Raw genomic sequence first — 53,462 nt, 5'->3', positions numbered from 1 at the left:
GGGGGCGGGACGTTGTGAGGCCAGTGTGCATGAACAGCTGCACTCAGGCGGCGAAACCTTCAGTGGTTTTCTCTTGGGCTTTGGCCGCACGGCTGCTGATGCGTTCGAGGATGTAGGCCTCAACTTCCCGGAATCGGGGCATCGAGCGCAGTTCGAGCCTGGCGCCGTCCTTGAGCACCAACACCATGTCTCCCCAGGCACCGAAGCCCCGGGGCACGGTGCGCACTTCGCTGATCTGTGAATACACCACCTGGGTTTTGTCTTTGCCCATCCAGCCCCCCGTCACCGAGATGCGGCGACTGGTGATGCGGAAGCGAAGCCAAAGGGCCCGAACAACAGCTCCGATGGTGAAGGGAAGACCGATCAGCGTGAAGCCAAGCAGGATGTTGAAGATCAGATCCCCGCGGGCTGGTCCACCGTCGTAGTGGACATCTTCCTGAATGCTGGTCATGGATCCAGTCCGGCGCTTCTCAGAAGACTGTCGCATTCTTCGAGCAACTGTGTGGGTTCGGCTTCCGCGGCTTCCGGGCGAAGGCTGATCAGCAACCACCGGCCCGCCAGATCGTTTCGTTGTTCAAAACGTCGACGCAGGTGGTCATGCAGAAGCCTCCTGAGCCGGTTCCGCTTAACGGAACGCTTGCTCACCTTGTTGCTGATCACTAGGGCGCAGCGGCAGGTTCTTTCCTGGATGCCCCGCAACTCCCGGCGAAGCAGATTGGAATCACCTGCAGCGACGCGCAGAACCATCAAGGTTCCGTGTTGGCGCTTGGAGGACCGGTGCAAACGGTTGAAGCATCGATGCCCGCGCAATCGCATGGAGGCGGGAAGGACCATCAACCAATCCTGTTTGGGGATGTCGAGTCTGGGATGAATCCTCTGGATTCATCCCACACCGTCAAGCGGCGAGGCGGGCGCGGCCGCGCTTGCGGCGCGTGCGGATCACACGACGGCCGGTGTGGGAGCGCATCCGTACACGGAAACCCGAGACGCGCTTCCTCTTGCGGTTTGTTCCCCCGAGGGTGCGCTTGGTCATGGACGTCTCCTGGCAACCGGCCGATCTGAATCTGGGATTTTATCAGTCAGTCCACATCGATCAGCCAGCTGCCCCTGTAGCCGGACATCGGCACATCTCCGGGGGCCTGCACCAGGGCGTTGAACTGATACATGCGCTTCCCCTGGGGGTTGAACAGCTTGATGTGAAGCGAGTAGTCCCCGTCTGAAGGCAGCGGCGTGTCGGGGAAGACCACGATTTCTGTTTGGTCTTTGTTGACCTCGATCACCGCCGGGATCTCTTCGAGACACTTGCTCCGGCTCATCATGCTGCCAACGTTGGTGCGGCAAATGCGCATGCGGTGGGGCTTGAGCTTGGAGTCGAAATAGTCCGGAACGGTGACGGTGAGTTTGAGAATCGCGGTCTTGCGGTCCTTTTCGCGCAGGGTGAGGTACCACTCCGAGCGGTCGTTTTCGATGCTGGAGGTTTGGTAGTAGTACAGCTTCCGGTAGTCCCGGTCGTTGTCCCAGCGGAATTCCATCAGCCCCGGTGTGCCCTGGGCGTGGGCGATCTGCTCGGGAGTTCCGGTGAGTGCTGAGCCCATCAACAGAGCTGCAGCAGTGCCGGCTCCAGCAAGCAAGCGTCTGATAGTGGAACGGGCCATGGGAAGAATCTTGATGATGGGATTCTCCTGAGTCCAACCAGTGGGCGGTGATCTCAGGGGTCGGAGGCTGATCTGTCAGTTGTGACCAGATCTGTCTGGACGGAGCCGCTGGGCGTCGCCCTGATAAGGATGCACGGGTAGCTGGTCCTGTGGGATCCAGGCGTGGGCCAGAACACGGATGCAGCGGGGGAGGTCGCCTTGAACAGCCATCTGCTGGCAATCCAGCAAAGCCACCGTGTCCCAGCCGGGCCGCCGTCGTGCAATGGCCGCCGGGAAACAGGCGTCGAGATCTGCTGTGACCGAGAAGGTCACCGACACCAGCTGGTCGGGGGTCAGGCCATTGCGATCGACAAGGGCGTCCATCAGGGCGCTGACCGCCGCATGGATGGCCTCCGTGCTGTTCTCCGTGCAGGTGGTGGCCCCGCGCAGGCCTCTCAGAACAAGGGGTGAGCTGGTCATGGGCGGTACAGCCAAAGCACCTGACCGCTCCCCATCAATTCAATCGAGAGTCGCTGCTGCAGTTGATACAGGAGCTGGGACCCAGGCAGCAGGCCACTGAGCTTGCGGCGTTGCTTTCCCAGGGTGACGGGGCGAATGTCGTCCGCATCGAGATCGGCCAGCTGCGCCGCGAGGCGACGGGCATGGTCTTCGTCGCCGAGTTCATCCACCAAGCCCAGCGCCTGTGCCTGTTCTCCGCTGAACACCCGTCCATCGGCGAAGCGCTTCACCGTTTCCAGCTCAAGGTTTCTTCCCTGCGCCACAACACCAACGAACTGGCCATAGCTGCTGTCGATCAGCTCCTGAAGCAACGCACGTTCGGCATCGCTCAGCGGACGATCCGGGGAAAGGATGTCCTTGAACGGGCCGCTCTTCACCGTGTCGAAGCGAATCCCGATCTTTTCGAACACCCGCGAGAGGTCGTTGCCCCGCAGGATCACCCCGATAGAACCGGTGATCGTGCCGGGATTGGCGACGATTTTCTCCGCAGCCACACCGATGTAGACGCCGCCGGAGGCGGAGATGTTGCCGAAGCTGGCCACCACACGACAGCCCTGTTCCCGGAGCCGCAGCAGGGCTGCATGAATCTCCTGGCTGTCTCCGACCGTGCCGCCGGGGCTGTCAATCCGCAGCAGCAGTGCTGGAAATTCCCTTTGCTTCACCTCCCGCAGCGCTTTGAGCACCCGCTTCCGCGTGGCACCGGTGATGGGGCCATCAACAACGATGCGCGCCATCCGTCGTCGGGATTTTCGCCGCCAGGGCCAGATCATGTTGCGCATCTGCATCGCTCCAGATCTTAAAAAGAGCACCCCAGCGCCCATCCATGCCGTCGTTGCGACTCTGGTTTCTGATGGTGTTGCCCTTCGCGCTCTGGGGAACGGCGATGACCGCCATGGCCCCATTGCTCGCCAGCGCAGGGCCTTGGCTGGTTGCTGGCTTGCGCCTTGTGCCCGCCGGTTTGGCTCTTCTGCTCTGGGGCCAGTGCACCGGCCGAGGCCTGGCGATCGATTCCCGTGATCGGCCTTGGTTCCTCCTGTTCACCCTGGTGGATGCCACCTTGTTTCAAGGCCTGTTGGCGCGGGGGTTGGAGGGCACAGGCGCGGGTCTCGGTTCCGTCCTGATTGATTGCCAACCTCTGTTGGTGGCCCTGATGGCACGCGCGTTGTTCATGGAGTCGATCAATCCCATCGGCTGGATGGGGCTGGCCATCGGTTTGGCTGGAATCGTCTGCATCGGCCTACCGGCTGAGCTGTTGGGACATTGGTGGTTGCTGGCTGACCCGCCGGTGGTGCAGCAGTTGTTTCAGCCCGGTGAGGGCTGGATGTTGCTTGCGGCCGTCGCCATGGCAGCTGGGACGGTGTTGATTCGCTTTGCCTCACGCCACAGTGATCCGGTCAGCGTTACGGCCTGGCACATGGTGCTGGGGGGACTTCCCTTGCTCGGGGTTCATGCCCTGCAGCGCACGGATGCCGGCTTGGTCTGGACGGCAACGGACTGGGCGCGCATGGGGTATGCGAGTTTGCTCGGAAGCGCCCTGGCCTACGGATTGTTCTTCTGGTTCGCCAATCAGCGCGATCTCACCAGTTTCAGCAGCCTTGGATTTCTCACCCCTGTGTTTGCCTTGGCCACCGGTGGTTGGTTGCTGGGAGAGCGCCTTGATCTGCTCCAGTGGATCGGTGTTGTGATGGTGCTCGTGTCGGTGATTTTTGTGAGTCAACGTCGCCGGTTCTGGGAGCCGCTACCGCTTGCGGACCCCTCCTCATGACGGAGTCGCCGCTTCACCTCGTCATCGTCAACACGCCCATCGGGGCCCTCGGTAGTGGCGAGGGTGGAGGTGTGGAGCTCACCCTCCGATCCTTGGTGCAGGGGTTGGTACGGCGTGGCCACAGGGTCACGGTTGTGGCCGCGAAGGGCTCCACGCTCCCCGTCGACTGCAGCGGAGTTGAGTTGCTGGAGGTGGAGGGTGTGAACCAGCCCAGCTGGCAGCACGCTGCCGAGCATGCGCCGGTCGAAATTCCCCGTAATGGGCTTCTGCCGGCTCTCTGGGAGGCCGCGCTCGATGTGGGTCAGTCCGCCGACGCCGTGATCAACGGTGGCTACGACTGGCTGCCGCTGTGGCTGACGCAACGGGTCAGCGCCAGGCTCTTTCATCTCGTGAGCATGGGGGATGTGGCTGCGGTGATGCGCGATGTGATCGAAGCCGTCGCCGCCTGGGATTCCCGTCGCCTTGCTTTTCACACCCACCGCCAGGCCGCTGATTTCCGGCTGCCTTCTCCGCCCAGTGTTGTGGGCAACGGATTTGATCTCAGCAACTACACCTTTCAAGGGCAGACCAATGGCCCTCTGGGTTGGGCGGGCCGCATCGCACCGGAAAAGGGGCTGGAGGATGCTGCTGCTGCCGCTGCCGCCCTGGGTGAACAGCTTCTGGTTTGGGGATTGCGTGAGGACGACGCCTATGCGCGGCAGGTGGAGTCGAGTGTTCCCAAGGGCACGATCGACTGGCGTGGATTTCGATCGACCCAGGAGCTCCAGCAGGAGATGGGCCACTGCCGCGCTCTGATCAACACACCGAAATGGAATGAGGCCTACGGCAATGTTGTGGTTGAAGCCCTGGCCTGTGGTGTTCCGGTCGTCGCCTATGACCGTGGTGGACCGGGGGAGCTGATTTGTTCCGGTCGCACTGGCTGGTTGGTGCCGCCCGACGATGTTGCTGCCCTCACGGAGGCGCTTCGGCGCGTCGAAAGCATTGAGCGCTCCCTCTGCCGCAGCTGGGCTGAAGAGCACGCCTCCTGTGAGGTCTTCAGTCAGCGTGTTGAAGCGTGGGTTCGAACAGGACTGACGGCGGATGTCAGCATCAACCGCAGGAGCTGAGGGTCCCTTGTCGGTCAATGTTTCAGGACGCCAGCGACGCCAGGTTCTGGCACTTGTGCTGACCCTGGGACTCGTTATCACCTTTTGGCGGTTGGGATCCACCGGTGTGGTGGATGAAACTCCGCCGTTGTTTGCCGCAGCCGGACGGGCCATGGCTGACACCGGCGATTGGCTGACGCCTCGGGTGAACGGCTTGCCCCGTTACGACAAACCGCCCCTGGTGTACTGGCTGATGGGGTTCGGTTATGCCTTGCCCGGACGCGAGGTTTGGGATCCTTTCGGCAGTTGGGCGGCACGGCTTCCTTCCGCCCTGGCCACGCTCGGACTGATGCTTGGCCTCGCCGATACGGTGCTGCGCTGGCCGTTCCCCGGCGATGCGCGTCCGCGTTTGACGGCACTGATCGCACCGCTGGCCTTTGCCTTCTCGCCGCTGGTGCTCGTCTGGAGCCGCACCGCAGTGAGTGATGCCCTGCTGTGTGGCCTGTTGGGTCTCAGCCTGTTGTTGCAGTGGAGGCGTTTTGCCGCCCCCCAAGAGGTGGCCTGGTGGCCGGCCTGGGTGATTCTCGGATTCGCCGTGCTGGCAAAGGGGCCTGTTGCTGTGGTGCTGTCTGGTCTCGCTCTGCTGATGTTCGGAGTGTTGCGACGGGATCTTGTTCAACCCTGGCAGCGGCTGCGCCCGCTGCCAGGGTTGCTGCTCACCGCTCTGATCAGCCTTCCCTGGTATGCCCTGGAGTTGCTGGTGGAAGGACAGCCCTTCTGGGACAGCTTTTTCGGCTACCACAACCTTCAACGCTTCACCTCCGTGGTGAACTATCACCTGCAGCCCTGGTGGTTTTTCGGCCCGGTGATGCTCGTGGCTGCCCTGCCCTTCACGCCCTACCTGCTGATTGGCCTGGCACGGGTGCCCCGATCTCGGATCGCTCCGGAGCATTCGTTGCATCAATTCGCAGCGTGCTGGCTGTTGGCGGTGCTGCTGCTGTTCACCACCGCAGCCACCAAGCTCCCGAGTTATTGGTTGCCCGCCACCCCCGCGGCGGCCCTGTTGGTGGCCCAGGCCACGGTGGGCTCCACGGTGGGCTCTTCGCGCTGGCAACGGATGGCCTGGGCAACTTGCCTGGCCTTGATCGCCGTCCTGGCTGCTGGGTTCTGGCTGGGATCGCTCTGGGTTCCCTTGATCGAGGATCCGGAGATGCCGACGCTGTCGGTGGATTTACTCGCCAGCGGTTTGTTGAAGTGGGGTGCGGTCTGGTTCAGCGCTGCAGCCGTGCTTGGAGCCGGTCTGTTGCTTCAGCGTCGTGCTGCTGCTCAAGCCTTGCTGGCCATGCAGGGCTGTCTGCTCGGATTTCATCTCACGGCTCTGGTTCCCATCGCCGAACTCGCCGATCGTCTGCGTCAGCAGCCCGTGCGTGACGCGGCCTCACTGATGTTGTCGCAGCAGCACCGTGGAGAGCCCATGGTCATGGTTGGCGCCATGAAGCCTTCGCTGCACTTCTACACAGGCCAGGTGATCCTTTACGAAGGCCAATCCGATGGGGCGTTGGTCAACATTGCGGATCGCCTGGCCCATGAACAGCGACGCGGCTGGAGTGGATATCCCCTCGGGAGCCCCGGTGCCTCCAGAACCGTGCTGGTGCTGATCGATCGCGGAACGGCAAAACGGGATCATTGGAGGAACCTGCAGCCTGAGCTACTGGGACAGATCGGGATCTACGACGTTTGGCGTCTGGACCGCACTCGCCTTGAGCAACGGGCACAAACCCTGATGGCCGATGGCGTCGATGCCGACTGGGAGGAGCCGCGTCCGGAGCGGTATTGAGTTGTGGCGCCTTAGGAGGGCGACAAGGTTTGGCGATGGCAAAAACCGCAGTGCCCCCAGAGCTTGATTTCTCCGTTGGGTGCTGGTCGGCCGCAGTCCGGGCATGTCCCCATGCCGTGCACATCGGTGCGGCTCGGATGCTGAGCCCAAATGCTGGCTTCGCTCTCCAGCACTGGGGATTGGAGGGAGTGGTGTTGCTGAATGCGCAGATCACGCACCGCGTGGCCGGCTTGGTGCAGGGCGCTGATCAGTTGAGGCTTGTTGTAAAGGAGAGCCTGGCGCCATTGAGGATGGCTGGCTCCCACGGTCAGCACCCCGCGTTGCAGCGATAGGGGGCGGCAGTGCGGTGCCAGTTGCGCTCCCGCAACTCTCGGCCAGTCCTGCCAGAGCGCTGCCAGATGGTCGTCCTTGCGCCACTCTCGCTGAAGTGCGCCAAGACAGGTTTTCAAGGGTTCTGCCGGTGCTGGCGCAGCTGACTGCAGCAGCTCCAGGCCCGGAAGGCGACGCCGTTGGGATTCAGGTGCAACCGCCATGGGTTGATCCTAGGCAGAACTGCTGCAGGAACCTCGCTAATCTCAGCGCGTCTGAGGCCAAGTCATGGGTTTCTTTGATCGGCTGAGCAGGCTGGTTCGTGCCAACGCCAACGCTGCCGTCAGCAGCATTGAGGACCCGGCCAAGATCCTTGATCAATCCGTCGCTGACATGCAGGCGGATCTGGTCAAGTTGCGTCAGGCGGTTGCCCTGGCGATCGCGAGTCAGAAGCGACTGACCAGCCAGGCTGAGCAGGCTGCAGCTCAATCCAAGACCTGGTATGAGCGTGCTGAGCTGGCGTTGAAGAAGGGTGAGGAATCCCTGGCTCGGGAAGCATTGACCCGCCGCAAGACGTTCCAGGAGACAGCAACCTCGCTGACGGCCCAGGTGCAGGCCCAAGATGGCCAGGTGGAATCGCTCAAGAAGAGTCTGGTTGCCCTCGAAGGAAAGATCGCTGAGGCCAAGACCAAGAAGGACATGCTCAAGGCCAGGGCCCAGGCGGCCAAGGCCCAGCAGCAGTTGCAAAGTGCCGTTGGCAGCATCGGCACTGATTCCGCTATGGCGGCCTTCGAGCGGATGGAGGAAAAGGTGGAGGCCCTGGAGGCCACCGGCCAGGCTGCGGCTGAGCTGGCTGGATCTGATCTGGAGAGTCAGTTCGCGGCTTTGGAAAGCGGTGGCGGTGTTGATGATGATCTCGAGGCGTTGCGCGCTCAGCTGAAGGGAGGCCCGGAAGCCGTTGCTCTTCCCGCATCTGAGACCTCCGAGGCCGTGAAGCCCGTGCAGGTGGAAGAGGTGGATGCTGAACTCGAAGACTTGAAACGATCCATCGACAAGCTCTGATCAACCCAGGAAAGTCGTCCGGCTTTCCATAGGATCAGTTCAGTCATTTGAGTGCCTTGGCTGGAGCTGTTGCCGATTTCACCGACGCTGGTTTTGAACGTGAAGTTCTCAAGGCTTCCGGCACGGTCCTCGTCGATTTCTGGGCTGCCTGGTGCGGCCCCTGCCGACTGATCGCACCGTTGATGGATTGGGTGGCGAGCGACTACGGCGATCGCGTCAGCGTCGGCAAGCTCGAGGTGGATTCCAATCCTCAGACCCGTGACGCTTACCAGGTTCAGGGCATTCCCACACTGATCCTCTTCCGCAACGGTGAAGTGGTGGCGCGGCATGAAGGTGCCATCGCCAAACCGCAGCTGCAGTCCTTCCTGGATGCCAACCTCTAAGCGGCTTGCCTCACTGGGCAGCGCTGTTTTTGCCCGTGTTGATGCCGCCAAACAGGCTTATCGGCTCGAGGCGTCTTCTTCGGTCCGTCCGGATCTGGTGGATCTCTCCATCGGATCCTCTGATCTTCGGCCTCCCGCGGCGTTGTTGGACTCCATGGCCTCAGCGGTCATGGAGTCCAGCAGCAGCTCCTATTGCCTTCAAGCCGGACTGAGGCCTTTTCATGCCGCCGTCGCGGACTGGTGTCGGTATCGCTTCGACGTTGCCGTGGATCCTGATCATGAGGTCCAGTTGTTGGTGGGATCCCAGGAAGGAACCGCCCATCTGCCGCTGGCGGTGCTGGATCCCGGTGACGCCGCCATGCATCTGGACCCTTGTTATCCGTCCCATACCGGTGGATTGCACCTGGCGGGAGCCCGGACCACGGCCCTTTCTCTTTCCCCTGAAAACGACTGGCGGCCAGACCTGACGACCATCAGCCCCCAGCTCTGGGATCAACTGAAGCTGTTCGTTTTGGGGTATCCCCACAACCCTTCAGCCCGGGTGGGGGATCAGGAGGATCTCAATCGCATCACGGCGATCGCAGCTCGGCATGACGTGGTGATCGCTCACGACAATCCCTATGTGGATCTCGCCCTGGATGGAGAGCCTCCCTCGCTGTTGCAGGCTTCGAACTGGCGGGAGTGCGGCATTGAATTCTTCTCCCTTTCGAAGGGCTGGTGCCTTGGGGGATTCCGACTTGGTTTTGCAGTTGGTGCGGCACCGCTGATTGCCGCCCTGCGTCGCGCCAAGGCCGTCATCGATTTCAACCAGAGCCTGGCTCTGCAGCAGGGTGCGATTCAGGCCTTGCAACGCTTCCCCGATTGGCCGCGGCAACTGCATCCGACCTATCGCGAACGACGGGATCGTGTGGTCGAGACCCTCAGGGCACGCGGTTGGTCGATTCCCTGTCCAGAGATGGCGATGTACCTCTGGTTCCCTTTGCCTGATGCGGCCCATCGCCGGGGCTGGAGTGATGAAGATGCCGCGAGGGAACTGCTTCAGCGCAGTGGTGTCGCCTTGACCCCTGGGTCTGGGTTTGGTGTCGGCGGTCGCCAGTGGCTGCGCATGGCGCTTGTGCGGCCAGTGAATGAGTTGGTGGACGCTGCATCGCGTCTCGCGGATGCGATGGATGACTGATCCACGCATGCCGCAACATCGATTCCCACACTTCGGTGGTGGCCGGTTGATGGCGACGTATCGCCGCCTCGCTGGTGCCTCGGCACGCCACTGGTCCATCCGTCATGTGCCTGTGTGCAGCAGCACGGAGGAGCTGCTGGGAGCCTGGTTGCGCGATCAGCCTTCATTGATGGGACCTCGCGCCGTCATTGCCACCCACCAGCGCCGGGGAGTTGGCCAATGGGGGCGCGCCTGGGTTTCTCCGCCAGGTGGTGTCTGGATCAGTGCTGCTTTGCCTTGGCGGAGCCAAGGGTCCGGTCAGGCCGGCTTGCTTGGCTTGGCGCTGGCCCTTTCGGTGGTGCACCGGCTTGAGCAGCAGGGCCTTTCGGTTCAGATCAAATGGCCCAACGACCTGTTCGTGAACGGCCGCAAATTGGCGGGTCTTCTGCCAGGGGTGGTGCAGCGGGGCTCCCAGCTGCGTTTGCTACGCATCGGCCTGGGCCTAAATGTGCGGAATGCAGTTCCTGGCCATGCCATTGCCCTGAGAAGGCTTGAAGGACAGCAGGCTGCGGATCCGATCCGATGGACGGCGGAGGTTTTGCTGGCCTTCGATCATTGTCACGACGAAGGAGGCGATGGGGCCTGGTGCCTCGATGGCGTTCAGGCCAGGCTCTGGTCTGATCAGCTCGTCCATCCTCAAGACGGTCAGATCTGGAGGATTGCTGGCCTTGAACGCGATGGAGGGCTGCGGTTGCGTCAGGGTTCAAGGACTGAAACCTGGCGCCGCTGGCCCTGAGTTGGTGTCCCATCCATAGGATTCCTGAGCACAGCCGTCTTGTCCGTTGCTGGCTTGGTTCGCGTTGGTTCCAGCCGCGGCTGCGCAGGGTTTTGATCAGTCGCTCGATGGTCTGGTTCGCCAACGGGTGATCACGTCCCAGGAGCGCAAGCTGCTTCGGGGCGGTGGCGCGGCGGTTCCCATCGAACGAAGCCGTTTCAAGGAGGCCTGTCGCACCGGTGCTCTGTCCCGGCAGGACTGTGCTTCCGGGGTGGCCAGGCGTCCGCCGGGGGCACCGGCCTCAGCACGGGTTCGCTTGATCCCCTCCCGCCAACCGTTGCGTGTTCCCGTGTCAGCGCTTCTCGCCCCCGATGGCGGCACCTTTCGTCTGGAATCCGTCTTTGCGGTCACGCCCCGTCCGCTGCCAACTCCTGGCAATGGCGACAGTCAACTGCTCTTCCCGGTGGCTGGAGACGCTTTTAAAAGCAGTGAGTTTGGTTGGCGTCTGCATCCGATCCTGGGGAGCTGGCGCCGAGTCTGCAGCTGAAGGGCATCGAACGGGGGGATGAACTGGTGGTTCAAACCGACCCTCGGGCCATGATGCTGGCATTGGATCAGTTGCTCGACAACGCCTGCCAGCACGCCAATCGATCCATGCCGATTCAGCTCAGTCTTGCTGGGAGTGACGGGCGCGACTATTGCATTCTGGAGTTCGCCAGTCAGAGCCTTGGCGCTCCTGTGGCTTCGGAGTATCTGGAACGCTGGACTGCACCGTTTTTCCGGGGCAAGCCCGAACGGAATGGCGAACAGGTGGAGGGCCCGGGTCTGGGGCTCGCCTTAGCGCGCGAACTGGTCAGGGGGTGTGGAGGAACGCTGGAGCTCCACCAGCAGCCCTCATCGCAAGGAACCACCACAATCGTTCGCTTGCATCTGAAGCTCAGACCATCGAACGGGTCTGGAGCAGTTGCGGCAGCTGTTCGAACAGATCCGGCTTGAGCACGTAGGCCTCCGCTCCATTCGCCAGAGCTTCGTGTTTCTTGTCGGCGTAATTGGGAGCCGTCACGATCACCACCCTCAACGCAGCCTGGTGCTGCAGCTGTTTCAGGCAGGCCAAGCCGTCCATGCCTGGCAGCATCAAGTCCAGCAGCAGCAGATCGAAACGATCAGAGCCGGCTTCGTCGAGAAAGTCTTCTGCGGACCCGAAGCAGATGCAGGCGTGCCCCTCATCGGTGATTTCAGCACTGATCAGCTGCTGAATGCGCGGATCATCCTCCACGACTGCAACACGAAGAGCCTTGGGGGTCTCGTCCCTTAGCGCAGGGGCACTGCACTCATTGTGGGCATCCAGTGAGCGCCCGACCATCCTGGAATCGAGCAATGCGTTGTGCTCGGGCCGCCACATCGTCCTCATGGGTCACCATCACCAGGGTGATGCCCTGTTGGTGGAGTTCATCAAACAGTTCCAGCACCTCGGCGGTGGTGCTGGAGTCCAGAGCCCCTGTGGGTTCGTCCGCCAGCAGCAGACTGGGGCGGTTGATGATGGCCCGGGCGATGGCCACCCGTTGTTGCTGCCCTCCGGAGAGCTGATTGGGCTTGTTCTCCAAACGCTGCGCTAGACCAACGCGGCGCAGGGCCGATTGGGCACGCTCGATCCGTTCCTCCCTGGGCACCCCCGCATAGATCATCGGGAGCATCACGTTCTCCATGGCGCTGGCGTGGCCGAGCAGATGGAACTGCTGAAAGACAAACCCGAGCGAGCGGTTGCGAACGTCGGCTAAGGCATCGTCATCCAACTGTTCAACGGCCGTGCCATTGAGCCGGTAGGTGCCACTGGTGGGCCGGTCGAGGCAGCCAAGGATGTTCATCGCCGTGCTCTTGCCTGAGCCGCTGGCCCCCATTACCGCCAGGTAATCCCCCTCCTGAACGGTGAGATTCAGTTGGTCCAGAGCTTTGACTTCGAGATCACCAGATCCATAGATCTTGCTGATCCCCCTGAGCTCAGCAACCGGCTGCTGCACAGCCTCAGCCAAGACCCTTCAGGCTTGACAGGGCGATGGCCTGTTGAAGCAATGGCGTTCCTGCAACCGCTGTGTTGGCCCACTGGAACAGGGGATTGGAGAGGATTCCACCAACGGCGGTGATCGCCACACATCCAATCAGGGCAACCCGAAGCGGCTGCATCCCCATCAACGACCAATTCACGTCGGGGTAGGCCTTGACCACATCGGAGGCCTCCTGGGGTTCCTTCACCACCATCATTTTGATAACGGAGATGTAGTAGTAGATCGACACCACGGAGGTGACCAGGCCAACCACCACCAGCAGGTATTCGTGGTTCGCCCAACCGGCAAAGAACAGATAGATCTTTCCGAAGAAACCCAGCATTGGCGGAATGCCACCCAGAGAAAGCAGGCAAAGACTCAGGCCGAGGGTGATCAGGGGATCTTTCTGGTAAAGCCCCGCGTAATCAGAAATTCGATCGCTTCCTGTGCGGATCGAGAAGAGGATGATGCAGGCGAAGGCCCCTAGGTTCATGAACAGGTAGGCCGCCATGTACAGAACCATGGCCGCGAAACCGTCCTCGGTGCCGCAGACCATGCCGATCATCACGAAGCCGGCCTGGCCGATCGAGCTGTAGGCCAACATGCGCTTCATCGAGGTCTGGGCGAGAGCAACAACGTTGCCCAGGGTCATGCTCAACACCGCCAGAACGGTGAACAGCAATTTCCATTGATCGTCGAAGGCACCAAAGCAACCCACCAGGATGCGAAGGGCCAGGGCGAATCCGGCCGCTTTGGAACCCACGGAAAGGAACGCCACCACAGGGGTTGGTGAGCCTTCGTAGACGTCAGGCGTCCATTGGTGGAAGGGAACGGCTGCGATCTTGAATGCAACGGTGGCCAAGACGAACACCAGGGCCAAAGCAGCCAGAGGTGTGGTGCTGGTTTGCAGAGCCAGGCCGATGGTGTCGAGGCTGGTGCTGCCGCTCAGGCCGTACAGCAGGGAAGAGCCGTACAGGAAAACAGCAGCGGCTGCCGATCCCACGAGCAGATATTTGAGTGCTGCTTCCGAGCTGCGGGCATCCCGCTTCATGTAGCCCGACAGCAAATAGCTGGCGACGGAAAGCGTCTCCAGCGAGATGAACACACTCACCAGATCCGTTGCCCCGCAAAGGAGCATGGCGCCGAGGGTTGCGGCGAGGAGGATGGCGGCGTACTCGCCAACAGGTGTGCCGCTCTTCTCCGCGTAACGCCAGCTGATCAGCAGCGACAGAAGCGTTGACAAGGCAATCACAGCCCGGAACGCCACCGCCAGGTTGTCGGCGAGGAAGGCTCCAAGGAACGAGGGCTCCAGCGGTGCGTTCCACTGCAGGGCCAGCAGCACCAGGGAGGTCCCCAGGCCCACGTAACAAATCGGCGGCACCCAACGTGTGGCGACCTTTTCGCCGGCCAGGTCCACCAAGAGAGTGGCGATCATCGCCAGCAGAACTGCAGCTTCGGGCAGTACGGCGGAGGCGTTGAGAGAGAGATTCAGCAGCTCACCAGGGGCAGCCGTGGCCTGGGTGGCGAGAAGGAAAGCACCCATGTCGGGCATGGCAGCCTGGAACCGTTGCGCTGGGGCGACTGTAGCGGCGCTTGACGCGCCGACGGTCATGCAGAGCGCTGCTCGGTGCGATAAAGAAGGGGAACGGTTTACCTGCCGCTAGTGGCGCACACCCTCGTCATCGTTGAGAGCCCCACGAAGGCCAAGACCATCCGTGGCTTTCTTCCCAAGGGATTCAAGGTCGAAGCCTCCATGGGGCATGTCCGCGACCTTCCCAACAACGCCAGCGAGATTCCGGCATCCGCCAAGGGGCAGAAATGGGCCAACCTCGGTGTGAACACCGACGCGGATTTCGAGCCGCTGTACGTGGTCCCGAAGGACAAGAAGAAGACGGTTCGCGAACTCAAGGACGCCCTGAAGGGTGCTGATCAGTTGCTCCTGGCGACTGACGAAGACCGGGAAGGCGAAAGCATCAGTTGGCACCTCCTCCAGCTGCTGGCGCCGAAGGTGCCGGTGAAGCGCATGGTGTTTCACGAGATCACCAAGGAGGCCATCGGCAAGGCCCTGGATCAGACCCGCGACCTGGACATGGAGCTGGTCCATGCCCAGGAAACCCGGCGGATTTTGGATCGCCTTGTGGGGTACACCCTGTCCCCTCTCCTCTGGAAAAAGGTGGCCTGGGGACTCTCCGCCGGGCGGGTGCAGTCCGTTGCGGTTCGGCTCCTGGTTCAACGGGAACGGGCCCGCCGCGCCTTCCGCAGCGGCAGTTACTGGGACCTCAAGGCCCAGCTTGAGCAGTCGGGCAGTGCCTTTGAGGCCAAGCTGACCTATGTGGGTGGCCAGCGGATCGCCACCGGTAACGACTTCGACGAGAGCACCGGCGGGCTCAAGGCGGGCAGTGCCGTGCGGCTGCTCAGCGAGAGCGAGGCCAAGGCGTTGGCTGAATCCGTGCGAACCAGCGCCTGGACTGTGGATGCGGTGGAGGAGAAGCCCACCGTGCGCAAGCCGGTGCCTCCCTTCATCACCAGCACCCTCCAACAGGAGGCGAATCGCAAGCTGCGCCTCTCAGCCCGGGAAACCATGCGCTGTGCCCAGGGGCTCTACGAACGCGGTTTTATCACCTACATGCGGACCGACTCGGTTCACTTGTCGGATCAGGCGATCAACGCATCCCGCAACTGCGTGGAGAGCCTTTACGGCAAGGAGTATCTGAGCAAAGGGCCGCGGCAGTTCAGCACCAAAGCCCGCAATGCCCAGGAGGCCCATGAAGCGATTCGTCCATCCGGCGAAAGCTTCCGAACCCCCGGTGAGACCGGTCTGGATGGACGAGATCTGGCGGTGTATGAGCTGATCTGGAAGCGCACCGTGGCCAGCCAGATGGCTGAAGCCAGGCTTACGATGCTCTCGGTGGATCTCAGCTCAGGCGAGGCTAGATTCCGAGCCAGCGGCAAGCGCATCGACTTCCCCGGTTTCTTTCGCGCCTACGTGGAAGGCAGTGATGATCCCGATGCGGCCCTTGAGGGTCAGGAAGTGTTGCTGCCGGCGTTGAGCGTTGGCGATGCACCGGAGCCGAAGACCGTTGAGCCCCTTGGCCATCAGACCCAGCCGCCGGCACGGTTCAGCGAGGCATCGCTGGTGAAGATGCTGGAAAAGGAGGGCATCGGCCGGCCGTCGACCTACGCCTCGATCATTGGAACGATCGTGGATCGCGGCTACGCCACGCTGTTGGGCAACGCCCTGACCCCCAGCTTCACCGCCTTTGCTGTGACGGCGTTGCTCGAGGAGCATTTCCCTGAACTGGTGGACACCAGCTTCACCGCTCGAATGGAGAACACCCTCGATGAGATCTCCCACGGCAAGGTGCAGTGGTTGCCTTACCTGGAGGGCTTCTTCAAGGGTGATGAAGGCCTGGAAAACCAGGTGCAGCAACGGGAAGGGGATATTGACCCCGGTGCATCCCGCACCATCGATCTGGAGGGCTTGTCCTCCGTGGTTCGCATCGGCCGCTTTGGCGCCTACCTGGAGGCCAAACGGGTCAGCGACGACGGTGAGGAAGAGCTGATCAAGGCCACCTTGCCCCGGGAGATCACTCCGGCTGATCTGGATGAAGAGCAGGCCGAACTGATCCTCAAACAGAAGGCCGACGGCCCCGAAGCCATCGGTGAGGATCCGGAAACGGGGGATTTGGTCTACCTGCTCTTCGGCCAGTACGGGCCTTATGTGCAGCGGGGCCAGGTGAGTGATGAGAACCCCAAGCCCAAACGTGCCTCTCTGCCCAAGGGGCAGAAGCCGGAGGATCTCACCCTGGAGGATGCCCTCGGATTGCTCCGCTTGCCTCGTCTTCTCGGCGAACATCCTGATGGTGGGCGCATTCAGGCGGGGCTGGGCCGCTTTGGCCCGTACGTCGTCTGGGACAAGGGCAAGGGCGAAAAGGATTACCGATCGCTCAAGGGGGATGACGATGTTCTGGCGGTGGGGCTGAGCCGTGCCCTTGAGCTGCTGGCCATGCCCAAAAGGGGTCGGGGTGGACGCACCGCCCTCAAGGACCTCGGTAAGCCGGAGGGCAGTGATGAAACGATTCAGGTCTATGACGGTCCTTACGGCCTGTATGTCAAACAGGGCAAGGTGAATGCCTCGCTGCCGGAAGGCAAGGGCGCTGACGATGTGACCCTTGAAGAAGCGGTGGAACTGCTTGCCGCCAAGGCAGCATCGAAGAAGCGCGGTCGTAAAACCGCCGCGAAAAAAACAGCTGCCAAGAAACCAGCCGCCAAGAAACCAGCGGCCAAGAAACCCCCCGCCACCACCAAGACCGGTCGGCTCAGAGCCAGTGCGGTGCGGGTGATCAAGCCGGCTGACAACTGATGGCCCGTCTGCTTTGGCTGCTGCCTGTGGGGCTTCTGCAGGCCTGTGCCGGCACACCGGTCGCTGAACAGTTGGAACGCTCCTTCGCGGTGCCTGAAGCCAGGCCGGCCCAGGCAGCTGCGCCCGCACCGGTTGTGAAGACCAGCCCAGCAGTTGTCAGCCCATCGGTTGCCAGCCCTACTGCTGAGGGCCTCTCAACGCCGGCGGCCGAGGCTGTTTCCCTGCCTGAGGCAACGGATGCTCCTGATCCCGTTCCACAGCCAAAACCGCGGACGGTGTCATCCCAACGTCTGCCCCAGGCGCCCTACCGGATCACCATTCGTTTGGCCGGAGCCGACCCTGCCGCTCCTGCTGAAGCCGTCACCCGCGCCCTGCGTGAGGCGGATGTTGGCTTTGCGGTGGAACGGATTGAGCGGGTTGAACCATGACCGACGCGACCCCCCGGTTGAGCCGCCAGCAGGCTCTGAGGCTGGTTGAGGGGGCATATCTCGCGGCAGCGACTGGGCTGATCTGGTTGGCTCTGTACTACATGCCGGTGGGTGGTGCGCTGTTCCGTCTGGCCCTTCCCTTGCCCCTGATCCTGCTGCAGTTGCGTCGTGGCAACCGTTCCGGTGCAGAGGGTCTGCTGCTCTCTGTGCTGCTGCTCACCGCCTTGATGGGGCCTTTGCGTGGACCGCTGCTGCTGTTTCCCTACGGCCTTTTGTCGCTCTGGCTGGGCTGGAGCTGGTGCCGGGGGATCAGCTGGTGGCTGAGCTGGTCGGGGGGCGTTGTTCTTGGAACGGCAGGGTTTTTGGTGCGAGTTCTGGTGCTTTCATTGCTCGTGGGAGAAAACCTCTGGGTAGTGATCACCCGGGCCGGTTCCGCTCTGCTCGAGCGCTTGATAGCGGTACTGCATCTGCCGATCACACCGGATCTCACCCAGGTGCAGTTGATGGCGTTGCTGTTGGTGGTGGTTCAGGAGGTCATCTATGTGCTGTCTCTTCATGCTTTGGCCTACTGGATCTTTCCCCGCCTGAAATCACCGATTCCGGAGCCCCCGAGGCTGCTGCATGGACTCATTGCCCTCGATCCCCTCTGAAGCCTCGGTGTTGCCTGAGGGCTGCCAGCAGCTGGGAGGTCTCGGTGCACGAACGTTGGACGCAGCGGCACTTCGTCCCTGGACCTCCAACGATCAACCGCTGGATCTTTTGCTCGTTCTGGCGGCCACACAAACGGCTGAGCATGAAGGAATTTCAGCCGCTGGCTCCACCGTGGCTTCGCGGCGCTACACCGCCCTGGCTGATGCGGAGCTACTGATTCACGGGCCGGCGCGGCAGCGCCGTTGGCCTCTGCCGCCTCTGCCCGCTGGCGTCTCCCCCGCCCTGCTCAGCCATGTCGCGGCGCGACGCTTGAAGTTGAGGCCGCAGGTGGCGGCCCTCGGCTTGGCTCAGAAACCCGATTTTCCTCACCTGCACATCGAGCCCCTGGACCAAGGCCCCTCGGCCTGCCTGTCCAGTGGTGCGGCGATGCCATTGCCGCGGGTGCAGCATTTGTGGCGACAGGGAGAGCTGCTGGGGCGGGGGTTGCAACGCCCCTTGGTGGTGGCGGAGTGTGTTCCAGGGGGCACCACAACCGCTCAAGCGGTGTTGACGGCCCTCGGCGTGGAGGTTGCCCATCTGATCAGCGGTAGTGCTCTTCATCCGCCGCAGCAACTCAAGAAAGATCTCGTTGTCCGAGGGCTTCAGCGGGCCTCGCTTGGTGCGCATCCTTCGGCCGAGCAGATCCTGGCCGCTGTTGGTGACCCTTTTCAGGCCTTCACTGCAGGGGTGTTGGTGGGTGCGGTGTCCGCGGGACAACCGTTGTTGCTGGGGGGCGGTTGCCAGATGCTGGCTGTTCTGGCCTTGGCGATGCAGGCTTTGCCCACCCTTCAGCGGGACCAGCTGGCGGCCCAGGTGCTGATTGGCACCACCGGTTGGCTCGCCGATGAGGCTGCGGATGGTGCAGGTCAGTCCCCCTTCGGCGGGCTGGTGGATGCCACTGCGGGCCACCTGGCTGCTGCCCTCTCCGTTCTGGCCTGCGGCGTGCGTTTTCACAGCAGCACCCATCAACCCTTACGTGACTACGAACGGGGCTATGTGAAAGAAGGGGTGGGGGCCGGCGCTCTTTTGCTGCTCGCCCAGTTGCGTGGATGCTCGTGTGCCGATCTGGTGCTGGATTGTGAGCACGCCCTGGAGCAGCTGCTCAGCCGCCCCGTAACGTCAAGCCCATGAACGTCTGGAGAGAGCGGTTGGGTCCCCTGCGCCGGCGCCAAGTGCTCCAGATGATCGGGGCGACGGGAACCGTGCTGCTGGCGGGCTGTCGTCCGGCGACATCCGTGCCAACCCTGATGGCTCCGGCTGGGGTTTTGCCGAAAGCGTGGGCTGATGCCTTGCCCAAGCCCTGGAGCCTGACGTTGGCTCCAGCCCAGCAGGACTGGAGGCCGGCGGATCAGGCGCGTGCCGATGTGTTGGTGATCGGTGATGGATGGCTTGATGCCCATCCAGCGGACACGCTCCAGCCCATTGCCTCTGAACCGCTCCTGAGCCAGTTGGATGGTCAGGCCAAGGCTCTGCTGGCCAGCCTCGGTGCTCTTCAGGATCGGGTGTTGCCGCTGGCCGTCAGTCCCTGGGTGATGCTGCTGCGGGATGACGCGGCCATGACCCAGGAGGGGTGGCCCCTGTTGCTGGATTCCGCCATGGCAGGGCGTGTGGTGCTTCCCGCCAGCCCCCGCTTGGTCATGAGCCTGGCGGACCATTTGGGAGGAGGCCAGGCTTTGCCTGCGCTGCGTCGCCAGGCCCTCACCTATGACGACCGTCAAGCCACCAACTGGTTGCTTAAGGGTGAGGCCAAGGTGGTGGTTCTTCCCCTGAGCCGCTGCATCGCTCTGTTGGGGCGTGATCCCCGTCTTCGGGCGATCCTGCCTGCCTCCGGCGCCCCCTTGCACTGGACTGTTCTGCTTAGGCCGGAGGCCAGTCGTGAACCGGTTCCCCAGCGCTGGGTCGAGCAGGGATGGCGGGATCCCCTGCGTCGCCGCTTGGTGCAGCAGGGATGGCGGGCTCCGATTGCATCGCCAGGGCTGATGGTGGACCAGAACGCCCTATCGGCGCGTCTGCGGCCTCTGCTCTTTCCGTCCGCAGACACCTGGTCGCGCTGCTGGTCGCTGCCACCGCTGTTGCCCGAAGACCGGAGCGCCCTGGAAGAGCGCTGGCGTGATTCAGCTCCAGAGCCGCCGTCGCGGTGAAGCCTTCAAGCGTTGGTGGGTGTCCGCCAGCAGATCAGGAATGGGCAAGTGATGCGGGCAACGGGGAAGGCACTCCCCACAGCGTTCACAGGCGGAGGCGTCGTGCTCTTCCCACCAGTGACCAGCACGGCCGATGAGGTTGTAGCGCTCCTGCGCAAATTCGGTGAGCCCATGGCCAATGGCCAGATTGCGCAGCCGCAAGAGTTCGGGGATCGGAACCTCGTTCGGACAGGGAAGGCAGGCCTGGCACTGCTTGCAATGCTCCTGGCCAAGCCGTTCCTGCTGCCGCCGCTCTGCCGTGACCAGAGCCTGTTGCTCGGCCTGGCTGAGGGGCCCATCCCCCTGCGCCAGGGTTGCGGCGAGTTGAAGATCCCCTGCAGCTGCGGCGCCAACGGTCAGGGTGCTGATGCCCTGTGCCAGCAGGAACCGGTAGGCCAGCTCGAGGGGGGCAAAGGGGGTGCAGTCCTCCATCAGTGTTGGGCTGGGGGCCTGGAGGCGACCACCTTTGTCGGCAGGAGAGATCGCCATCACTCCGAGGCCGTGCGCCAGGGCCCAACGGGCCAGGGGCAGGCGCTGGGGATCCAGCCAATGCAGGTGCAGGCTGCAGAACCTGAAGCGCTGGCTGCGCAGCGCCCGATCGATCAGCGGGTTGCTGCCATGGCTGCTGAAGCCCACCTGGCTGACGCGGCCACTGCTGACGGCCCAGTCCAGAAGCTTGGCTCCATCGCCCACCAGGGCCCAGTTCAGATGCTCCTCCCGGTTGAGGCCATGGACCGCGAGGTTGTCGAGCTGTGGACAGCCCAGCCGCTCCAGAATCTGATCAAGGCGGCGTTGTCCTTCCTCGAAGCTCAGCCCTGGCAGCAGTTTGCTGGTGATCACCCAGTGATCAGACCCTGTGCGGGTGTTCTGGCGAAGGGCCTCTCCCAGAAAACGTTCCGCAGGTCCGTAGGCCGGGGCGGTTTCCAGATGATTGATCCCAGCTGCCGCTGCCGCGTCAAGCACCTCGGCCATCTGGGCCGCCGAGTTCAGGGCACGCATCGTGCCGAGGGTGAACAGGCTGACGGGGCGGCCGCTGCCGAAGGCGCGGGTGTTCACTCCTCCGAGGGCGTCTCGCTGTCTTGGTTGCGCAGATGGCGCACCAAGGCCGCAGGGCTGAGGTCGTCGACGAAACGGCTGAAGGCACTTTGATCTTCCGCATCCGCCTCCGCATCCACCGGTATCGAGGCTTCCACCACCACCTCTTCCAGCATCCAGATGCCGCTGCCCGTGCGGATCGCCAGCGCAATGGCGTCGCTGGGTCGGGCATCCACTTCAATCAGTTCCAGCACTTCGTTTTCAGCCAACTCGGCTTCGTCCAGATCGGGTCGCAGCTTCAATACCGCATGAAAGGTGCTGTCCTCAATCGCGTGGACGATCACGCGTTCCAGTTCGAGCCCCCCAGCCACCAACAGTGCTGCCATCAGGTCATGGCTGAGGGGGCGTGGTGGTTCTCCCCCCTGCAGTCCGGCCATGATGTTGTGGGCTTGCGCCTGATCGATCCAGATCGGCACCTGACGGCGGCCACTGGGATCCCTCAGCAGCACCATGGGTGTGCGGCTGGCGGCATCGAGGGCAATTCCGGCGACGCTCATTTCGACCATGTCGGCGGCGCGGCTCTATCCGATTATGGCCAGAGAGCTGCTGCGGGCGATGTTCACGGGGCTGGTGCAGTCAGTTGGAAGGATCGAGCGTCGTGCCGGGGCGGTGGTGGTTTGGGGCTGCGCTCCTTTTGCCCCGTTGGCCCTTGGCGACAGCGTTGCTGTGGATGGCGTTTGCCTCACGGCAGCAGAGCTGATCGCGGATGGTTTCCGCGCCGATGTGAGTGAGGAAACCCTGCGCCGCACCACGTTGGGACGCAAAGCGGACCGTGGTGGTGCGGTGAACCTCGAGCCAGCGCTTCGACTGAGCGACCGCCTTGGAGGTCATCTGGTGAGCGGTCATGTGGATGCGACTGGAGAAGTCACCTGCGTGGAGACCCTCCCCCACTCCTGGGCCCTGTCGCTCCGCTGGTCGGATCCCCGATTCGGCCGTTATGTCTGTGAGAAGGCCAGCATCGCGGTGGATGGGATCAGCCTCACGGTGGCTGACTGTTCAGCCGATGGAACGACATTCAGTCTCGCCGTCATCCCCCACACCTGGGAGGCTACGACCCTGAAACACCTGGCTGTCGGGGACACCGTGAACCTGGAGGCCGATCAACTGGCCCGTTACGCCGAGCGGCTGATGCATGCCGCCGCTGCCGATGACGGAAACACCGATGGCCAAGACAAGACCGAGAATCTTTCAGCCAGCTGGCTGGCGGCTCACGGCTGGTCTTGATCCATCTGCTGCAGAACGATCATTCCGGAGTCCCGCTGCAGCTCGATCTTGAACTCCTGGCCGGGTTCCAGGCCGAGCCGACGGGTGTAAGCGTGGCCGATCAGCAGGTTGCCGTTGCCATGCACACGGGTTCGGAATTCGGCCTGGCGACCTCGGCTTCCGCCTGAGGAACTGCTGCTGCTTTTCGGCAATTGCCATCCCTGGGCCGCCGCTTTGGCCTCCACCAGAGCCCGATAGAAACTCTTTTTCAGCAGTCGTCCGCTGGGGCCGACGTAGCCGCAGCCGCGGGCGATGTCATCTTCCGGCCGATTACTGAGCGATCTGGCCTTGTCCAGCAGTTCCTTGCCGACCAGCATTTCAGGAATTAATTCAACTGAATTCTGGCCACGCTCGCCAATCAAGGCAAGGGATCAGAGCAGATAAAGGATCACGAAAAGAATCACCCAGATCCCATCAACAAAGTGCCAGTACAACTCCGCTGCTTCCAGGGGGAAGTGGTCGGCTGCAGTCACACGGCCCTGCGGCTGCCTCGCCTGCCACCAGACGATCAGGATCATTAGGGCGCCGAGGGTCACGTGGAGACCATGAAATCCCGTGGCGGCGAAGAAGGTGCTGGCGTAAAGGTTGTCGGTGAGACCGAAGGGGAGTGTGAAGTACTCCACCATCTGGCTCACCAGAAAGGCCATGCCGAGGCCTGCGGTGATCAGCAGCCAGCGTCGACAGCGGCCGTGGTCGTCCTGTCGGATCGCCTGGCCGGCCCGGTGGAAGGTGGCACTGCTCACCAGGAGCAGAACGGTGTTGAGGATGGGCAGGGGGAGCTCCAGTTCATAGATGGCTCCATCCGGTAAGGGATTGACCGCTTTGAAGGTGAGGTAGGCCGCAAAGAAGCCGGCGAAGGTCATGGCGTCCGCCACAAGAAATGTGGCCAGGCCGAACATGCGGTGATCGGGATGCTCGGCATGCTCCCCGTGGCTGTGGTTCTGATCCTTCGTTGGAACTGTGGTGGTCATTTGCCGCTGCTCCAGAGATCACGACCGCTGGTTGCCGTCAGGTCCAGCTCGTCCGGTGGGACGCCGTAGCCGTAGGGCTCTTCCACCAGAGGGGCCTCACCAATCCAGTTTTCGACCGGTGGCGGAGAACTGGTCAGCCATTCGGGCGTGAGTGCTTTCCAGGGGTTGTCGCCTGCGACAGGACCGCTGAGGGCGCTGTGGATCACATTCCAGAGGAAAGGCAGGGTGCTGATGGCCATCAGCAGGGCTCCGACGGAGCTGATCTGATTGATCAGGGTGAATTGGGGGTCGTATTCAGCAACGCGTCGCGGCATCCCATTGAGGCCCAGCCAGTGCTGGGGGCCGAAGCACAGGTTGAAGCCGATGAACGTGAGGGCACAGTGCAGGCGGCCGAGATCTTCATTGAGCATCCGGCCGGTGAACTTGGGATACCAGTGGTAGATCGAGGCGAAGATCACGAACACCGATCCACCGAAGACGATGTAGTGGAAGTGCGCGACGACGAAGTAGGTGTCGTGCACATGAATGTCGAACGGCACCTGCGCCAGGGCGACCCCTGTGATGCCTCCGAGCACGAAGTTCACGATGAAACCGCAGGAAAACAGCATGGCGCTGTTGAGGCTGATGCGGCCGCCCCAGAGTGTTGCCAACCAGTTGAAGAATTTGATGCCGGTGGGAACGGCGATGAATGCGGTTGCAATGGTGAAGAACAGGCGCATCCAGGGAGGTGTGCCGCTGGTGAACATGTGGTGCGCCCACACAATCAGGCCCAACACAACGATGGCCATGATCGAATACACCATCGTCACGTAGCCGAACAGCGGCTTGCGGGCATGAACCGGCAGGATTTCGCTCACCAAGCCGAAGGCCGGCAAGACCATGATGTAAACGGCTGGGTGCGAATAAAACCAGAACAGATGCTGGTAAACCACCACGTTTCCCCCAAGGGTGGGGTTGAAGAAGCCTGTATGGGCAACGATGTCGAAACTCAGCAACACCAACGTTCCCGCCAGAACCGGTGTTGAGAGAACCACAAGAATGCTGGTGCCCAGCATCGCCCAGCAATACATGGGGAGCTGCATTAGTTTCAAACCGGGGCGACGCAGTTTGAGAATGGTGGCGATGAAGTTGATGCCTCCGAAGATCGAACTTCCGCCCAGGAGCAGCACGCTCAAGATCCAGATGATTTGGCCAGTTGCTGGTGTGGTGATGCTCAGAGGTGGATAGGCCGTCCAGCCCGATTGCGCTGCCCCCGTGAGGAAATAGCTGGTGATCAGCATCAAGCCGGCTGGAGGGATCAGCCAGAACGCCACGGCATTCAGGCGCGGGAAGGCCATGTCCCTTGCACCCACATAAAAGGGGATCAAATAGTTCCCAAAAGCACCATTCACCACGGGGACTATCCAGAGAAAGATCATCACTGTGCCGTGGAGCGTCAGCACCTGGTTGTAGACATCACGTGCCATGAAGTCGGACACGGGACTGGTGAGTTCCGTGCGAATGGCACCGGCTAGGGCGCCGCCAATCAGATAAAAAACAAAGCCGCAGACGAGGTATTGCAGCCCGATCACCTTGTGATCAACGCTGAAGCTGAAATACCGCAACCAGCCGCTGGGTTGAAGCCGTGGAGGGCTGGATGATTCCGGGGGCAAACTGATGGTCATCTCAGGCGTTCGCGATGGTGAGGGTTTCGTCTTCAGGTGCGGCTTTGGCGTTGTCCCTGTACCAGCTGTCCCAGTCCTCCGGGCTTTCCACCACAACGGTGGAGCGCATTCCACCGTGGTAGGGCCCACAGAGTTCGGCGCACACGATCGGATAACGGCCGGTGCGTGTGGGTGTGAAACTCAGCTGGGTTGGTTGGCCGGGAATGACGTCCTGCTTCAAGCGAAATTCAGGCACCCAGAATGCGTGAATCACATCTTTGGCTTCCATCCGCAGAGTGATCGGTCGATCGGCTGGCACATGAAGTTCACCTGATGTGATGTCTCCCTCTGGGTAATGAAAGAGGAAGGCAAATTGCATAGCTGTCACTTCAACGGGTAAAGCATTTGTTGCGGCTGCTGATTCAATCGAGCCTGAACTGATGCCTCCCCAGATCTGTTCGTCGTGGGCTCCGCCCATGTGGTCATGGGCCAGAGGCACCATGCCACCCATCCGGTCGTAAATGTCGTAGCTGTATAGACCAACAAACAGCACCACAACAGCAGGAACAGCTGTCCAGAAAATTTCAAGTGGCAGGTTTCCTTCGATGGCAAGGCCGTCGCCGAGCTGGCCGCTGCGTCGCCGAAAGCGAATCAGGCTGAACACGAGAAGGCCAACGATTCCGATAAACAGAATGCTGCCAATCGTGAATAGAACCTTAAAAAGCTCGTCGTAAATCGGCGCGTTGGCGCTCGCATCGATGGGGAGAAGGTTGATGTTCTGGCCGATCCATAGGCCGCCCAGAGCAAGGACCATCCCGATCACCAACGTGAGAATGGCGGATGGGATCTGCACCTGATCAATCCCAGGTTTTCAACAGCGTATGGGCGTGGCTGCGGTTCTCCATGAAGTGATTGTTAAGGCCTTATTTCTGTCAGGAAAAGGGGATGATTTTTCCGCATTTGTGTTGCAGACGTCCACACAGCGTGACTTCATCTTCTGCATCGCTACGGTCCAAGCAATCCCTTTTTGGGTGCATCGGATGGAGCTTGTTCGATGATGCTTTCCTCAATGTCGACATTGCGTCGACGTCTTGGGTTGTTGTCGGCTCATCTTGTGGTTGCCGTGATCGCTTTGGTGGTGATCGGTGGAGCAACCCGGGTGATGGAAGCTGGCTTGGCCTGCCCGGACTGGCCCCTCTGCTTCGGCTCGTTTTTGCCGGGTCGCCAGATGAATGTTCAGGTGTTCCTTGAGTGGTTTCACCGCCTTGATGCCTTCGTCATCGGCATTGCCCTGGTGGTGATGGCTGTGGCGACGACGCTTCAGCGCCGCCAACTGCCGCGATGGCTGCCCTGGCTGGCCGTTGGTCTGATGGTTTTGGTGGCGATGCAGGGCGGTTTGGGTGCGCTGACGGTGACCCAGTTGCTGCCCTCCGCTGTGGTGACAGCCCACCTGGCTCTCGCGCTCACCCTCTTGGCGCTCCTGAGTGGGCTGACCCAACGCTTGCTTCATCCCGCTGCTGCCGTCGCTCCGCTCTGGTGGCGCATCGGGGCATCGCTTGGTCTGTTGTCGGTCTTTGTGCAGTGCCTGCTCGGTGGTCGCATGGCCACCGCATGGGCAGGGCAGCGATGCCTTGCTGGAGGAGAGGCCTGCCAGCTGGTGCTGTCCCATCGCCTGACGGCGATGCCGGTGGTCGTTGTTGTGCTCGGCTTCGCCGGGGCAGCCGTGCTGGCGGGTGGTTGGACTCGTCAGCAGTGGCCCTGGCTTGGTGGGGCCGTGCTTTTGGTGCTGGTTCAGGTGGCCCTAGGCGTTCTCACCCTTCGTCTTGGTTTGTCCCAGCCGGCAGTGACGGTGGCGCATCAACTCGTGGCTGCACTGCTGATCGCTCTGCTGGCGGCGCTTCTGTTTCGCTCTCCGAACCTCCCCTCACCGTCCCGTTCCGTCGTCCTCGACGACACCTCGTTGGAGGCCTGTCATGGCTGAAATGACTGCAACCGTTCGTCCGACCCGTGAGGAGGTCGTTCCCTCCCGCAAGCGGGTGAAACTTCCGGCCTGGCTGGAAGTTGCCAAGCCCCGCCTGATCCCTTTGCTGCTGGCCACCACCCTGGGTGGAATGGCTCTCAGTGAAGGCTGGCCGCTCTCATCGCCTCGGCTCGTCTGCACCCTGGGGGGAGGGGCGCTTGCCTCCGCTGCTGCAGGGGTTCTGAACTGCTTGTGGGAGCAGGATCTCGATGGCCGGATGGCCCGCACCAGCAGTCGCGCACTCCCTTCCGGTCGGCTGTCGCCCACCAGTGCATTCATCGGCGCCATCGCCTGCACCCTCGCGGCGGCGATGCTTCTCGTAAGCGGTGTGAACTGTCTCGCTGCTGGGTTGTCCCTGCTCGGCCTCTGCAGTTACGTGCTGCTCTACACAGCCTTGCTCAAGCCGCGGACGTCCCAGAACATCGTCATCGGTGGGGTCGCCGGGGCCATTCCGCCCCTGGTTGGGGCGGCGGCCGCCACGGGCCATGTTGGCCTCGGGGGCTGGTGGCTGTTCGCTTTGGTGATGGTCTGGACGCCAGCCCATTTCTGGGCTTTGGCCCTCCTGTTGCGCGAGGACTATCGCGCTGTCGGGATCCCGATGCTGCCCGTGGTGAAGGGTCCTGTGGTGACGGCGCGGGCGATCAAGACCTACGGCTGGATCACTGTTCTGCTCAGCGGTTTGGGCGTGTTTGCTTTGCCTTCAGGTGGCGCTTTCTATGGCGTGATGCTGCTGCCCTACAACGGCCGATTGCTGCAGCTCGTCGATCGGCTGTCCCTGGATCCCGACAGTCTTGTGAATGCCAAGGCCCTGTTTCGTTGGTCGATCCTTTATTTGTTTGGTCTCTGCCTGCTTCTCATTCTCAGCCGGACGGATTTGGCCTCAGGCTTTGCTCACCAGGTGATGCAACTTCTCTCACTACCAACGGCGGTGCAATGAGCACTCTCTAGATTCCCTGAATTGGCCGAGCAAGTCCCTGACGGTGCCTGATGGCGTTGATTGAACTGCGCAAGATCTCCAAGGCCTACGGCTCGGTACCGGCTCTGCGTGAGCTTGATCTCACCGTTCCTGAAGGATGCCTGTATGGGCTGCTTGGCCCGAACGGTGCCGGCAAAACAACGGCCATGCGCATTCTGGCCACTCTGCTCGCCCCCGACAGCGGCTCAGTGGTTGTTGGGGGTGTTGACGGTTTGGTGCAGCCACGTGAAGTGCGCCAGCTCATGGGTTATGTGGCCCAGGAGGTGGCCATCGACAAGATCCTGAGTGGCCGGGAACTGCTGCAATTGCAAGGTGATCTTTACCACCTGCCGCGGAACGATCGCGACAGCCGCATCGCCGATTTGATTGACCGCCTCGCGATGGGCGATTGGATTGACCGCCGCTGCGGCACCTATTCCGGCGGCATGAGGCGGCGTCTGGATCTAGCGGCCGGTCTGTTGCACCGCCCTCAGTTGCTCGTGCTCGATGAACCCACCGTGGGACTGGATATCGAGAGCCGCAGTGCCATCTGGCAGCTGCTGCGTCAGCTGGTTGATGAGGGCACCACTGTTCTGCTGAGCAGTCACTACCTCGAAGAAGTGGAGGCTCTGGCGGATCAGTTGGCGATCATCGACGCCGGCCGTGTGATTGCCGAAGGCAGCCCTGACCAGCTCAAACAACGGCTGGGGGGTGATCGCGTGACTCTGCGAATCCGAGAGTTCAGCAATGCCGATGAGGCGACCCAGGTGCGTGCCCTTCTCGAACCCTTGGATGGGGTGCATCAGGTGGTGGTGAACCGCTCCCAGGGCTTTTCCCTCAACCTGGTGATTGAGGGAGGGGCCGTGATCGATCAGCTGCGTCAGACCCTCGAGGCTGCAGGTTTGCCTGTGTTTGCCCTGGCCCAGAGTCGTCCAAGTCTGGATGATGTCTACCTTCAGGCCACAGGACGCACCCTGGTGGACGCTGAACTGGCCATCGCAGGCCAGCGCGACGTCAAACAGGAAAAGCGTCAATCCATGCGTTGAGTGCCAACGATGACTTCCCCAGCAGCATCTGTTGCTTTCCACCAGCAGCAATCCGGAGCCCTCGCCGAGCTCAGCCAGGAAACGTTGGCCCTCACCCGGCGCTTGTTTCTTCAGTTGATGCGTCGCCCTTCAACCTTGATCGCAGGGGTTCTGCAACCCCTGATCTGGTTGATTCTCTTCGGTGCACTGTTCGCCAATGCCCCTGAGGGGCTGTTGCCAGGAGGCATGAGCTACGGCCGTTTTCTTGGTGCTGGAGTGATTGTCTTCACAGCCTTCAGCGGTGCTTTGAATGCCGGCCTGCCGGTGATGTTTGATCGCGAATTCGGTTTCCTCAATCGGCTGCTGGTGGCACCGCTGCGAAGCCGCAGTTCCATCGTGCTGGCGTCGGTGATCTACATCACGGCGCTGAGCCTTTTGCAGAGTCTGGCGATCATGGGCACGGCAGCAGTGCTCGGTTACGGATGGCCCGGCATCAGCGGCCTCGCCCTGGTGCTGGTGACGTTGCTGCTTCTGGTTTTTGCTGTGACGGGCCTCAGCCTTGGACTGGCCTTCGCTTTGCCGGGGCACATCGAGTTAATCGCTGTGATCTTTGTGGCCAACTTGCCATTGCTGTTTGCCAGCACGGCCTTGGCCCCGTTGTCATTCATGCCCACCTGGCTGGGCTGGCTTGCGGCCTTGAATCCCCTTACCTTCGCGATAGAACCCATTCGAGCGGCTTACCAGGGTCCTCTGGACCTTTCGGCTGTTCTGCTGGAGGCCCCCTATGGGGATGTCACCGGCACCAGTTGCCTGCTGATCCTTCTGTTCCTCACCATCGGGCTGTTTCTTGCGATTCGCCCTCTGCTCAACCGCAAACTTTCCTGAATCCGTGCTCTCTTCTCCTTTCCAGCAGCCATCACCTCGACAGAACGCTCTGGCCCAACAGATCGAGGAGGCCCGAAACTCAGGTGATCAGGCCTTGCTCGCGGGTCTGATCAGTCAGTGGGTTCACCGTTACGGCTTTGACGGAGCAGCTGAGCTTGATCTGAGTTTGCCGGAACCTTCAGCTTCGAAGCATGGGTTCAGTTCCGCGCCGATGCCTGTCGCGGAGGAGGAGATTGCTCCTGAAGACGACGTTTTGGTTGAGAACGAGGTGGATGGTCAAGTCGAAGTGGTTGCGGAGGACGAGGTGGTCGTTGAAGAAGAGGAGCAGATTGCGGCTGAAGACGACGTGTTGATTGAGAGCGAGGTGATGCAGAACGGGGTGGTTGCTGAAGAAGAACCGATCGTCGAAGAGGACGAGAGTGCAGCTGAAGAAAAGCCGCTTCAACGCAGCTTTGCGGCGGCACCTGTGCCTGCCCCGCCGATCAGCACGCCCCGTTCGCTGCGGCGTTGGCTTCCCCGCCGGGAGGATGACGCTTTCCCCAAGGCGTCCTGAACAGCATGATTCCCAACCCTGAATCCCTGGATCAGGGCCTGATCGTTTCGGTGCAGGCCCCCCAGGGTTCGCCGATGCGCGATCCCGATGTGATCGCAGCCATGGCGGATTCAGCCCTGCGCAATGGTGCTGTGGGTGTGCGCTTGGAAAGCCCTGAACACATCGGTGCTGTGCGTCGGCGCTGTCCGGATGCCTTGATCATCGGCCTCTGGAAATGCACGTTCCCGGACAGCTCTGTGTACATCACCCCTGGCTGGAAAGAAATTCAGGCGGTGTGGTCTGCGGGGGCCGATGTGATCGCGATTGATGCCACAGCCCGTCCGCGGTCTGCAGGGCAGGACCTGGCCGCGTTGATCCAGCGCAGCCGTGATGAGCTGAGAGCTCCGCTGATGGCTGATGTGGATTCGCTCGAGAATGGTCTGCGCGCAGCCGAGCTGGGCTGTGACTGGGTTGGGACCACGCTCTACGGCTACACAGAAGACACGGCACAGCAGCGCCCCCCTGCGTTTGATCTGCTCCCCCCACTTCGCGCTGAACTTCCCAGCTCGGTTCGTCTGATCTGTGAGGGGGGGATTGCCTCTCCAGCGGATGCACGGTTGGCATTGCAGGCCGGAGCCGACACCGTTGTGGTGGGGACGGCGATCACCGGAGTGGACCTCCAGGTGATCGCCTATCGCCAGGGAATGATCAGCTGATCACATCATCCCGGGCATGCCCATGCCGCCCATTCCGGGCATGCCCATGCCACCCATTCCGCCCATGCCACCCATGGGGTCTCCGTCTCCGGCGGGAGCTGGTGCAGGGGGTTCCGGTTTGTCGGCAATCACAACCTCGGTGGTGATCAGGAGAGAAGCGATCGAAATCGAATCCTGCACGGCCAAGCGCACCACCTTGGCGGCATCAACGATGCCAGCAGCCATCAGGTCTTCATAGGCGCCACTGAGGGCATTGAATCCCTGGCCGCTGTTGCGCATGCCCGCGATCACAACATCACCGTTCTGACCGGCATTGGTGGCGATCTGATGAATCGGCGCCGTCAGTGCCCGCTGCACGATCTCAACGCCGGTGCGCTGGTCGCCGTTCAGCGATGAAGCCAGGGCGTCCAGGCTGTCGGAGAGTTGCAGCAACGTGCTGCCGCCTCCGGCAACGATGCCCTCCTCGACGGCGGCACGGGTGGCATTCAGGGCATCCTCGATCCGCAGTTTGCGGTTCTTCAGTTCCGTTTCCGTCGGTGCACCGACCTTGATCACAGCCACGCCGCCGGCCAGCTTGGCAATCCGCTCCTGGAGCTTTTCGCGGTCGTATTCGGATTCGGTGGCCTCCAGTTCACGTCGGATCGCGCCGACGCGCTCGCTCACCGCCTGGCGATGGTCGTCGGTGGCGACGATCGTGGTGCTCTCCTTGCTGATGGTGACACGGCGCGCCTTGCCGAGATCCTCGAGGGTCACTTTGTCGAGGGTCATCGCCTTGTCTTCGCTGATCAGCGTTCCGCCCGTGAGGATGGCGATATCGGCGAGGGCTGCCTTGCGGCGTTCGCCAAAGGAGGGTGCCCGAACAGCGGCCACCTGCAGAACCCCACGGCTCTTATTCATCACCAGGGTGGCGAGGGCTTCGCCTTCCACTTCCTCAGACAGGATGAGCAGGGGGGAACCGCTCTTCTGAACGGTTTCCAGAACGGGGACCAGATCAGTGATCGTGCTGATCTTGCGATCCGTCAGAAGGATCAGGGGGTTTTCAAATTCACAGACCTGACGGTCGGCATCCGTCACGAAGTAGGGGGAGCTGTAGCCCCGGTCGAAGGCCATGCCCTCGGTGATTTCCAGTTCCGTTGCCAGAGACTTCGATTCCTCAACCGTGATCACCCCATCGGTGCTCACCTTGTCCATCGCCTCAGCGATCATCCGACCGACTTCGTCGTCACCCCCGGAGCTCACCGTGGCCACCTGACGAATGGCATCGCCGGCCACGGCCTGGCTCCGCTCGCCCAGTCCAGCCACGACCTGTGCAGCGGCCTTCTCCATGCCTCGGCGGAGTTCCACAGGGCTTGCGCCAGCAGCGGTGTTGCGCAGACCTTCCCGCACCATGGCCTGAGCCAACACAGTTGCGGTCGTGGTGCCGTCACCGGCCTTGTCCTTGGTCTTTGAGGACACCTGCTGCATCAGCTTGGCGCCAAGGTTTTCGAACGGGTCGTCCAGTTCGATTTCACGGGCGATCGAGTCGCCGTCATTGACGATGTCGGGTGCGCCGAATTTCTTCTCGAGCACAACGTTGCGACCGCGGGGGCCGATCGTGACGCGCACCGCATCGGCGAGTGCATCAACACCCCGCTCAAGGGCGCTGCGGGATTCGTCAGAGAAGGAAAGGAGTTTGGCCATAGTCGCGGGCACGCCGTTGGTCACTGTCCCACAGCGATGTGGCCCTCGTGGAGAGGCGTTGTGGTGGGGAAAGCCGAATGGTTGGGGGCTGCCCGGATGCCGCTGTCAAATGAACTGATTAGGGTCCGGTCATGGCTGAATCCGGAGCGCTGTTTTTTGTACTGATGGCGGGGCTGGCCGGTTCGATGGCCCTGGTTTACGTGCCCTTGCGCATCTTTCTCACCGCTACATCCCGCAGTCGACGGTTACGCCTGCTCCAGCGCATCCGCCGCCTGCGGGATGAGTTGGCCCAACCCCTTGATTCCTGATCCTGAGGGTCAGGCCATCACCATGCCGCCATCCACCTGCAGCACCTGGCCTGTGATGTAGGCCGCGGCCGGGTCGGCGGCAAGGAAGCGCACGGCACCGGCCACCTGCTCCTGGGTGCCAAAGGTTCCCAGGGGGATGTCTTTGAGGATGGCCTCCGCATCGAGGTCCTTGGTCATGTCTGTGGCAATGAAACCCGGAGCCACAGCGTTCACGGTGATGCCACGGCTGGCGAGCTCTTTGGCGGTGCTGCGGGTGAGACCGATGACGCCCGCTTTGGCGGCGGCGTAGTTGGCCTGTCCTGCGTTGCCCATCAGCCCCACAACGGAGGTGATGTTGATGATCCGACCGCTCTTCTGTTTGAGCATCGGGCGTGCCACGGCTCGCGTGCAGAGGAACACTCCACTGAGGTTGAGGTCGATCACCGATTGCCAATCGTTGGTTTTCATCCGCATCAGCAGGCCGTCCCGCGTGATGCCGGCGTTGTTCACCAACACATCCAAACGGCCGCTCCGCTCCAGCACCGTCTTGATCAGGCCATCCACCTCGGCCTCAACCGACACGTTGGCTTGCAGGGCATAGGCCTTGCCCCCAGCTGTGGTGATGGCAGCGACAACTTCATCGGCGGCGGCGGCGGAACTGGAGTAGTTCACAACCACCTCTGCACCGGCTTCGCCCAGGGCCAGGGCGATGGCCCGGCCAATGCCGCGACCTCCTCCCGTCACCAGGGCGGTCTGTCCGGCAAGAGAAGCGCTGGGAGACATGGAGGCACCGTTGATCGGAGGATCGTACGGAGCCGTCGTCATCCAGCTCAACCCGGCATGGTTTCAATCGTGTCGACGGCCTCCCCAAGCAACGACTGAAAGGTGGCGAGCTGGGTTTTGCTTCCCAGCACGATCAGGAGTTGCCCCGGTGCCATCTGGGTGTCGCCGCCTGGATTGGCGATCAGCTTTCCGTTCTCCCGGATCGCCAGCACCATGGCCCCGCTGCGACGGCCCAGCTCCAGCTCCGCCAGGCTCCGCCCGCGGATCTCCATCAGGTGCCGAGGGTCGTGACTCAGCTGGAATTCCTCGATTTCATAGTCGGAGCCCGCCAACAGCTCCATGAAGTTGAGGGCCAGCGGTCGCAGCGCCGAAGCGGCCATCACCCGGCCACCAGCCACATAGGGACTGACCACCACAGTGGCGCCCGCCAGCCTCAGCTTTGAGGCGGCTTCATCGCTGTTGGCGCGAGCAATCAAACGGCAATCCGGTCGTAGGTCCTTGGCGCTGAGGATCACGTACAGATTGGAGGCATCGCTGGGTAGGGCTGCCACGAGGCTGCAGCAGCGTTCCAGACCTGCGTCCAGCAGGGTTTCATCGAGGGTTGCATCGGCTTGAAGCACCCAGAGGCCATTCTCGTCTGCCACGGCCTTTCGTTCTGGATCGGTTTCGATCACCACGAGGGGCACCGCGTCCCGTTGCAGTTGGGCTGCAATCTCCTGTCCGATCCGGCCGTAGCCGCAAAGAATCACGTGGTCGTGAAGGCCTTCCAGCATGCGGAGAAAGCGGAACTCCCGCAGTCTGCGGAAATATCCCGACTCCTTCAGCCCTAGAACGCGTTGGATGGCCAGTTGCACAACCACCAAGCCACCCACCACGATCAAGACGGTGACCAGGCGGCCTGGAGGTGAAAGCGGGGCGACTTCTCCAAAACCGATGGTGCTGATGGTGATCAGCACCATCCAGAGGCAATCGCCCCAGTCCCATCCCTCCGTGATCCGATAACCGAGGGCACCCGCGAAGATCACAGCACTGAGGGCACTGATGGGCCCCCGCCATGGAGCCGTGATCAGCTTCAGCTGTCCCCTTGCACGGCGACGCCTCATCGGACGTCTCCTCAGAAACCGAGGGCCGTCAGCACATCACTGCTCTGCAGCGTGGCGAGCTCCTGCGGGCGGCTGAGGCAGCGGATCTCCTGGCGCTCGGGAAGGTCTGCGGCCTCGGCTCCAAGGGCAACCAGGGGGGTTCCGCAATAGGTCGCCAGGCGCTGGGACACCGGGCAGCTGCTGAGCACGACATCGGCATTGGCCACCAAGGCCGCCCGTTTGGTCAGGCTGAGCTCGGCTGGCAGCACCATGCTGCGCAGCGCCGGTAGGCGGCTTTTGATCGTCTCAGGCAGCTGGTGCCATTCCGCTGCAGGCCAGTCATTCCCCTGGCCGGATGGCGACAGCAGCAGCAGGGGGCCGTCACCGCTGGGCAGTGCTTCACGGGCTTCCTCAAGAGCCTCTGCCGCCAGGGGCAGGCGGAACTGATCGGCCTTGAGATCAAGGCCCAGGGCTTGAAGAAAGGGGTTGAGACGCTGCGCCGTCCAGCCAGGACCGACGCTGACCTGGTCGGTGCAGGCAAATCCCTCAACCGCCAACCGTTTGGGGATATGGCTCATCGACAGCATCAGGTTCACCTGCTGCCCTTCAGCGAAGTTGATGCAGATCTGAAAGTCGGGTTCGCGAACACAACCGAGCAGGTTGGCCCAGTCCGCAAGGGTGGGGTTGGCCTCGAAGCTGAACGGCAACAGCTTGTCCAGGCACGGCAGAAGCTTCCATGGAGCTGCCTGCTGGGGGTCACAGGCCACCTGCAGGCTGGCGTTGAGCTTCTGGCAGATGTCGGCCAGAGCCGGTAGACGGTCCAGCTGGTCTTCGAGCGAACCCGGGCTCAGGGCAAGAACTCGCATGCAGCGCCGCCTTCCATGGTGCGAGCTGATTGTATGGAGGTCGTTTACGCCTGTCTGGGGCAGGAGTCGATTGTGCATCTGTTGATTGCTGCGGCGGGAAGCGGTCGGCGCATGGGTGCGGATCGCAACAAGCTGCTGCTGCCGTTGGCCGGACGCCCCGTCATTGCCTGGACCCTGGAGGCGGCCCTGCGTTCCGAGCGGATCGAATGGATCGGGATCGTCGGCCAGGAGGTCGATCGAGAGGCCATCCTTGCGGTGCTGGATGCACCCAGCAAGCCGGTGCACTGGATCCAGGGCGGCAGCACGCGGCAGGAGTCGGTGCTTTGTGGTCTGGCGGGGTTGCCGGAGCAGGCTCGGCACGTCTTGATTCATGACGGCGCACGCTGTTTGGCTGAACCGGAGTTGTTTGATCGCTGTGCAGCTGTGGTGGAGGCCGGCACGGCGCTGATTGCTGCAACGCCGGTGAGCGACACGATCAAGCGCGTGGGATCTGATGGTGTGATTTGTGAGACGCCGGATCGATCTGAGCTTTGGGCTGCGCAGACGCCGCAGGGCTTTGCCGTTGATCAGCTGCGTCGCGGCCACGCTGAGGCGGTTGCCCAGGGCTGGACGGTCACCGACGATGCGTCGTTGTACGAGCGTCTGGGGTGGCCTGTGCAGGTCTTGGATGCCGGCCCCGCCAACATCAAGGTCACCACACCGTTTGACCTCACCGTGGCGGAGGCCGTGCTCGCCCTCAGGTCAGCAGGCTGAGCCGGCCGTTTTTGCCGTCCAGGCGTGCCATCGCCCCCATGGGCAGGGCTGCGTTTCCGGATCGGTGACCAACGGGCAGGTCCATCACTCTGGGAATGCCGAGATCGGCCGTGCGTTCCTCAAGAACCTGCTCAAGGTTGAAGCTTTCGGAGGCGTCTCTGGTTTCATCGGCGCACCCTTCGAAATTGCCAAATGCCAGACCCGCCAGGCCCTGCAAGCTGCCATTCAGCCTCCACTGAGTCAGCATCCGATCAATGCGGTAGGGCGCTTCACCCACGTCCTCCAGCACCAGAACGGCTCCCTTGAGGGGGGGCACAAAACGGCTTCCCAACAGGTGGGTGGCCACGGTCAGATTGGCCACGAGCAGGGGACCGCTTCCTACCCCGCCACCGCCACCCCGACCTTGCAGGTCAGGAACGGTGTTGCCGAAGAGCAGGTTGCGCAAGCGGTCACGGCTCCATTGCGGTTCCTCCGCAAGTGTTGTGAGTAAGGGGCCATGGATGCCCCCCGCAAACCCTGCTGCCTGGCGGGCCCAGAGAAGAGCTGTCACGTCGGAAAAGCCCAACAGCCAGCCGCTCTGCCAGCGGATGGGCTGCTCCAGCAGCCGAGCAGCCCCCCATCCACCGCGGGCACAGGCGAGCAGCGCTGCCGGTTCTGCCGGATGCAGATCGGCATGGCGCGTGTCATCGCGCCCTGCGAAGTAGCCCCAACGTCGGCTGGCCAAGGTCTGGGGTTGAACATCGAGGCCCCAGCTCTGCAGGACCGCAATGCCCTCCTGCAGCTTGCTGTCGTCCTGCAGGGCTGAACTGGCGGCCACACAGGCCACACGGTCTCCAGTGCGGAGCGGCGGAGCCGGGGTGATGCGCATCAGGCTCCCCATCCCCTGGCCAGAACCAGGCCGAGCCAGAGCAGCGTCCCTGCCTGCACCTGTTGGGCAAAGTGCTTCCCGTAGGTGCCCATGGAGGCATCCTGTTTGTTCAAGGGGTTGCAGCTGAGCTGCATGAAGACGGCGGCAAGCAACCAGAGAGGCCAGAACGGTGCTGGGATCTGAGCCGACCATGCCGCTATGGCAAGGGTGATGGCTGTCACGAGGTAGCAGCCCCGAACCACAGGAACCACGCGGGATCCGAGGCTCAGGGCGCTGCTGCGCAGGCCGAGGCTGGCATCGTCACGTCGGTCGGCCATGGCATAGACCGTGTCGAAGCCGAAGGTCCAGACCACGGTTGCCAGCCAACTGCACACCAGGGCAGGACTCCCGCTCAAGGAGGCCGTTGCTGCGGCCCAGGGGATCAGCACCGCGAAGCCCCAGCACAGCGCCAAGACCGCCTGGGGGAAGGCGAACCACCGCTTTGCCGATGGATAGCCGAGGATCGGCAGCACGGCCATGCAGGCCAAGGCGAGACAGAGCCCGAGGCTCGCGGCTGGCAGAGTCAGCACAACAGCCAGGCTGAGGCCCAGCAAGATCAGCAGCAGAGCGAAGGCTGGCCCTCTCTGCAGCGCACCTCTGGCCAGAGGCCGATGTTGTGTGCGTTCCACCTGGCGGTCGAAGCGCTGGTCCCAGAGGTCATTGGCGATGCAGCCTGCTCCGCTCACCGCCAGGCCCCCCAGAAGGATCTGCAGGATCAGCACAACACTGGGGGGAGCGCTTGGATTCAGCCAGAGGGCCCAGCCTGCTGGGATCAGCAGAATCAGCCGGCCGGTGGGTTTGTTCCAGCGGAGCAGTTCGATCCAGGGCTGAAGACGGGCAGAGCTGCTGATCACAATCAACGGGATTTGAAGAACCCTAGTCAGGGCCCGATGGCCTCGGCCGTCAGTGTCAGAGTGGATTTCATTGCCGCTCTGACGTTGATGCTGGATGCCAAGGCCCCAGCCCAGCCAACGGAACAGAACAACGGCGCGTCGCAGGCAGTGAACGCTGATCAGCGTCGGATCGCCGCCATCGATATCGGGACAAATTCCTTTCATCTTCTGGTGGCAGCCGTTGATCCGAAGCTGCGCACGTTTCGGATCATCCAGGCCGAAAAGGCCACTACGCGTCTGGGGGAGCGTGATCCCGAGACCGGTGAGCTGACCGCGGCAGCGATGCAACGGGGGCTGGAAACCCTTCGCCAGTTCAGAGATCTCGCCGCCAGTCACCGGGTTGAGCAGATCGTCACAGCGGCGACGAGTGCCGTTCGAGAAGCACCCAATGGTCGCGATTTCCTCCAGACCATCCTCGACGATCTGGGGATGGAGGTGGATTTGGTCAGCGGCCCCGAGGAGGCACGGTTGATCTATCTGGGCGTCCTCTCAGGAATGCCGTTTGGAGACCGTCCGCATCTTCTGCTCGATATCGGCGGTGGCTCTACGGAACTGATCCTTGCCGATGGTCGTGATGCCCGCGCCCTGACCAGCACCCGTGTGGGGGCTGTGCGACTCCAGCGGGACTTTGTTCGGGATGATCCGATGCCCCCTCAACGGCGGTCATTCCTGCAGGCCTTCATTCAGGGGTCGCTTGAACCTGCGGTCGACAAAGTGCGTCGCAGGATCAAACCCGGTGAAACTCCTGTTTTGGTAGCCACCAGCGGCACGGCGATGGCGATTGGCTCCCTTGCGGCGAGTGAAGAGGAGCGCCCCCCCCGCAAATTGCATGGCTACCGCGTCACCCGGCAGCGCCTGGACAACGTGGTTGATCATCTGATCAAGATGACCCCTGCGCAACGACGGGAGTTGGCTCCCATCAACGATCGTCGGGCCGAAATCATCGTTCCCGGTGCGCTGATCCTGCAAACCACCATGAAGATGCTGGGTGTGGAGGAGTTCGTGCTCAGTGAGCGGGCGCTCAGGGAAGGTTTGATCGTTGATTGGATGCTTCGCCAGGGTCTTCTGGAAGACCGCTTCAGCTTTCAGAGCAGCATTCGGCAGCGCACTGTGCTCCATCAGGTGCAGCGCTTTGCGGTGAACCAGAGCAGGGCTGAACGGGTTGCCAGCCATGCCCTCAGCCTCTACGACGCCACGCGAGGCGTGATGCATGACGACAGTGGCGAAGGGCGTGAACTGCTTTGGGCTGCCGCGATGCTCCACACCTGTGGCCAGCACATCAATATCAGCGCCTACCACAAGCACACCTGGTATTTGATTCGTCATGGTGAGCTGCTGGGCTATTCCGAGGCGGAGCACCTGATGGTGGCGGCCATTGCCCGCTACCACCGCCGCAGCCTGCCGAAGAAACGCCATGAGTCCTGGCAGCTTGTGGCCACCCGAGACAACCGTCGTTGTGTTCATCAGATGGCCCTGCTGCTGCGCTTGGCCGCGGCTCTGGATCGCAGGCCTGAGCCGGTGATCTCAGCACTTCGCATCCATGCGGTGAAGGGAACTCTGGATCTGGAGATCGTCCCTGAGCGGGTCAACCAGAACGTCAGCCTTGAACAGTGGAGCTTGGAAGGCTGCGCTGAGGTGGTGAAGGAGGCGGTTGGCGTGAATCTGCGCGTCAGGGTGCAGGGCTGAGCGGGATCCAGCGGATGTCATCCACAGCGCCAAGGGTGCGTGTCTCGGCGTCGGGAGAACTGAGCTGCACCAGATCAGGCCGGCCGGCGTAGATCTCCACCAGGTCAGGATTGTCAATCCTGCGCTCACCGTTCAGCAGCCCTTCGAATTCCACAATTCCCTCCCGCCGTAGGGCGATCCAGCTGGGTTCGCTGCTGCTGATCGTGAGGCCCAGGTCTCCGGTTGGTGGCGCTGGAACGATGAGGGCATCTTGCCCATCTGCAACCTTGGTCACCGCTAGATCGGTTTCGCTTGGCTCAAGGGTTGGATTAGCAGGCTTCAACCCCTGGGCGAAGCGCGTCAACTCGGAGGCGTTGCTCCACACAACAAAGCCAAGGCCAGCAAGCCCGGCGAGGGCCACGAGGGGAAGCGGATTGAATGTTCTCTGGTTCTGAGGAGCCATGCTTCGCGGTGTTGCCCCGGGAGTCGTCCGTTTGGGCGGACTGGTGGTGAGGGGGCCGAGGGTTTGAACCATGGCGTTTGCATCCAAATCCAGATGCGAACTGATCCGGCGCACCATGGCCTTGATGAACACGGGTTCAGGCAGTTCGGCTTGATCGCCCCGTTCCAGTGCTGCCAGTTGCTCCTCGCCCATGTGCAGCTGGCTGGCGAGCTGGTTCTGACTCAGGCCCGCAGCAGCCCGCGCCTCGGCCAACTGTCGCCCTGCTTCAACCAGGCCCGTGGCTTTGCCTTGGTCGTCCGCAAGACTCCGCTCGTTCATCAATGGGTCGATCGACCTCGTTCAAAGCTGAACTTAGGCCGATCAAACAGTGCAGTCAGCACCAAAAGGATTAAATCCCATCAAAAAATATGGGCGATACTGGATTCGAACCAGTGACCCCTTCCGTGTGAAGGAAGTGCGCTACCACTGTGCTAATCGCCCGCACAAATCGATCCTAAACCACCGCCTATTGGGGTTTCGGACGGAATAGGTGGTCGTGGTCAGGGGAGTAAAGCCGTGAGCGCTGGGGACCACCGGCAAGGGCAGGACTCACCACATAAAGCGTTGTGCGAATCAGATTGCGTTTCCGACTCACCGCAGCCATCTCCCTGAGAGGGACCACGGTGAGCATCTGATCAGGCCAGCTCACCCGATGTCCGATGGCCACGGGCGTGTCGGCGGGGTAGTGCTCCAGAAGGGTGGTTTGCACCTCTTCAACGTGTCGTGCACTCAGATAAATGCAAAGGCTGGCGCGCAGGGCGGCCAGCCGATCCAGCTGTTCCCGTTCCGGCACGCCGGTGCGACCCCCAGCGCGACTGAGAACAATGGTTTGCACCACGCCTGGAAGGGTGAGTTCGCTGGCGAGTCCTGCGGCTGCCGCTTGGTAGGCGCTGATCCCGGGAATCACTTCCACAGGGATGTCGGCGTCGCTCAGGGCGCAGATCTGCTCGTTGATGGCGCTGTAGAGCGCCGTGTCTCCATCGTGAAGCCGCACCACCCGTTTGCCCTGGCGCTGCCGGTCGATGAGCAGCGGGATCAGCTCTTCGAGCGTGGTCGTGCTGGTGCGGATGCGTTCGCAATCCGCCGGCGCCAGATCGGCGATGGCTGGGCAGACCAGGGAATCCGTCCAGATCAGCACGTCGGCTTTGTTCAGACGGTCAGCCGCGCGAAGGGTGAGCAGGTCTGGAGCACCGGGGCCTGCGCCGACGAAACTGACAACGTGACTCAACTGCGTTGGCCTGATGGATCAGGCAGGGGTCGCTTCCGTTGATATAGCCACCAAAGCCCAAGGACGCCGAGTGCGACCAGGGTGCAACTCATCAATTGGGCGATGCGGATTCCCCCGTCGCAAGCCGGTGGAAGCGAACCGATGCAGAGAGGATCAATGCGCAGACCTTCGATCCAGACACGGCCAAGGCTGTAGCCCACCAAGTACACACAACTCATGGCGCCCGATGGGAGCATCCCAGGAGCTTTGAGTCCGCGGCGAAAGAGCAGCATCAACAGTCCGAAGAGCAGCAGGTTCCAGATCGATTCGTAGAGGAACGTCGGGTGGAAAAATTCCGACGTGCTGTACATCACAGGGCGGCTCTGCGCCGGGATGAACAGCTTCCACGGCAGGTCAGTTGGAACCCCGAAGGCCTCGGAATTGAAGAAATTCCCCCAGCGACCGATGGCCTGTCCCAAGGCCACGGAGGGAACCAACACATCCAGCACATCCCAGAAGGGTTGCTGGCGCCAGCGGCAGAACAGGATCAGCGTGATTGTTCCCGCCAGCAAAGCACCGTGGATGGCGATCCCTCCTTCCCAGATGGCCAGGGCCTTGAGCGGGTTGGAGGCGTAGTTGTGCCACTCGAAGGCCACGTAGTAAATCCGTGCTCCGATCACGGCAAACAGCACGAGCACGGGCAGCAGATCGCTGACCAGGTTGTTCTCCAGCTGTCGAAGCTTGGCCAGTCGGCTGGAGAGGTTCAGTCCAATCAAGACGGCTGTTGCAATCAGCAGCCCGTACCAACGCAGGGGAAGGAACCAGTTTTGGGTGTGAGGCAAAAATTCCCCTGGCGACTGGAAGGTCGCCAGGGGAAACAGGGCTTCAACAGCCATAGCGATCAGAAGTTGCCTTCAGCGGCCTGAACCTTTTCGATCTGCTTCTTCTTCAGCACCAGCATGATCTGAGCCAGAGCCACCGCCGCGAAGAAGGCGAGCAGGCCGTAGATCCGAATGGGGTTCTGCAGAACAATCTCTGCGTCCACCTGGCCGAAGCCGCCCACGTTGGGGTCGTTGGTCAGGGCAGCACCGGCTTCGATGCTGTCACCGACGCTGACCAGAACTTCAGGACCAACAGGAATGGTCTCGCTCACGCTGCTGCCGTCAGCCGCCTTGATGCTGACCACACTGGCGCCGTTGTCGCCGGGTTCGATGGAGGCAATGGTGCCGCTGGCAGGAGCCGTGTAGACGGTGTTGTTGCTCTTCTCACCGGTGGGATACACCTGGCCACGGCCACGGTTGCCACCCACGTGGATCTGGTACTTGCCGAAGTGAATGTTGCTGTCGGTGGCGGGATCAGGGGACAGCACAGGGAAGACGATCTCTTGGTGCTCATCACCAGGAATCGGTCCCACCAGCAGGATGTTGGGCTGGTCGTCGCTGTACTGGGTGAAGTAGACGCCTTCCGTTTCTTCCTTGATCTCGTCGGTCCAGCGGTCCTGAGGAGCCAGGGTGAAGCCATCAGGAAGCATCACAACAGCGCCCACCTGCAGACCCACATCGCTGCCGTCGGCACCGATCTCCTGCAGGCCGTTTTCGTAAGGAACCTTGACGCTGGCGGTGAAGACGCTGTCAGGGAGGACCGATTGGGGCACTTCAGCCTGGGTCAGCTTTTTGGCCAGGTGGCAATTGGCGCAAACAATCTTGCCGGTGGCTTCCCTGGGGCTGTCGTAGTTCTGTTGAGCCCAGAAGGGATATGCCCAGCTGGCAGCCGGAGCGATCAGCAGAGCCAGTCCGATGACCAGTGATCCAAGGAAAAGCGAGAGGTGACGACGCATGGGACGGTGAGGGGGATGCAGGCGTAGGGAAGGGAAAGATCAGGCCCACCAGGGCTTATCACCAGTTCGGAAGTCGGTCTCGGTCCACTGGCTCACGAACACGTTGTCGTTCTCCACGCTGACGTTCGCCAGGGCCAGGGAGAGAGGGGCAGGGCCACGGACGACTTTGCCGGTGGCGTCGTACTGACTGCCGTGACAGGGGCACATGAACTTGTTGGCGCCGCTGTTCCAGGGAACGACGCAACCGAGGTGGGTGCAGATGGCGTTGATGCCGTAGCTGCCGATGGCGTCTTCGCCTTCAACGATCAAATAGGTGGGATCGCCTTTGAGGCCCTGCACCAGGCTGCGATCGCCCTCGGGGTGGCTGGAGAGCCAGCCGCTGGCTGTGATCGGGTTGCCCAGCTCATCCTTCGCACTGGTGCCGCCGCCACTGCCGGCGGCCTTGGGGGGGATGAAGTAATTCGCCACCGGGTAGAGGGCTCCCAGGGCTACACCGGTGACGGAGCCGAACGTCAGCAGATTCATGAACTGCCGACGACCCATTCCGGGCACATCGCTCGAGGAGAGTTGGGTCATGGCGGACGTTCATCCAGCTCAGAATGGCGTCCATTATGGATGCTTAAGTGCCTGTCAAGCTTTGCAACGACAGGCGTCTACCTGCCCCTGCCGCCCCTGCTTCTGTGCTTGATATCGCCAACGCCGTGCCCGAGCCGCCGCTCAGTGTTGACGAGGTGATGGCCTGCTTACGCCAGCGCTGGCGGGCGACTTACGACCTTCAGCTGGTGGTTCGACGCCGTCGTTTGTATCTCCAGGTGATGTGGGCCTATCTCGAGCAACAGTCGTTCCCGATGGACCTTGAGGCCTATCGGCAGCATCTCGGTGAGGTGCTGGATGTTGTGAATCGTCTTGGTTTGGCGGGTGAGGTGCGCCAATGGCTCGGTTCCACCCGCGACAAACCCCGTCTTGGTAAGGCGTTGAGTCTTCCGCTGGAGGCGACAGGGCCGGAGGCGGAAACGCTGATCAAGGAGTTTCTGGTCTGAAGGATTCGGTCAGGGCCACCAGGCCGACGCCGATCAGGAACAGTGCCGTGATCGCTCCAGCCAGCAGCAGCATCGTGATCGGATCGGTGGATGGCGTCAGCACAGCTCCAGCCAGGGCTGAACCCAGCACAACCCAGCGCCAGGCCCCAAGCATCGGCCGCCAGCGCACCAGCCCCAGGGCCCCGAGGAGCAGTTGCAGAACAGGGAGCTGAAACGCCAGCCCAGTGGCCAGCATCAGCAGCAGAACAAAATCCAGATAACGCTCGATCGACCAGAGCGGCTCCACCACATCGGCGCCGTAGCTCACTAGAAAATGAAGGGCGGCTGGCACCAGGGCCCACCAGGCAAAGGCCAGGCCCGCCATGAACAGAACCGCGGAGCCGGCGACGGCAGGGGCGATCAGGCGTCGTTCGCTGATCGTCAGGCCCGGCAGCACAAAGGCCAGGATCTGAAACAGCACATAGGGCAGGGCCAGGGTGAGGCCGGCGTAGCCGGCCACCTTCAGCGAGACGAATAAAAACTCTCCCGGTGCCAGTTGAAGGAAATGAATTCCGCTGGCTGGCGCTTCCAGCAGGCGCACCAGAGGTTTAACCCCCAGCAGGCAGGTCAGCGCTGCAACAACAACGGCCAGCAAGCTGCGCAGAACCCGTTGACGCAGTTCCTCCAGGTGATCCACCAGAGGCATCTCCACCTCATTGGGCAGATCTGCATCGCCAGGTGCCCTCCCAATGCGAATGGGCGGTGGTGGCTGCAGAGCTGGGGGACCTTCGGGGCGCTCAGACACGGACGCAGGACGGGCGGCGCAACAGGTCAGCCCGAATGTGGGCTCAGGCTAGGGGCAAGCAGCCGCTCTTCCGCGCCCTGGGGATCCCCCCAGCGGATTTCAGCTTGTCCATGGCGCACGGTGCCCGGGCCGGCACCGGGAATGCGCTGCAGCTGATCGGTGGGCACCATCACCACCGCCACCCGCGTGTTGCCCCGCGCGCGGCTGAAATAGGCCGCCAGATCCGTTGCCATCGCCAGGTCGGATTCCTCGGCCAGCCCGTTGGAGCTCTTCAACACCACGTGACTGCCTGGGCATTCCTGGGCGTGAAACCAGAGGTCACCACTGCGGGCCTGGCGCAGCGAGATCCAGTCGTTCTGGCGGTGATTCCGCCCCACCTGCACCTTGAGACCTCCGGGAGTATTCAGTTCCAGCGGCTTGGGCTGATCCCGTTGACGCTGCTGTCGCGTGCTGCGACGGCGTTCCTTGGGCTGTAACAGCTCATCAATTTCCTCCCGCAGATCATTCAGGGCGGCGAGGCGCGCCGGGCCGTCCTGCCAGGTGGCGCCCAGTTGATCTTCGATGAAGGTTTCGCTCGCGTTGATCAGCTCAAGCCGTTGCTGATGGTGCTCCAGCCGCTGCTCAAGGATCGGGCGCGATCTCCGCAGTTTTTTGGCCCTGCGATAGAGCGACTGGGCTTCATCGACCTGGTCGCGGCTTGGGTTTCCGAGGCAGAGGAGAGCGTCCGCCTGGCGTTGAAGAGCCTCGTGCCCGTCGGTGGCCTTCAGGCGCTGGTGTTGGTCCTGCTGGGCTGCCTGTTCTTTACTGCGCCAACGCTCCAGGCGTTGACGCAGATCTTGGCTGACCCGTGCCAGGGCCCGTTGCTCTTGGGATTGCTGGTGCAGGGATCCCAGGGTGAGCGCCAGAGCGGGCTGTGGATGCACTTCACCCTGGGGAGACCCCCAGACCCGGTAACGACCGTCGTTCTCCACCACCAGGGCGAACTGCTCACGCTCGAGCTGGTCCAACCAGAGCGACCAGCGTTCAAACAGGTGGCACCAGTGGCGTGCATCCAGGCTGTCCACCGGGGTGTTCAGGTGCTCGCCGGCGAGCTGTAGAGCAAGGGCTGGGCTGATTCCCTGATAGGTCTGCTGCAGGGCCTTGCGCAGCGCGATCGGAACGAGGGAGAGCCGCTCCTTCCAGCGTTCAAAGCCCTCCGTTGGATCCGGTGCCAACCCCTGCAGCATCGGGGGTGGGCTATAGGAATCACCGGTGGATAGAGGGCGCACGCGGGACTGATGGTCCCGGACCTGTCGCCCCAGGGCAATGATCCGGCGCTGCTCATCCAGCAGCAGCAGGTTGCTGTGCCGTCCCATCAGCTCCAGCACGAGCACCCGCTGGATCGGTTCCCCAGGGCGTTGGGCAAACCGGAATTCCACCACCCGTTCAAAACCACTCTGGTGGAGCTCCACCAGAGCCAGCTGGCGGAGGCTGTGTTGCAACTGTTGGGCGAAGGTGCTGCCGCTGCCGCTGCGCGGGGGAGGGTTGACCTCCACCAGCCGAGGGGCCTCGGCTTGCCAGCTCAGTTCCAGCCACACCATCCCCTTGAGGCTGCGGCATCCCAGTTGAATCGTTGCCGGGTCCGGTTGTTGGGCCTTCTCGAAGCGGCTGGGCACCAGCTTTGGGCGCAGATCCCAGAGCACCGCGCGCAGCGTGGTGAGATCCATTGGCTGCAGGCTGGTGGAGGCGATCACCTGGAGCACCGGGTGGGGCATTGGGGCTTCCTACTCTGCTGACCCACGCAGACGCCGCGATGTCCACCAGTGGAAAGCTCACCTTGATCACCGGCCCCAGTGGAGTCGGCAAGGGAACGCTGGTGAACCAGCTGCTGGAACGGCACCCCCAGATCTGGCTGTCGGTGTCGGCCACCACCCGTTCTCCGCGCCAGGGGGAGCAGAACGGCATCAACTACTTCTTCCACAGCCGTGCGGGGTTTGAGACCTTGGTGGAGCAGGGAGGTTTTCTCGAGTGGGCGGAATTCGCGGGGAATTGCTACGGCACTCCCCGAGGTCCTGTGGAAGAACAGATGGCGGCGGGGCGCCCCGTGCTTCTGGAGATTGAGTTGGAAGGTGCCCGCCAGGTGCGTCGCAGTTTTCCGGACGGTTTTCAGATTTTTCTGGCTCCCCCCAGCTTTGAAGAGTTGGAGCGCCGGATCCGTGGGCGCGGAACCGATGCGGAGGATGCCATTCAGCGCCGCTTGACTCGCGCTCGCGAGGAGCTCGAGGCCCAACAGGAATTCGATGCTGTTGTGATCAATGACGATCTCGAAGCAGCGTTGAACCAGGTGGAGGCGCTGATGGGGCTGGGATAAAGCAGAGCTGCTTTTTGCAACGCTGATCGTCGCAACCCTGACTTTCGCAACGGGGGCAGGCACAAAAAAAGGGAACCCGAAGGTTCCCTTGCCTCTAGAAAATCAACCCAGATTCACATCGGGTGGAAGAGAAGATCGGGGAAGAAGCGGTTCCACTCGATCAGGATTCCTGCGGTGGCGGTGAACCAAATGGCTGCAACCACTGGAGCTGCGGTCAGAAACTTGTTCATTGTTGAGGGGGCAATGGTTGAAGTCGTTTGAATCAGCGTGGTGAAACAGTCACCTTGCTGTCGTCTTCGAGCAGCTTGCCGTTGGTGAATTCACCGAAAGCAGCCAGAGGCCAGGTGGCAGCAGCCAGAAGGCTCTTGATGGCGATGCTGCGATCGATGAAGATTTCGTACTGGGCAGCATTCTTGCCGCGAGTTGCTTTCAGGTACTCACGACCGGCCCAGCCGATGCAGCCGGCGACGTACAGGAACATGATCCCGGGATACACAAAATCACCGGCGTGGCTCCAGCGGCCATCGACGATCAGGTGGGGAAGGCCATCCTCACCACAGGAGGCCTGGCTGTACATCTCGAAGCGAGCTTTGGCCTGAGGCGTGTTGGCAGCGGCAGCACGCTGCTGGAAGCGGGCGCTTTCTGAGCAGGGGGTGAGGCCAGCCACATCCGCCTTGGCGACGGGGGCGAAGCCGAACACCAGGAGTGCTGAAAGCACGACGGCGAAGAGACGACGCATCGGAACAATTCCTCTGAACGGTGCCCCGAAAGGGCAAGATGTCACAAGTCGGACAGTAGGGGAGGCGCATCGCTTCGATGCATGCAGTGCTTGCCCTCGAAACAAGTTGTGACGAGTCCGCTGCAGCGGTCCTGAGCCGTCACGCGGATGGGCGAATCGAGGTTCTGGCGTCGCGGATTGCATCTCAGGTTGAAGAGCATGCCCGTTGGGGTGGTGTTGTGCCCGAAATCGCTTCGCGTCGCCACGTTGAGGCCCTGCCGGGGCTGGTGGAGACCGTGGTTGACGAGGCGGGTGTCGCTCTGGGGCAGCTGGATGCCATCGCGGCCACGATCACTCCAGGTCTGGCCGGGGCTCTGATGGTGGCCTCGGTGACGGGTCGCACCCTTGCTGCGCTGCATCAGCGCCCCTTTCTCGGCGTTCATCACCTGGAGGGCCATCTGGCCTCGGTGATGCTTGGGGATGCCCCACCGCAAGCTCCTTATCTGGTGTTGCTTGTGAGCGGGGGCCACACGGAGCTGATCCTGGTGGCTGACGACGGCGGGATGACGCGGCTCGGCCGAAGCCATGACGATGCCGCTGGAGAGGCTTTCGACAAGGTGGCCCGCCTGCTTGGTCTGGGATACCCCGGAGGTCCTGCCATTCAGGCTGTTTCCGAAACGGGTGATGCAACGCGCTTTCGCCTGCCCAAGGGGCGGATTTCATTGCCGGGCGGCGGTTTTCACCCCTACGACTTTTCCTTCAGTGGTCTGAAGACCGCCATGCTCCGCACTGTGGAAACTTTGCGGCAAAACCCTAATCCGCTGCCTCTTGCCGACCTGGCCGCCAGTTTCGAACAGGTGGTGGCCGATGTTCTGGTGCAGCGCAGTCTTCGCTGTGCTGAAGACCATGGTGTTCAGCAACTGGTGATGGTTGGGGGCGTCGCAGCGAACCGTCGCTTGCGCCAAAGCATGCTCGAACAGGGGAAGCAGCGGGGTATAGCGGTCTCCATCGCTCCCCTGGGCTTCTGCACCGACAACGCCGCCATGATCGGAGCTGCGGCCTTGCTGCGTCTGGACCAGAACACGGAATGCACCTCTCTTGAATCAGGTGTAGCCGCCCGCTGGCCCTTGGATCAGGCCGATGCGCTTTACACACCAGACCCACCCTTCTAGGTAAGCCTTTTAGGCTTGAAGGCACTGTTCGGTCTCTGCGTCGTGGACCAACCGGAAACCAGACCCGATGCTCCGGAGCCCGTGGAGGCTGATGAGCTGAACGCCTGGAAGCGTGGCTTCACTCCACAGGCCGAAATCTGGAACGGCCGTCTGGCGATGATCGGCCTCTCCGCAGGGATCGCTGTTGTTCTTTTGGTGCGTGTGTTCAGCGGTGGCTGATCAGCTTCTGCCCCGCAGGGCCTGAGCCAGCTCGTTGGGTTTGAGGCTGATGGCAACCGCTTGATCGCCGTCAATGCGACCCGCCTCCACCAGGGCCAACAGCGATTGATTGGTGGTCACCATCCCATCGAATCCGCTGCGCTCCATGATCTCCTCCACCTCATCGAGCGCCCCCGGCTGGATGTAGTCCTTGCAGGCGTCGGTGTTGATCAGGATGTCGTGATACGCCGTCCGTTTTGCATCTGTTGTCTTGATCAATCCCTGGGCGACCACCCCCAGCAGCGATTCGGACAACGAACGGCGCACACTCTCCTGCTCTTCAGGCGGATACATGCCGAGAACCCGTTCCACGGTCTTCACTGCAGAGTTGGTGTGCAGGGTTCCGAACACCAGGTGGCCGGTCTGGGCCGCTTCCAGGGCCGTGGAAAGGGTTTCCTGATCCCGGATTTCGCCCACCAGAATCACATCGGGGTCTTCCCGCAGGGCCGCCCTCAGGGCGTTGTGGAATCTGAGGGTGTGCAACCCCACTTCCCGGTGCCGGATGAGGGACTTGCGGCTCTCGTGCACGAACTCGACGGGATCCTCGATCGTGAGGATGTGGCGTGCCTCGTTGCGGTTGATCCAATCGATCATGGCCGCCAGGGTTGTGCTTTTGCCGGACCCTGTCGGTCCGGTCACCAGGATCAGTCCCTTCGGACGGGCCGCGAGGCTCTCCAGCACGCTGGGGAGATTCAGCTGCTCCATGGTGAGGATCGTCTGCGGAATCAGGCGCAGCACCATCGCTGGGCCCCGCAGTGAATCCATCAGGTTGATGCGCACGCGCACGAAGGGGAAGGCATGGGAGCCGTCAAATTCCTTGTCGCGGTTGAAGCCATCGATCTGCTGTGGCGTCAGGATTTCCTGGAGCCATCCCTGAAAGACCTCGGCGCGGGTGACCGGCCAATCCGCGCCCTGCATGTCTTCCCGGGCCCGGTAGCGCGGCACTTCCCCAACCCCCAGGTGGACATCGGAATGGCCGGCATCATGGGCGATGCGCACGATCTCTTCGAGGCTTGGAGAGCCATCTGCAGCGGATCGGGGCGCCGGGTTGTGAGCCTCCCGAAGTCCTTCTGGGCTACGGGATGCGGTTGGGCGCGGCGGGAAGCTGGGGGGGAAACCGGCTGAGCCACGTTTATGGCAAGGGATCTGTTTTCAGGATCGTCTCGATGCCGGAACTGGCAAGGATTTCTCACTGTTCTCTCCGGGTTAACGCCCGTAAACTCCAGCGGTCCGTCTGGATGGAATGGCTGAACAGCCCCGCGTCACGATCGTTCTGGGAACGCGTCCGGAGGCGATCAAGCTGGCTCCGGTCATCCGGACGTTTCAAGCCTGTGATGCATTGCAGACCCGTGTCGTCCTGACCGGTCAGCACCGCGAAATGGTGGGCCAAGTGATGGATCTGTTCCATCTCCAGGCGGATCAGGATCTCAATCTGATGGCACCCCGTCAGACCCTGACGCATGTCACCTGTGCTGCGCTGCAAGGGCTGCGGGAAGACTTTCAGGCCTATTCGCCGCAGTTGGTTCTGGTGCAGGGCGACACCACCACGGCGTTTGCCGCTGGTTTGGCTGCGTTTTACGAGCAGATCCCTGTTGGTCATGTGGAGGCCGGCCTGCGTACTGACAATCTTCTGGATCCCTTCCCAGAAGAAGCCAACCGTCGGCTCCTTTCTCAGATAGCAACCCTTCATTTCGCGCCGACGCTCAAGGCTGAATCCAACCTGAAAGCATCCGGGGTGGTCGGGGAGATCGCCGTGACCGGCAACACCGTGATCGATGCCTTGTTGTTGATGGCGGAATCGGCGCCGGATGTTCAGTTTGATGGCCTCAACTGGGATCAACAGAGGGTGATCCTCGCCACGGTGCATCGCCGTGAAAACTGGGGTGAGCGGCTGCACGACATCGCTGCAGGAATGCTGCAGGTGCTTGAGCGCTACCCCGACACGGCGCTTCTGCTGCCGATGCACCGCAACCCGACGGTGCGTGAACCGCTGCAGGCCCTGCTTGGAAGCCATCCCCGAGTCGTTCTGACCGAACCTCTGGACTACGACCGTCTTGTTGCAGCGATGAAAGCTTGCTGCCTGTTGCTCACCGATTCCGGTGGTCTCCAGGAGGAAGCCCCTGCGCTCGGCAAACCCGTGCTGGTTCTGCGGCGAACCACAGAGCGGCCGGAGGCCGTTGATGCGGGCACCGCCCGGCTGGTGGGCACCGAGCCCGATGTGATCCTGGAGGAGACCTCGCGGCTGCTTGGGGATGCCACGGCCTATCAAGAGATGTCCCGCGCCGTTAACCCCTTCGGCGATGGTCACGCCAGCGAACGCATCCTTGAACGCTGTCGACGAAAGCTCGGGGTCTGAAGCATCCCTCAGCAGCGATGGCTGTTACCGCTGGTGGCTGCGGCGCTGCCTGGGTGCCGGCAAAGGGTGCCTCCTTTTCGTGGGTCTGAATCCCTCGAGAGCTGATGGCCAGCGTGATGATCCGACCCTGCGCCGTTTGATCGGCTTCGCCAGGCAATGGGGATATCGGGACTTGCTGGTGCTGAATCTGTTCGCCCGGATGTCGCCGTCTCCGGCGGCGCTGCTGCGGGTGAAGGACCCCATCGGTGAGCAGAACGACGCGATCTTGAACCGCTGGTTCAACCACTGGTCTCGAACATCTGGGGTTGATCTCTGGTGTGGATGGGGGGCGAATGGGGCGCGATGGGACCGGGCTCAGCTGGTTCTTGGGACCATTCAGCGTTTGCTGCCGCACCGCCGACGCTCCGTTCCCGACTCGCCGCATCCGCTGATACTGGGGCAGACGGCCTCGGGGCAACCGCGCCATCCGCTTTATGCCCCGCGCAACGCCTGCCTTCGCCCTTTTCTCTGGGCAGACCCGGAACCGATCCGTCATCCTGTGGGGACCGTGATGGATGTCTTTCCGCGCTGATGTCCCGTACGCCCCGCCGCTACGTCGTCCATCTCCACCTTGTGGGAGGGCAAACCGAACGGGTGTTTTTTCCGAAACTCGAGACCTTCCAGGAGTGGTACCAAGGGGTGGTCAATGCCGAGAACCAGGGCGGTTTCGTCAACGTTCCCCTCAGTGATCTGGAGGGCGAGTATCTGGTCGTACGCCCCCAAGCGGTGATCGGCGTGCGCGTGGAACCTCAGTTCTCCTCTGTCGATGACGCCTGAGCGTCTGGGCCTCCTCTGGGGCGTCACGGTTTCCTCGGGTGCTGCAGCTCGTTTTCTGGCGGCCAAGTCGGAATTTCCTGGGGTGGTGTTGCTGCTCCTGTCGGGGCTGCTGATCGGTCGCTCTGGTCTGGGTTGGGTGGAACCTCTTGATCTCGGCTCCGGGCTTGGAACCG

At 62.2% G+C, this 53,462-nt stretch carries 64 protein-coding genes and 1 tRNA gene (1 of these 65 cut by a window edge); 32 read left to right on the top strand and 33 right to left on the bottom strand.

From position 1 onward, the window contains the following. Positions 1-43: 43 nt before the first annotated feature. The 6 genes from DXY33_RS06420 to sppA all read right to left on the bottom strand — a co-directional run bounded on the left by DXY33_RS06420 (position 44) and on the right by sppA (position 2,923). On the bottom strand, positions 44-451 hold the full coding sequence (locus DXY33_RS06420; RefSeq protein WP_114988225.1) for a PH domain-containing protein: 408 nt from the start codon (positions 449-451) through the stop codon (positions 44-46). Further along, entirely contained in the window at positions 448-834 is a 387-nt protein-coding gene (locus DXY33_RS06415; protein WP_011363583.1) for a ribonuclease P protein component, read from the bottom strand. The genes DXY33_RS06420 and DXY33_RS06415 overlap by 4 nt, the downstream gene beginning before the upstream one ends. Positions 835-895: 61 nt before the next feature. Further along, the gene (gene rpmH / locus DXY33_RS06410; protein WP_011363584.1) at positions 896-1,033 is read right to left on the bottom strand and encodes a 50S ribosomal protein L34; all 138 of its coding nucleotides are present in this window, start codon (positions 1,031-1,033) and stop codon (positions 896-898) included. 46 nt (positions 1,034-1,079) lie between these two features. Then, entirely contained in the window at positions 1,080-1,655 is a 576-nt protein-coding gene (locus DXY33_RS06405) for a DUF2808 domain-containing protein (RefSeq protein ID WP_115132194.1), read from the bottom strand. Positions 1,656-1,730: 75 nt separating this feature from the next. Continuing rightward, a complete protein-coding gene (gene aroH / locus DXY33_RS06400; protein WP_115132193.1) occupies positions 1,731-2,114 on the bottom strand; it encodes a chorismate mutase in 384 nt (127 codons plus the stop codon). After that, the gene (gene sppA / locus DXY33_RS06395) at positions 2,111-2,923 is read right to left on the bottom strand and encodes a signal peptide peptidase SppA (RefSeq protein WP_115132269.1); all 813 of its coding nucleotides are present in this window, start codon (positions 2,921-2,923) and stop codon (positions 2,111-2,113) included. Before sppA ends, aroH begins: the two co-directional genes overlap by 4 nt. A 53-nt stretch (positions 2,924-2,976) precedes the next feature. On the opposite strand from sppA, the gene DXY33_RS06390 reads away from it, so the two are divergent. Genes DXY33_RS06390 through DXY33_RS06380 form a run of 3 tightly spaced genes read left to right on the top strand, consistent with a single transcriptional unit; the run spans position 2,977 to position 6,840 of the window. After that, positions 2,977-3,918, top strand: a complete 942-nt coding sequence (locus DXY33_RS06390; RefSeq protein ID WP_114988229.1) for a DMT family transporter — start codon at positions 2,977-2,979, stop codon at positions 3,916-3,918. Further along, a complete protein-coding gene (locus tag DXY33_RS06385; protein WP_115132192.1) occupies positions 3,915-5,024 on the top strand; it encodes a glycosyltransferase in 1,110 nt (369 codons plus the stop codon). Before DXY33_RS06390 ends, DXY33_RS06385 begins: the two co-directional genes overlap by 4 nt. Beyond that, positions 4,999-6,840 carry a glycosyltransferase family 39 protein gene (locus DXY33_RS06380; protein WP_115132191.1) on the top strand — a complete coding sequence of 614 codons (1,842 nt, stop codon included), beginning with the start codon at positions 4,999-5,001 and terminating at the stop codon, positions 6,838-6,840. Before DXY33_RS06385 ends, DXY33_RS06380 begins: the two co-directional genes overlap by 26 nt. Positions 6,841-6,851: 11 nt before the next feature. Here DXY33_RS06380 and DXY33_RS06375 read toward each other — a convergent pair whose 3' ends face one another. After that, positions 6,852-7,373: a DciA family protein gene (locus DXY33_RS06375; protein ID WP_115010353.1), complete on the bottom strand. Its 522-nt coding sequence runs from the start codon at positions 7,371-7,373 to the stop codon at positions 6,852-6,854. Between the two features lie 64 nt (positions 7,374-7,437). Between DXY33_RS06375 and DXY33_RS06370 the strand changes: the two genes are divergently transcribed. Genes DXY33_RS06370 through DXY33_RS06345 form a run of 6 tightly spaced genes read left to right on the top strand, consistent with a single transcriptional unit; the run spans position 7,438 to position 11,521 of the window. Then, positions 7,438-8,211 (top strand): PspA/IM30 family protein, encoded by a 774-nt coding sequence (locus DXY33_RS06370; RefSeq protein ID WP_115132190.1) that lies wholly within the window; start codon positions 7,438-7,440, stop codon positions 8,209-8,211. Positions 8,212-8,267: 56 nt separating this feature from the next. Next, a complete protein-coding gene (gene trxA / locus DXY33_RS06365; protein ID WP_170950537.1) occupies positions 8,268-8,594 on the top strand; it encodes a thioredoxin in 327 nt (108 codons plus the stop codon). Continuing rightward, on the top strand, positions 8,581-9,771 hold the full coding sequence (locus DXY33_RS06360; protein WP_115132189.1) for an aminotransferase class I/II-fold pyridoxal phosphate-dependent enzyme: 1,191 nt from the start codon (positions 8,581-8,583) through the stop codon (positions 9,769-9,771). The genes trxA and DXY33_RS06360 overlap by 14 nt, the downstream gene beginning before the upstream one ends. 7 nt (positions 9,772-9,778) lie before the next feature. Next, complete coding sequence (locus tag DXY33_RS06355; protein WP_115132188.1) at positions 9,779-10,546, top strand: biotin--[acetyl-CoA-carboxylase] ligase; 768 nt, start codon at positions 9,779-9,781, stop codon at positions 10,544-10,546. 46 nt (positions 10,547-10,592) lie between these two features. Further along, complete coding sequence (locus DXY33_RS06350; protein ID WP_179948495.1) at positions 10,593-11,072, top strand: hypothetical protein; 480 nt, start codon at positions 10,593-10,595, stop codon at positions 11,070-11,072. Then, a complete protein-coding gene (locus DXY33_RS06345; RefSeq protein WP_115132187.1) occupies positions 11,024-11,521 on the top strand; it encodes a HAMP domain-containing sensor histidine kinase in 498 nt (165 codons plus the stop codon). Before DXY33_RS06350 ends, DXY33_RS06345 begins: the two co-directional genes overlap by 49 nt. On the opposite strand, the gene DXY33_RS06340 is transcribed toward DXY33_RS06345, so the two are convergent. Genes DXY33_RS06340 through DXY33_RS06330 form a run of 3 tightly spaced genes read right to left on the bottom strand, consistent with a single transcriptional unit; the run spans position 11,463 to position 14,119 of the window. Next, entirely contained in the window at positions 11,463-11,801 is a 339-nt protein-coding gene (locus DXY33_RS06340) for a response regulator (protein ID WP_115132186.1), read from the bottom strand. The genes DXY33_RS06345 and DXY33_RS06340 overlap by 59 nt on opposite strands. Before the next feature lie 55 nt (positions 11,802-11,856). Continuing rightward, positions 11,857-12,555 carry an ABC transporter ATP-binding protein gene (locus tag DXY33_RS06335; RefSeq protein WP_114988237.1) on the bottom strand — a complete coding sequence of 233 codons (699 nt, stop codon included), beginning with the start codon at positions 12,553-12,555 and terminating at the stop codon, positions 11,857-11,859. Further along, complete coding sequence (locus tag DXY33_RS06330; RefSeq protein WP_115132185.1) at positions 12,548-14,119, bottom strand: NAD(P)H-quinone oxidoreductase subunit N; 1,572 nt, start codon at positions 14,117-14,119, stop codon at positions 12,548-12,550. Before DXY33_RS06330 ends, DXY33_RS06335 begins: the two co-directional genes overlap by 8 nt. Positions 14,120-14,230: 111 nt before the next feature. On the opposite strand from DXY33_RS06330, the gene topA reads away from it, so the two are divergent. From topA to DXY33_RS06305, 5 genes are read left to right on the top strand one after another with little or no spacing between them, the layout of a single operon-like run. Continuing rightward, complete coding sequence (gene topA / locus DXY33_RS06325; protein ID WP_115132184.1) at positions 14,231-16,930, top strand: type I DNA topoisomerase; 2,700 nt, start codon at positions 14,231-14,233, stop codon at positions 16,928-16,930. Beyond that, the gene (locus tag DXY33_RS06320; protein ID WP_115132183.1) at positions 16,930-17,358 is read left to right on the top strand and encodes a hypothetical protein; all 429 of its coding nucleotides are present in this window, start codon (positions 16,930-16,932) and stop codon (positions 17,356-17,358) included. Before topA ends, DXY33_RS06320 begins: the two co-directional genes overlap by 1 nt. Then, positions 17,355-18,008 carry a DUF2232 domain-containing protein gene (locus DXY33_RS06315; RefSeq protein WP_115132182.1) on the top strand — a complete coding sequence of 218 codons (654 nt, stop codon included), beginning with the start codon at positions 17,355-17,357 and terminating at the stop codon, positions 18,006-18,008. The genes DXY33_RS06320 and DXY33_RS06315 overlap by 4 nt, the downstream gene beginning before the upstream one ends. Beyond that, complete coding sequence (locus DXY33_RS06310) at positions 17,980-19,179, top strand: nicotinate-nucleotide--dimethylbenzimidazole phosphoribosyltransferase (protein WP_115132181.1); 1,200 nt, start codon at positions 17,980-17,982, stop codon at positions 19,177-19,179. The genes DXY33_RS06315 and DXY33_RS06310 overlap by 29 nt, the downstream gene beginning before the upstream one ends. Beyond that, entirely contained in the window at positions 19,176-20,189 is a 1,014-nt protein-coding gene (locus DXY33_RS06305; protein WP_115132180.1) for a substrate-binding domain-containing protein, read from the top strand. The genes DXY33_RS06310 and DXY33_RS06305 overlap by 4 nt, the downstream gene beginning before the upstream one ends. Here the strand turns inward: DXY33_RS06305 and DXY33_RS06300 are convergent. Continuing rightward, the gene (locus DXY33_RS06300; RefSeq protein ID WP_115132179.1) at positions 20,163-21,284 is read right to left on the bottom strand and encodes an aldo/keto reductase; all 1,122 of its coding nucleotides are present in this window, start codon (positions 21,282-21,284) and stop codon (positions 20,163-20,165) included. The two genes, DXY33_RS06305 and DXY33_RS06300, sit on opposite strands and share 27 nt — an antisense overlap. Continuing rightward, entirely contained in the window at positions 21,281-21,829 is a 549-nt protein-coding gene (locus DXY33_RS06295) for a bifunctional nuclease family protein (protein WP_115132178.1), read from the bottom strand. The genes DXY33_RS06300 and DXY33_RS06295 overlap by 4 nt, the downstream gene beginning before the upstream one ends. A gap of 49 nt (positions 21,830-21,878) precedes the next feature. Here DXY33_RS06295 and DXY33_RS06290 point away from each other — a divergent pair, with 49 nt between their 5' ends. Further along, positions 21,879-22,547, top strand: a complete 669-nt coding sequence (locus DXY33_RS06290) for a riboflavin synthase (RefSeq protein WP_115132268.1) — start codon at positions 21,879-21,881, stop codon at positions 22,545-22,547. Here the strand turns inward: DXY33_RS06290 and DXY33_RS06285 are convergent. The 4 genes from DXY33_RS06285 to DXY33_RS06270 are packed head-to-tail and all read right to left on the bottom strand — an operon-like array spanning position 22,532 to position 26,053. Beyond that, positions 22,532-22,903 (bottom strand): AbrB-like transcriptional regulator, encoded by a 372-nt coding sequence (locus DXY33_RS06285; protein WP_011363609.1) that lies wholly within the window; start codon positions 22,901-22,903, stop codon positions 22,532-22,534. The two genes, DXY33_RS06290 and DXY33_RS06285, sit on opposite strands and share 16 nt — an antisense overlap. Before the next feature lie 54 nt (positions 22,904-22,957). Further along, on the bottom strand, positions 22,958-23,557 hold the full coding sequence (locus tag DXY33_RS06280; RefSeq protein WP_115132177.1) for a cytochrome c oxidase subunit 3: 600 nt from the start codon (positions 23,555-23,557) through the stop codon (positions 22,958-22,960). Beyond that, the gene (ctaD, locus tag DXY33_RS06275) at positions 23,554-25,221 is read right to left on the bottom strand and encodes a cytochrome c oxidase subunit I (protein WP_115132176.1); all 1,668 of its coding nucleotides are present in this window, start codon (positions 25,219-25,221) and stop codon (positions 23,554-23,556) included. Before ctaD ends, DXY33_RS06280 begins: the two co-directional genes overlap by 4 nt. A 1-nt stretch (position 25,222) precedes the next feature. Next, positions 25,223-26,053 carry a cytochrome c oxidase subunit II gene (locus tag DXY33_RS06270; protein ID WP_115132175.1) on the bottom strand — a complete coding sequence of 277 codons (831 nt, stop codon included), beginning with the start codon at positions 26,051-26,053 and terminating at the stop codon, positions 25,223-25,225. Between the two features lie 201 nt (positions 26,054-26,254). Here DXY33_RS06270 and DXY33_RS06265 point away from each other — a divergent pair, with 201 nt between their 5' ends. The 6 genes from DXY33_RS06265 to DXY33_RS06240 are packed head-to-tail and all read left to right on the top strand — an operon-like array spanning position 26,255 to position 31,333. Continuing rightward, positions 26,255-27,181 carry a COX15/CtaA family protein gene (locus DXY33_RS06265; protein ID WP_115132174.1) on the top strand — a complete coding sequence of 309 codons (927 nt, stop codon included), beginning with the start codon at positions 26,255-26,257 and terminating at the stop codon, positions 27,179-27,181. Continuing rightward, positions 27,174-28,157, top strand: a complete 984-nt coding sequence (locus tag DXY33_RS06260; RefSeq protein WP_115132173.1) for a heme o synthase — start codon at positions 27,174-27,176, stop codon at positions 28,155-28,157. Before DXY33_RS06265 ends, DXY33_RS06260 begins: the two co-directional genes overlap by 8 nt. A 50-nt stretch (positions 28,158-28,207) precedes the next feature. Then, positions 28,208-29,221, top strand: a complete 1,014-nt coding sequence (locus tag DXY33_RS06255) for an ATP-binding cassette domain-containing protein (RefSeq protein WP_115132172.1) — start codon at positions 28,208-28,210, stop codon at positions 29,219-29,221. Positions 29,222-29,230: 9 nt separating this feature from the next. Then, on the top strand, positions 29,231-30,085 hold the full coding sequence (locus DXY33_RS06250; RefSeq protein WP_115132171.1) for an ABC transporter permease: 855 nt from the start codon (positions 29,231-29,233) through the stop codon (positions 30,083-30,085). 4 nt (positions 30,086-30,089) lie between these two features. Then, positions 30,090-30,638: a hypothetical protein gene (locus tag DXY33_RS06245; protein WP_115132170.1), complete on the top strand. Its 549-nt coding sequence runs from the start codon at positions 30,090-30,092 to the stop codon at positions 30,636-30,638. Positions 30,639-30,643: 5 nt separating this feature from the next. Beyond that, positions 30,644-31,333, top strand: coding sequence for an N-acetylmannosamine-6-phosphate 2-epimerase (locus DXY33_RS06240; RefSeq protein ID WP_115132169.1), 690 nt, complete (start codon positions 30,644-30,646; stop codon positions 31,331-31,333). On the opposite strand, the gene groL is transcribed toward DXY33_RS06240, so the two are convergent. Next, positions 31,334-33,013: a chaperonin GroEL gene (gene groL, locus DXY33_RS06235; RefSeq protein ID WP_115132168.1), complete on the bottom strand. Its 1,680-nt coding sequence runs from the start codon at positions 33,011-33,013 to the stop codon at positions 31,334-31,336. It abuts the gene before it with no gap. Positions 33,014-33,144: 131 nt separating this feature from the next. Here groL and DXY33_RS12275 point away from each other — a divergent pair, with 131 nt between their 5' ends. After that, a complete protein-coding gene (locus DXY33_RS12275; RefSeq protein ID WP_170950965.1) occupies positions 33,145-33,321 on the top strand; it encodes a hypothetical protein in 177 nt (58 codons plus the stop codon). A 9-nt stretch (positions 33,322-33,330) separates the two neighbouring features. Here the strand turns inward: DXY33_RS12275 and fabG are convergent, their stop codons facing one another. The 3 genes from fabG to DXY33_RS06220 are packed head-to-tail and all read right to left on the bottom strand — an operon-like array spanning position 33,331 to position 36,031. Next, entirely contained in the window at positions 33,331-34,083 is a 753-nt protein-coding gene (fabG, locus tag DXY33_RS06230; protein WP_115132267.1) for a 3-oxoacyl-[acyl-carrier-protein] reductase, read from the bottom strand. A 47-nt stretch (positions 34,084-34,130) separates the two neighbouring features. Then, on the bottom strand, positions 34,131-35,186 hold the full coding sequence (locus DXY33_RS06225; protein ID WP_115132167.1) for a TrkA family potassium uptake protein: 1,056 nt from the start codon (positions 35,184-35,186) through the stop codon (positions 34,131-34,133). An 11-nt stretch (positions 35,187-35,197) separates the two neighbouring features. Next, positions 35,198-36,031: a glycosyltransferase family 9 protein gene (locus DXY33_RS06220; RefSeq protein ID WP_115132166.1), complete on the bottom strand. Its 834-nt coding sequence runs from the start codon at positions 36,029-36,031 to the stop codon at positions 35,198-35,200. A gap of 72 nt (positions 36,032-36,103) precedes the next feature. Here DXY33_RS06220 and ispD point away from each other — a divergent pair, with 72 nt between their 5' ends. Beyond that, positions 36,104-36,784 carry a 2-C-methyl-D-erythritol 4-phosphate cytidylyltransferase gene (ispD, locus tag DXY33_RS06215; RefSeq protein ID WP_115081720.1) on the top strand — a complete coding sequence of 227 codons (681 nt, stop codon included), beginning with the start codon at positions 36,104-36,106 and terminating at the stop codon, positions 36,782-36,784. On the opposite strand, the gene DXY33_RS06210 is transcribed toward ispD, so the two are convergent. Beyond that, positions 36,768-37,652, bottom strand: a complete 885-nt coding sequence (locus DXY33_RS06210; RefSeq protein WP_115132165.1) for an LD-carboxypeptidase — start codon at positions 37,650-37,652, stop codon at positions 36,768-36,770. The two genes, ispD and DXY33_RS06210, sit on opposite strands and share 17 nt — an antisense overlap. Beyond that, a complete protein-coding gene (locus tag DXY33_RS06205) occupies positions 37,652-38,545 on the bottom strand; it encodes a 4-hydroxybenzoate polyprenyltransferase (RefSeq protein ID WP_115132266.1) in 894 nt (297 codons plus the stop codon). Before DXY33_RS06205 ends, DXY33_RS06210 begins: the two co-directional genes overlap by 1 nt. An 87-nt stretch (positions 38,546-38,632) precedes the next feature. On the opposite strand from DXY33_RS06205, the gene DXY33_RS06200 reads away from it, so the two are divergent. After that, positions 38,633-40,270: a Ppx/GppA phosphatase family protein gene (locus tag DXY33_RS06200; RefSeq protein WP_115132265.1), complete on the top strand. Its 1,638-nt coding sequence runs from the start codon at positions 38,633-38,635 to the stop codon at positions 40,268-40,270. Here the strand turns inward: DXY33_RS06200 and DXY33_RS06195 are convergent. The 6 genes from DXY33_RS06195 to petC all read right to left on the bottom strand — a co-directional run bounded on the left by DXY33_RS06195 (position 40,254) and on the right by petC (position 44,371). After that, entirely contained in the window at positions 40,254-41,030 is a 777-nt protein-coding gene (locus DXY33_RS06195; RefSeq protein ID WP_115132164.1) for a RodZ family helix-turn-helix domain-containing protein, read from the bottom strand. The two genes, DXY33_RS06200 and DXY33_RS06195, sit on opposite strands and share 17 nt — an antisense overlap. 90 nt (positions 41,031-41,120) lie before the next feature. Then, positions 41,121-41,192 (bottom strand) — tRNA-Val (locus tag DXY33_RS06190). 25 nt (positions 41,193-41,217) lie between these two features. Continuing rightward, the gene (gene cobM, locus DXY33_RS06185; RefSeq protein ID WP_115132163.1) at positions 41,218-41,979 is read right to left on the bottom strand and encodes a precorrin-4 C(11)-methyltransferase; all 762 of its coding nucleotides are present in this window, start codon (positions 41,977-41,979) and stop codon (positions 41,218-41,220) included. After that, positions 41,976-42,854, bottom strand: a complete 879-nt coding sequence (gene lgt / locus DXY33_RS06180) for a prolipoprotein diacylglyceryl transferase (RefSeq protein WP_115132162.1) — start codon at positions 42,852-42,854, stop codon at positions 41,976-41,978. Before lgt ends, cobM begins: the two co-directional genes overlap by 4 nt. Before the next feature lie 5 nt (positions 42,855-42,859). Then, positions 42,860-43,795: a cytochrome f gene (gene petA / locus DXY33_RS06175; RefSeq protein WP_115132161.1), complete on the bottom strand. Its 936-nt coding sequence runs from the start codon at positions 43,793-43,795 to the stop codon at positions 42,860-42,862. 39 nt (positions 43,796-43,834) lie between these two features. After that, complete coding sequence (petC, locus tag DXY33_RS06170; protein ID WP_006850760.1) at positions 43,835-44,371, bottom strand: cytochrome b6-f complex iron-sulfur subunit; 537 nt, start codon at positions 44,369-44,371, stop codon at positions 43,835-43,837. A 47-nt stretch (positions 44,372-44,418) separates the two neighbouring features. Here petC and DXY33_RS06165 point away from each other — a divergent pair, with 47 nt between their 5' ends. Continuing rightward, positions 44,419-44,835: a DUF3067 family protein gene (locus tag DXY33_RS06165; protein WP_115081687.1), complete on the top strand. Its 417-nt coding sequence runs from the start codon at positions 44,419-44,421 to the stop codon at positions 44,833-44,835. Here the strand turns inward: DXY33_RS06165 and tatC are convergent. Together tatC and DXY33_RS06155 are read right to left on the bottom strand one after the other, a co-directional pair. Further along, positions 44,816-45,520, bottom strand: coding sequence for a twin-arginine translocase subunit TatC (tatC, locus tag DXY33_RS06160; RefSeq protein ID WP_170950976.1), 705 nt, complete (start codon positions 45,518-45,520; stop codon positions 44,816-44,818). The two genes, DXY33_RS06165 and tatC, sit on opposite strands and share 20 nt — an antisense overlap. A gap of 125 nt (positions 45,521-45,645) precedes the next feature. Further along, on the bottom strand, positions 45,646-47,373 hold the full coding sequence (locus DXY33_RS06155) for an NFACT family protein (RefSeq protein WP_115132160.1): 1,728 nt from the start codon (positions 47,371-47,373) through the stop codon (positions 45,646-45,648). A 38-nt stretch (positions 47,374-47,411) separates the two neighbouring features. Between DXY33_RS06155 and gmk the strand changes: the two genes are divergently transcribed. Beyond that, a complete protein-coding gene (gmk, locus tag DXY33_RS06150) occupies positions 47,412-47,969 on the top strand; it encodes a guanylate kinase (protein ID WP_115132159.1) in 558 nt (185 codons plus the stop codon). A gap of 113 nt (positions 47,970-48,082) precedes the next feature. On the opposite strand, the gene psaJ is transcribed toward gmk, so the two are convergent. Both psaJ and DXY33_RS06140 read right to left on the bottom strand, forming a co-directional pair. Beyond that, positions 48,083-48,199: a photosystem I reaction center subunit IX gene (gene psaJ, locus DXY33_RS06145; protein WP_006850741.1), complete on the bottom strand. Its 117-nt coding sequence runs from the start codon at positions 48,197-48,199 to the stop codon at positions 48,083-48,085. A gap of 32 nt (positions 48,200-48,231) precedes the next feature. Further along, positions 48,232-48,708: a Photosystem I reaction center subunit III gene (locus DXY33_RS06140; protein ID WP_115132158.1), complete on the bottom strand. Its 477-nt coding sequence runs from the start codon at positions 48,706-48,708 to the stop codon at positions 48,232-48,234. A gap of 77 nt (positions 48,709-48,785) precedes the next feature. On the opposite strand from DXY33_RS06140, the gene tsaD reads away from it, so the two are divergent. Further along, positions 48,786-49,859, top strand: a complete 1,074-nt coding sequence (tsaD, locus tag DXY33_RS06135; RefSeq protein ID WP_115132157.1) for a tRNA (adenosine(37)-N6)-threonylcarbamoyltransferase complex transferase subunit TsaD — start codon at positions 48,786-48,788, stop codon at positions 49,857-49,859. A 42-nt stretch (positions 49,860-49,901) separates the two neighbouring features. Then, the gene (locus DXY33_RS06130; RefSeq protein WP_114988300.1) at positions 49,902-50,078 is read left to right on the top strand and encodes a chlorophyll a/b-binding protein; all 177 of its coding nucleotides are present in this window, start codon (positions 49,902-49,904) and stop codon (positions 50,076-50,078) included. Here the strand turns inward: DXY33_RS06130 and DXY33_RS06125 are convergent, their stop codons facing one another. Then, positions 50,079-51,263, bottom strand: a complete 1,185-nt coding sequence (locus tag DXY33_RS06125; protein ID WP_115132156.1) for a type IV pilus twitching motility protein PilT — start codon at positions 51,261-51,263, stop codon at positions 50,079-50,081. A 97-nt stretch (positions 51,264-51,360) separates the two neighbouring features. Here DXY33_RS06125 and wecB point away from each other — a divergent pair, with 97 nt between their 5' ends. The 4 genes in view from wecB to DXY33_RS06105 are tightly spaced (each overlapping or abutting the next) and all read left to right on the top strand, a layout consistent with a single transcriptional unit that may run on beyond the window. Beyond that, complete coding sequence (wecB, locus tag DXY33_RS06120; RefSeq protein WP_115132155.1) at positions 51,361-52,473, top strand: non-hydrolyzing UDP-N-acetylglucosamine 2-epimerase; 1,113 nt, start codon at positions 51,361-51,363, stop codon at positions 52,471-52,473. After that, complete coding sequence (locus tag DXY33_RS06115; RefSeq protein WP_115132154.1) at positions 52,442-53,044, top strand: DUF1643 domain-containing protein; 603 nt, start codon at positions 52,442-52,444, stop codon at positions 53,042-53,044. The genes wecB and DXY33_RS06115 overlap by 32 nt, the downstream gene beginning before the upstream one ends. Next, entirely contained in the window at positions 53,044-53,289 is a 246-nt protein-coding gene (locus DXY33_RS06110; protein WP_115132153.1) for a hypothetical protein, read from the top strand. The genes DXY33_RS06115 and DXY33_RS06110 overlap by 1 nt, the downstream gene beginning before the upstream one ends. Beyond that, positions 53,279-53,462 carry the 5' portion of a sodium:proton antiporter gene (locus DXY33_RS06105; protein ID WP_115132152.1) on the top strand. The gene runs 1,082 nt beyond the window's last position, so only the first 184 of its 1,266 coding nucleotides appear in the window; the start codon lies at positions 53,279-53,281; its stop codon lies off the right edge, out of view. The genes DXY33_RS06110 and DXY33_RS06105 overlap by 11 nt, the downstream gene beginning before the upstream one ends.

Source organism: Synechococcus sp. N26, from assembly GCF_900473975.1.
GTDB lineage: Bacteria > Cyanobacteriota > Cyanobacteriia > PCC-6307 > Cyanobiaceae > Parasynechococcus.
This window is presented reverse-complemented; position numbering and strand designations above follow the sequence as displayed.

Bases quoted from the DNA above. Each gene is read 5' to 3' on its own strand.
- DXY33_RS06420 (WP_114988225.1), bottom strand. From the start codon at position 451: ATGACCAGCATTCAGGAAGATGTCCACTACGACGGTGGACCAGCCCGC.
- DXY33_RS06415 (WP_011363583.1), bottom strand. From the start codon at position 834: ATGGTCCTTCCCGCCTCCATGCGATTGCGCGGGCATCGATGCTTCAAC.
- rpmH (WP_011363584.1), bottom strand. From the start codon at position 1,033: ATGACCAAGCGCACCCTCGGGGGAACAAACCGCAAGAGGAAGCGCGTC.
- DXY33_RS06405 (WP_115132194.1), bottom strand. From the start codon at position 1,655: ATGGCCCGTTCCACTATCAGACGCTTGCTTGCTGGAGCCGGCACTGCT.
- aroH (WP_115132193.1), bottom strand. From the start codon at position 2,114: ATGACCAGCTCACCCCTTGTTCTGAGAGGCCTGCGCGGGGCCACCACC.
- sppA (WP_115132269.1), bottom strand. From the start codon at position 2,923: ATGATCTGGCCCTGGCGGCGAAAATCCCGACGACGGATGGCGCGCATC.
- DXY33_RS06390 (WP_114988229.1), top strand. From the start codon at position 2,977: ATGCCGTCGTTGCGACTCTGGTTTCTGATGGTGTTGCCCTTCGCGCTC.
- DXY33_RS06385 (WP_115132192.1), top strand. From the start codon at position 3,915: ATGACGGAGTCGCCGCTTCACCTCGTCATCGTCAACACGCCCATCGGG.
- DXY33_RS06380 (WP_115132191.1), top strand. From the start codon at position 4,999: ATGTCAGCATCAACCGCAGGAGCTGAGGGTCCCTTGTCGGTCAATGTT.
- DXY33_RS06375 (WP_115010353.1), bottom strand. From the start codon at position 7,373: ATGGCGGTTGCACCTGAATCCCAACGGCGTCGCCTTCCGGGCCTGGAG.
- DXY33_RS06370 (WP_115132190.1), top strand. From the start codon at position 7,438: ATGGGTTTCTTTGATCGGCTGAGCAGGCTGGTTCGTGCCAACGCCAAC.
- DXY33_RS06360 (WP_115132189.1), top strand. From the start codon at position 8,581: ATGCCAACCTCTAAGCGGCTTGCCTCACTGGGCAGCGCTGTTTTTGCC.
- DXY33_RS06355 (WP_115132188.1), top strand. From the start codon at position 9,779: ATGCCGCAACATCGATTCCCACACTTCGGTGGTGGCCGGTTGATGGCG.
- DXY33_RS06330 (WP_115132185.1), bottom strand. From the start codon at position 14,119: ATGCCCGACATGGGTGCTTTCCTTCTCGCCACCCAGGCCACGGCTGCC.
- DXY33_RS06320 (WP_115132183.1), top strand. From the start codon at position 16,930: ATGGCCCGTCTGCTTTGGCTGCTGCCTGTGGGGCTTCTGCAGGCCTGT.
- DXY33_RS06315 (WP_115132182.1), top strand. From the start codon at position 17,355: ATGACCGACGCGACCCCCCGGTTGAGCCGCCAGCAGGCTCTGAGGCTG.
- DXY33_RS06310 (WP_115132181.1), top strand. From the start codon at position 17,980: ATGGACTCATTGCCCTCGATCCCCTCTGAAGCCTCGGTGTTGCCTGAG.
- DXY33_RS06305 (WP_115132180.1), top strand. From the start codon at position 19,176: ATGAACGTCTGGAGAGAGCGGTTGGGTCCCCTGCGCCGGCGCCAAGTG.
- DXY33_RS06295 (WP_115132178.1), bottom strand. From the start codon at position 21,829: ATGGTCGAAATGAGCGTCGCCGGAATTGCCCTCGATGCCGCCAGCCGC.
- DXY33_RS06290 (WP_115132268.1), top strand. From the start codon at position 21,879: ATGTTCACGGGGCTGGTGCAGTCAGTTGGAAGGATCGAGCGTCGTGCC.
- DXY33_RS06285 (WP_011363609.1), bottom strand. From the start codon at position 22,903: ATGCTGGTCGGCAAGGAACTGCTGGACAAGGCCAGATCGCTCAGTAAT.
- DXY33_RS06280 (WP_115132177.1), bottom strand. From the start codon at position 23,557: ATGACCACCACAGTTCCAACGAAGGATCAGAACCACAGCCACGGGGAG.
- ctaD (WP_115132176.1), bottom strand. From the start codon at position 25,221: ATGACCATCAGTTTGCCCCCGGAATCATCCAGCCCTCCACGGCTTCAA.
- DXY33_RS06265 (WP_115132174.1), top strand. From the start codon at position 26,255: ATGATGCTTTCCTCAATGTCGACATTGCGTCGACGTCTTGGGTTGTTG.
- DXY33_RS06260 (WP_115132173.1), top strand. From the start codon at position 27,174: ATGGCTGAAATGACTGCAACCGTTCGTCCGACCCGTGAGGAGGTCGTT.
- DXY33_RS06255 (WP_115132172.1), top strand. From the start codon at position 28,208: ATGGCGTTGATTGAACTGCGCAAGATCTCCAAGGCCTACGGCTCGGTA.
- DXY33_RS06250 (WP_115132171.1), top strand. From the start codon at position 29,231: ATGACTTCCCCAGCAGCATCTGTTGCTTTCCACCAGCAGCAATCCGGA.
- DXY33_RS06240 (WP_115132169.1), top strand. From the start codon at position 30,644: ATGATTCCCAACCCTGAATCCCTGGATCAGGGCCTGATCGTTTCGGTG.
- groL (WP_115132168.1), bottom strand. From the start codon at position 33,013: ATGGCCAAACTCCTTTCCTTCTCTGACGAATCCCGCAGCGCCCTTGAG.
- DXY33_RS12275 (WP_170950965.1), top strand. From the start codon at position 33,145: ATGGCTGAATCCGGAGCGCTGTTTTTTGTACTGATGGCGGGGCTGGCC.
- fabG (WP_115132267.1), bottom strand. From the start codon at position 34,083: ATGTCTCCCAGCGCTTCTCTTGCCGGACAGACCGCCCTGGTGACGGGA.
- DXY33_RS06225 (WP_115132167.1), bottom strand. From the start codon at position 35,186: ATGAGGCGTCGCCGTGCAAGGGGACAGCTGAAGCTGATCACGGCTCCA.
- DXY33_RS06220 (WP_115132166.1), bottom strand. From the start codon at position 36,031: ATGCGAGTTCTTGCCCTGAGCCCGGGTTCGCTCGAAGACCAGCTGGAC.
- DXY33_RS06210 (WP_115132165.1), bottom strand. From the start codon at position 37,652: ATGCGCATCACCCCGGCTCCGCCGCTCCGCACTGGAGACCGTGTGGCC.
- DXY33_RS06200 (WP_115132265.1), top strand. From the start codon at position 38,633: ATGCTGGATGCCAAGGCCCCAGCCCAGCCAACGGAACAGAACAACGGC.
- DXY33_RS06195 (WP_115132164.1), bottom strand. From the start codon at position 41,030: ATGAACGAGCGGAGTCTTGCGGACGACCAAGGCAAAGCCACGGGCCTG.
- lgt (WP_115132162.1), bottom strand. From the start codon at position 42,854: ATGGCTGTTGAAGCCCTGTTTCCCCTGGCGACCTTCCAGTCGCCAGGG.
- petA (WP_115132161.1), bottom strand. From the start codon at position 43,795: ATGCGTCGTCACCTCTCGCTTTTCCTTGGATCACTGGTCATCGGACTG.
- petC (WP_006850760.1), bottom strand. From the start codon at position 44,371: ATGACCCAACTCTCCTCGAGCGATGTGCCCGGAATGGGTCGTCGGCAG.
- tatC (WP_170950976.1), bottom strand. From the start codon at position 45,520: ATGCCTCTGGTGGATCACCTGGAGGAACTGCGTCAACGGGTTCTGCGC.
- DXY33_RS06155 (WP_115132160.1), bottom strand. From the start codon at position 47,373: ATGCCCCACCCGGTGCTCCAGGTGATCGCCTCCACCAGCCTGCAGCCA.
- gmk (WP_115132159.1), top strand. From the start codon at position 47,412: ATGTCCACCAGTGGAAAGCTCACCTTGATCACCGGCCCCAGTGGAGTC.
- psaJ (WP_006850741.1), bottom strand. From the start codon at position 48,199: ATGAACAAGTTTCTGACCGCAGCTCCAGTGGTTGCAGCCATTTGGTTC.
- DXY33_RS06140 (WP_115132158.1), bottom strand. From the start codon at position 48,708: ATGCGTCGTCTCTTCGCCGTCGTGCTTTCAGCACTCCTGGTGTTCGGC.
- tsaD (WP_115132157.1), top strand. From the start codon at position 48,786: ATGCATGCAGTGCTTGCCCTCGAAACAAGTTGTGACGAGTCCGCTGCA.
- wecB (WP_115132155.1), top strand. From the start codon at position 51,361: ATGGCTGAACAGCCCCGCGTCACGATCGTTCTGGGAACGCGTCCGGAG.
- DXY33_RS06110 (WP_115132153.1), top strand. From the start codon at position 53,044: ATGTCCCGTACGCCCCGCCGCTACGTCGTCCATCTCCACCTTGTGGGA.